At 66.8% G+C, this 54906-nt stretch carries 57 protein-coding genes and 1 tRNA gene (2 of these 58 only partly in view); 11 read left to right on the top strand and 47 right to left on the bottom strand.

Going from position 1 to position 54906, the window contains the following annotated elements; all coding sequences use genetic code 11:
* Positions 1 to 225, bottom strand: partial view of a sel1 repeat family protein gene (locus tag ACIQC9_RS04395; protein ID WP_400612805.1) — the 5' portion only. 72 nt of this gene lie to the left of the window's left edge; only the first 225 of its 297 coding nucleotides appear in the window; the start codon lies at positions 223 to 225; its stop codon lies off the left edge, out of view.
* A gap of 303 nt (positions 226 to 528) precedes the next feature.
* Here ACIQC9_RS04395 and ACIQC9_RS04390 point away from each other — a divergent pair, with 303 nt between their 5' ends.
* The 4 genes from ACIQC9_RS04390 (at position 529) to ACIQC9_RS04375 (ending at position 5705) form a co-directional block, all read left to right on the top strand.
* On the top strand, positions 529 to 1506 hold the full coding sequence (locus ACIQC9_RS04390) for an RcnB family protein (RefSeq protein WP_400612802.1): 978 nt from the start codon (positions 529 to 531) through the stop codon (positions 1504 to 1506).
* 106 nt (positions 1507 to 1612) lie between these two features.
* Complete coding sequence (locus ACIQC9_RS04385; protein ID WP_400612800.1) at positions 1613 to 3829, top strand: RNA degradosome polyphosphate kinase; 2217 nt, start codon at positions 1613 to 1615, stop codon at positions 3827 to 3829.
* Complete coding sequence (locus ACIQC9_RS04380; protein WP_400612798.1) at positions 3829 to 5343, top strand: Ppx/GppA family phosphatase; 1515 nt, start codon at positions 3829 to 3831, stop codon at positions 5341 to 5343. Before ACIQC9_RS04385 ends, ACIQC9_RS04380 begins: the two co-directional genes overlap by 1 nt.
* Positions 5343 to 5705: a VOC family protein gene (locus tag ACIQC9_RS04375; protein ID WP_400612796.1), complete on the top strand. Its 363-nt coding sequence runs from the start codon at positions 5343 to 5345 to the stop codon at positions 5703 to 5705. The genes ACIQC9_RS04380 and ACIQC9_RS04375 overlap by 1 nt, the downstream gene beginning before the upstream one ends.
* Here the strand turns inward: ACIQC9_RS04375 and ACIQC9_RS04370 are convergent.
* Positions 5702 to 6664: a M28 family peptidase gene (locus ACIQC9_RS04370; protein ID WP_400612794.1), complete on the bottom strand. Its 963-nt coding sequence runs from the start codon at positions 6662 to 6664 to the stop codon at positions 5702 to 5704. The genes ACIQC9_RS04375 and ACIQC9_RS04370 overlap by 4 nt on opposite strands.
* Positions 6665 to 6784: 120 nt before the next feature.
* On the opposite strand from ACIQC9_RS04370, the gene ligA reads away from it, so the two are divergent.
* On the top strand, positions 6785 to 9106 hold the full coding sequence (gene ligA, locus ACIQC9_RS04365; RefSeq protein WP_400612792.1) for an NAD-dependent DNA ligase LigA: 2322 nt from the start codon (positions 6785 to 6787) through the stop codon (positions 9104 to 9106).
* Between the two features lie 139 nt (positions 9107 to 9245).
* On the opposite strand, the gene lpxB is transcribed toward ligA, so the two are convergent.
* The 37 genes from lpxB to ACIQC9_RS04180 all read right to left on the bottom strand — a co-directional run bounded on the left by lpxB (position 9246) and on the right by ACIQC9_RS04180 (position 42432).
* Positions 9246 to 10412, bottom strand: a complete 1167-nt coding sequence (lpxB, locus tag ACIQC9_RS04360) for a lipid-A-disaccharide synthase (RefSeq protein WP_400612790.1) — start codon at positions 10410 to 10412, stop codon at positions 9246 to 9248.
* Entirely contained in the window at positions 10409 to 11242 is an 834-nt protein-coding gene (locus ACIQC9_RS04355; protein ID WP_400612788.1) for an LpxI family protein, read from the bottom strand. Before ACIQC9_RS04355 ends, lpxB begins: the two co-directional genes overlap by 4 nt.
* Positions 11239 to 12024 carry an acyl-ACP--UDP-N-acetylglucosamine O-acyltransferase gene (lpxA, locus tag ACIQC9_RS04350; protein WP_400612786.1) on the bottom strand — a complete coding sequence of 262 codons (786 nt, stop codon included), beginning with the start codon at positions 12022 to 12024 and terminating at the stop codon, positions 11239 to 11241. The genes ACIQC9_RS04355 and lpxA overlap by 4 nt, the downstream gene beginning before the upstream one ends.
* Positions 12024 to 12488, bottom strand: coding sequence for a 3-hydroxyacyl-ACP dehydratase FabZ (gene fabZ / locus ACIQC9_RS04345; protein ID WP_400612784.1), 465 nt, complete (start codon positions 12486 to 12488; stop codon positions 12024 to 12026). The genes lpxA and fabZ overlap by 1 nt, the downstream gene beginning before the upstream one ends.
* Positions 12485 to 13501 carry a UDP-3-O-(3-hydroxymyristoyl)glucosamine N-acyltransferase gene (gene lpxD, locus ACIQC9_RS04340; protein ID WP_400612783.1) on the bottom strand — a complete coding sequence of 339 codons (1017 nt, stop codon included), beginning with the start codon at positions 13499 to 13501 and terminating at the stop codon, positions 12485 to 12487. The genes fabZ and lpxD overlap by 4 nt, the downstream gene beginning before the upstream one ends.
* Before the next feature lie 7 nt (positions 13502 to 13508).
* Positions 13509 to 14105 carry an OmpH family outer membrane protein gene (locus ACIQC9_RS04335; RefSeq protein WP_400612781.1) on the bottom strand — a complete coding sequence of 199 codons (597 nt, stop codon included), beginning with the start codon at positions 14103 to 14105 and terminating at the stop codon, positions 13509 to 13511.
* Positions 14106 to 14141: 36 nt separating this feature from the next.
* On the bottom strand, positions 14142 to 16556 hold the full coding sequence (gene bamA / locus ACIQC9_RS04330; protein WP_400612779.1) for an outer membrane protein assembly factor BamA: 2415 nt from the start codon (positions 16554 to 16556) through the stop codon (positions 14142 to 14144).
* A 32-nt stretch (positions 16557 to 16588) separates the two neighbouring features.
* On the bottom strand, positions 16589 to 17803 hold the full coding sequence (locus tag ACIQC9_RS04325) for a M50 family metallopeptidase (protein WP_400612777.1): 1215 nt from the start codon (positions 17801 to 17803) through the stop codon (positions 16589 to 16591).
* Between the two features lie 25 nt (positions 17804 to 17828).
* A complete protein-coding gene (gene dxr / locus ACIQC9_RS04320) occupies positions 17829 to 19025 on the bottom strand; it encodes a 1-deoxy-D-xylulose-5-phosphate reductoisomerase (RefSeq protein ID WP_400612775.1) in 1197 nt (398 codons plus the stop codon).
* Positions 19022 to 19837 carry a phosphatidate cytidylyltransferase gene (locus ACIQC9_RS04315; RefSeq protein WP_400612773.1) on the bottom strand — a complete coding sequence of 272 codons (816 nt, stop codon included), beginning with the start codon at positions 19835 to 19837 and terminating at the stop codon, positions 19022 to 19024. Before ACIQC9_RS04315 ends, dxr begins: the two co-directional genes overlap by 4 nt.
* Positions 19838 to 20590, bottom strand: a complete 753-nt coding sequence (gene uppS / locus ACIQC9_RS04310; RefSeq protein WP_400612771.1) for a polyprenyl diphosphate synthase — start codon at positions 20588 to 20590, stop codon at positions 19838 to 19840.
* A 28-nt stretch (positions 20591 to 20618) separates the two neighbouring features.
* Entirely contained in the window at positions 20619 to 21176 is a 558-nt protein-coding gene (frr, locus tag ACIQC9_RS04305; RefSeq protein ID WP_400612768.1) for a ribosome recycling factor, read from the bottom strand.
* Between the two features lie 30 nt (positions 21177 to 21206).
* Entirely contained in the window at positions 21207 to 21950 is a 744-nt protein-coding gene (gene pyrH, locus ACIQC9_RS04300) for a UMP kinase (protein WP_400612766.1), read from the bottom strand.
* A 61-nt stretch (positions 21951 to 22011) separates the two neighbouring features.
* Complete coding sequence (locus ACIQC9_RS04295; protein ID WP_400612764.1) at positions 22012 to 22935, bottom strand: hypothetical protein; 924 nt, start codon at positions 22933 to 22935, stop codon at positions 22012 to 22014.
* Between the two features lie 10 nt (positions 22936 to 22945).
* Entirely contained in the window at positions 22946 to 24622 is a 1677-nt protein-coding gene (locus ACIQC9_RS04290) for a ribonuclease J (RefSeq protein ID WP_400612761.1), read from the bottom strand.
* Entirely contained in the window at positions 24619 to 25401 is a 783-nt protein-coding gene (locus ACIQC9_RS04285) for a type III pantothenate kinase (protein ID WP_400615375.1), read from the bottom strand. Before ACIQC9_RS04285 ends, ACIQC9_RS04290 begins: the two co-directional genes overlap by 4 nt.
* Positions 25398 to 26150 carry a biotin--[acetyl-CoA-carboxylase] ligase gene (locus ACIQC9_RS04280; protein WP_400612759.1) on the bottom strand — a complete coding sequence of 251 codons (753 nt, stop codon included), beginning with the start codon at positions 26148 to 26150 and terminating at the stop codon, positions 25398 to 25400. The genes ACIQC9_RS04285 and ACIQC9_RS04280 overlap by 4 nt, the downstream gene beginning before the upstream one ends.
* Positions 26151 to 27596: an NADH-quinone oxidoreductase subunit NuoN gene (nuoN, locus tag ACIQC9_RS04275; protein ID WP_400612757.1), complete on the bottom strand. Its 1446-nt coding sequence runs from the start codon at positions 27594 to 27596 to the stop codon at positions 26151 to 26153.
* Positions 27597 to 27603: 7 nt separating this feature from the next.
* Positions 27604 to 29085, bottom strand: a complete 1482-nt coding sequence (locus ACIQC9_RS04270; protein ID WP_400612754.1) for an NADH-quinone oxidoreductase subunit M — start codon at positions 29083 to 29085, stop codon at positions 27604 to 27606.
* A 1-nt stretch (position 29086) separates the two neighbouring features.
* On the bottom strand, positions 29087 to 31177 hold the full coding sequence (gene nuoL / locus ACIQC9_RS04265) for an NADH-quinone oxidoreductase subunit L (RefSeq protein WP_400615372.1): 2091 nt from the start codon (positions 31175 to 31177) through the stop codon (positions 29087 to 29089).
* Between the two features lie 8 nt (positions 31178 to 31185).
* Complete coding sequence (gene nuoK / locus ACIQC9_RS04260) at positions 31186 to 31494, bottom strand: NADH-quinone oxidoreductase subunit NuoK (RefSeq protein ID WP_400612751.1); 309 nt, start codon at positions 31492 to 31494, stop codon at positions 31186 to 31188.
* A complete protein-coding gene (locus ACIQC9_RS04255) occupies positions 31494 to 32120 on the bottom strand; it encodes an NADH-quinone oxidoreductase subunit J (protein WP_400612749.1) in 627 nt (208 codons plus the stop codon). Before ACIQC9_RS04255 ends, nuoK begins: the two co-directional genes overlap by 1 nt.
* A gap of 76 nt (positions 32121 to 32196) precedes the next feature.
* Positions 32197 to 32688, bottom strand: coding sequence for an NADH-quinone oxidoreductase subunit NuoI (gene nuoI, locus ACIQC9_RS04250; protein WP_400612747.1), 492 nt, complete (start codon positions 32686 to 32688; stop codon positions 32197 to 32199).
* Entirely contained in the window at positions 32685 to 32903 is a 219-nt protein-coding gene (locus ACIQC9_RS04245; RefSeq protein WP_400612745.1) for a hypothetical protein, read from the bottom strand. The genes nuoI and ACIQC9_RS04245 overlap by 4 nt, the downstream gene beginning before the upstream one ends.
* Positions 32900 to 33133: a hypothetical protein gene (locus tag ACIQC9_RS04240; RefSeq protein ID WP_400612743.1), complete on the bottom strand. Its 234-nt coding sequence runs from the start codon at positions 33131 to 33133 to the stop codon at positions 32900 to 32902. Before ACIQC9_RS04240 ends, ACIQC9_RS04245 begins: the two co-directional genes overlap by 4 nt.
* Positions 33130 to 34197, bottom strand: coding sequence for an NADH-quinone oxidoreductase subunit NuoH (nuoH, locus tag ACIQC9_RS04235; protein WP_400615371.1), 1068 nt, complete (start codon positions 34195 to 34197; stop codon positions 33130 to 33132). The genes ACIQC9_RS04240 and nuoH overlap by 4 nt, the downstream gene beginning before the upstream one ends.
* A gap of 5 nt (positions 34198 to 34202) precedes the next feature.
* Entirely contained in the window at positions 34203 to 34523 is a 321-nt protein-coding gene (locus ACIQC9_RS04230; protein WP_400612741.1) for a hypothetical protein, read from the bottom strand.
* Positions 34524 to 34526: 3 nt separating this feature from the next.
* The gene (gene nuoG, locus ACIQC9_RS04225; RefSeq protein WP_400612739.1) at positions 34527 to 36575 is read right to left on the bottom strand and encodes an NADH-quinone oxidoreductase subunit NuoG; all 2049 of its coding nucleotides are present in this window, start codon (positions 36573 to 36575) and stop codon (positions 34527 to 34529) included.
* Positions 36575 to 37072: a hypothetical protein gene (locus ACIQC9_RS04220; protein ID WP_400612737.1), complete on the bottom strand. Its 498-nt coding sequence runs from the start codon at positions 37070 to 37072 to the stop codon at positions 36575 to 36577. The genes nuoG and ACIQC9_RS04220 overlap by 1 nt, the downstream gene beginning before the upstream one ends.
* Positions 37073 to 37074: 2 nt before the next feature.
* A complete protein-coding gene (nuoF, locus tag ACIQC9_RS04215) occupies positions 37075 to 38388 on the bottom strand; it encodes an NADH-quinone oxidoreductase subunit NuoF (RefSeq protein WP_400612735.1) in 1314 nt (437 codons plus the stop codon).
* Positions 38389 to 38390: 2 nt separating this feature from the next.
* A complete protein-coding gene (locus tag ACIQC9_RS04210; protein ID WP_400612732.1) occupies positions 38391 to 38621 on the bottom strand; it encodes a hypothetical protein in 231 nt (76 codons plus the stop codon).
* A complete protein-coding gene (locus ACIQC9_RS04205; protein WP_400612729.1) occupies positions 38622 to 38891 on the bottom strand; it encodes a hypothetical protein in 270 nt (89 codons plus the stop codon).
* Positions 38888 to 39550, bottom strand: a complete 663-nt coding sequence (gene nuoE / locus ACIQC9_RS04200; RefSeq protein WP_400612728.1) for an NADH-quinone oxidoreductase subunit NuoE — start codon at positions 39548 to 39550, stop codon at positions 38888 to 38890. Before nuoE ends, ACIQC9_RS04205 begins: the two co-directional genes overlap by 4 nt.
* Positions 39547 to 40815: an NADH-quinone oxidoreductase subunit D gene (locus tag ACIQC9_RS04195; protein ID WP_400612725.1), complete on the bottom strand. Its 1269-nt coding sequence runs from the start codon at positions 40813 to 40815 to the stop codon at positions 39547 to 39549. The genes nuoE and ACIQC9_RS04195 overlap by 4 nt, the downstream gene beginning before the upstream one ends.
* On the bottom strand, positions 40815 to 41435 hold the full coding sequence (locus ACIQC9_RS04190) for an NADH-quinone oxidoreductase subunit C (protein ID WP_400612723.1): 621 nt from the start codon (positions 41433 to 41435) through the stop codon (positions 40815 to 40817). Before ACIQC9_RS04190 ends, ACIQC9_RS04195 begins: the two co-directional genes overlap by 1 nt.
* A complete protein-coding gene (locus ACIQC9_RS04185; protein WP_400612721.1) occupies positions 41432 to 42085 on the bottom strand; it encodes a NuoB/complex I 20 kDa subunit family protein in 654 nt (217 codons plus the stop codon). The genes ACIQC9_RS04190 and ACIQC9_RS04185 overlap by 4 nt, the downstream gene beginning before the upstream one ends.
* Positions 42055 to 42432, bottom strand: coding sequence for an NADH-quinone oxidoreductase subunit A (locus tag ACIQC9_RS04180; RefSeq protein ID WP_400612719.1), 378 nt, complete (start codon positions 42430 to 42432; stop codon positions 42055 to 42057). The genes ACIQC9_RS04185 and ACIQC9_RS04180 overlap by 31 nt, the downstream gene beginning before the upstream one ends.
* Before the next feature lie 209 nt (positions 42433 to 42641).
* Between ACIQC9_RS04180 and ACIQC9_RS04175 the strand changes: the two genes are divergently transcribed.
* The 3 genes from ACIQC9_RS04175 to ACIQC9_RS04165 all read left to right on the top strand — a co-directional run bounded on the left by ACIQC9_RS04175 (position 42642) and on the right by ACIQC9_RS04165 (position 45373).
* A complete protein-coding gene (locus ACIQC9_RS04175) occupies positions 42642 to 44270 on the top strand; it encodes an AbgT family transporter (protein ID WP_400612716.1) in 1629 nt (542 codons plus the stop codon).
* Between the two features lie 96 nt (positions 44271 to 44366).
* Positions 44367 to 44443, top strand: a tRNA-Asp gene (locus ACIQC9_RS04170).
* A gap of 174 nt (positions 44444 to 44617) precedes the next feature.
* Positions 44618 to 45373 (top strand): hypothetical protein, encoded by a 756-nt coding sequence (locus ACIQC9_RS04165; RefSeq protein ID WP_400612714.1) that lies wholly within the window; start codon positions 44618 to 44620, stop codon positions 45371 to 45373.
* Here the strand turns inward: ACIQC9_RS04165 and ACIQC9_RS04160 are convergent.
* Positions 45370 to 45729, bottom strand: coding sequence for a hypothetical protein (locus ACIQC9_RS04160; RefSeq protein ID WP_400612712.1), 360 nt, complete (start codon positions 45727 to 45729; stop codon positions 45370 to 45372). The two genes, ACIQC9_RS04165 and ACIQC9_RS04160, sit on opposite strands and share 4 nt — an antisense overlap.
* A 240-nt stretch (positions 45730 to 45969) precedes the next feature.
* Between ACIQC9_RS04160 and ACIQC9_RS04155 the strand changes: the two genes are divergently transcribed.
* The 3 genes from ACIQC9_RS04155 to ACIQC9_RS04145 all read left to right on the top strand — a co-directional run bounded on the left by ACIQC9_RS04155 (position 45970) and on the right by ACIQC9_RS04145 (position 49429).
* Entirely contained in the window at positions 45970 to 47487 is a 1518-nt protein-coding gene (locus tag ACIQC9_RS04155) for a DEAD/DEAH box helicase (RefSeq protein ID WP_400612709.1), read from the top strand.
* Positions 47488 to 47579: 92 nt separating this feature from the next.
* Positions 47580 to 48635 carry a diguanylate cyclase gene (locus tag ACIQC9_RS04150; protein WP_400612707.1) on the top strand — a complete coding sequence of 352 codons (1056 nt, stop codon included), beginning with the start codon at positions 47580 to 47582 and terminating at the stop codon, positions 48633 to 48635.
* A gap of 11 nt (positions 48636 to 48646) precedes the next feature.
* Positions 48647 to 49429 (top strand): lysophospholipid acyltransferase family protein, encoded by a 783-nt coding sequence (locus ACIQC9_RS04145; protein WP_400612706.1) that lies wholly within the window; start codon positions 48647 to 48649, stop codon positions 49427 to 49429.
* Here the strand turns inward: ACIQC9_RS04145 and ACIQC9_RS04140 are convergent, their stop codons facing one another.
* The 7 genes in view from ACIQC9_RS04140 to sufB are tightly spaced (at most 2 nt apart) and all read right to left on the bottom strand, a layout consistent with a single transcriptional unit that may run on beyond the window.
* Positions 49430 to 49816, bottom strand: coding sequence for a HesB/IscA family protein (locus ACIQC9_RS04140; RefSeq protein ID WP_400612704.1), 387 nt, complete (start codon positions 49814 to 49816; stop codon positions 49430 to 49432). It abuts the gene before it with no gap.
* 2 nt (positions 49817 to 49818) lie between these two features.
* Positions 49819 to 50211, bottom strand: coding sequence for an SUF system Fe-S cluster assembly protein (locus tag ACIQC9_RS04135; protein WP_400612702.1), 393 nt, complete (start codon positions 50209 to 50211; stop codon positions 49819 to 49821).
* Positions 50211 to 51449, bottom strand: coding sequence for an aminotransferase class V-fold PLP-dependent enzyme (locus ACIQC9_RS04130; RefSeq protein ID WP_400612700.1), 1239 nt, complete (start codon positions 51447 to 51449; stop codon positions 50211 to 50213). The genes ACIQC9_RS04135 and ACIQC9_RS04130 overlap by 1 nt, the downstream gene beginning before the upstream one ends.
* Positions 51428 to 52456 (bottom strand): Fe-S cluster assembly protein SufD, encoded by a 1029-nt coding sequence (gene sufD, locus ACIQC9_RS04125; RefSeq protein ID WP_400612699.1) that lies wholly within the window; start codon positions 52454 to 52456, stop codon positions 51428 to 51430. The genes ACIQC9_RS04130 and sufD overlap by 22 nt, the downstream gene beginning before the upstream one ends.
* On the bottom strand, positions 52453 to 53214 hold the full coding sequence (sufC, locus tag ACIQC9_RS04120; RefSeq protein ID WP_400612697.1) for a Fe-S cluster assembly ATPase SufC: 762 nt from the start codon (positions 53212 to 53214) through the stop codon (positions 52453 to 52455). Before sufC ends, sufD begins: the two co-directional genes overlap by 4 nt.
* Positions 53214 to 53540: a hypothetical protein gene (locus ACIQC9_RS04115; RefSeq protein ID WP_400612695.1), complete on the bottom strand. Its 327-nt coding sequence runs from the start codon at positions 53538 to 53540 to the stop codon at positions 53214 to 53216. The genes sufC and ACIQC9_RS04115 overlap by 1 nt, the downstream gene beginning before the upstream one ends.
* Positions 53537 to 54906, bottom strand: partial view of a Fe-S cluster assembly protein SufB gene (gene sufB / locus ACIQC9_RS04110; RefSeq protein ID WP_400612693.1) — the 3' portion only. The gene runs 97 nt beyond the window's last position; the window shows 1370 of its 1467 coding nt (coding positions 98–1467); its start codon lies off the right edge, out of view; its stop codon occupies positions 53537 to 53539. Before sufB ends, ACIQC9_RS04115 begins: the two co-directional genes overlap by 4 nt.

Below are 54906 nucleotides of genomic sequence, written 5' to 3'. Positions count from 1 at the left end.
GCGTTCCATTTCCTGGCTCATTTCGCGGCGATACTCACGCGCCTCGATCGAGCCTTTCATGGCCGCCAGATTGAAGATCATATGGGCCGACACGCGGTCCATCGGGCACCCGCCCTGGCCGCTCGAATACATCATGCCCAGTCTGAACAGATCGTCCCCGCCCATTTCGGCGGTCGGCAGGGGCAGGCCCTGCTCTTCGGTCTGCGCCAGTTCTTGCGCGGTCATAACCAAGTCTCCTGATCGGAGCCATTCTGGCCCCGCCCTCTGACCCGAATGAAATACCCGCGATTTGAAGTTAAAGTTAACAGCGGAGGGCCGAATCCGGCGTTTTCCGTAAAGGTTCAATGAAGAGAGAACCGGTCGTTCAGACCTCTGAAAACCTTCGTCAATCTCCGGGTCACAAACCCTTCCAAGGCGTGACTGAAACGCCCCTCGAAGCCTGACAACCACGTTCAGTCACGGTTCATCGCCAAGGCGCGAAGTTTGCTTCAAGCCGTCCAAAAGGGGCGTGCGGAGACAAGAACGAGAATGAAACGCTCATTGATGGCGGCCGCAGCCCTCGCGGCATTCGTCGTCCCGGCGCTGGCTCCACTGGCCGCCGTCGCACAGGAAGGTCCCTCCCGCGACCGAGCGGATATCCGCTCGGAGCGACGCGCCGCCCGCGAGGAACAGCGCGACACGCCCCCGCCTCCACCGCCGCCCGCCGCCTCGCGCCCGGAACGGCCCCGCGCCGAAACGCCGAGAGCAGAGCGGCCGCAGCGCCCTGACGCTTCGCGCGGCGAAGATCGCGGCGAACGCCCCAACCGGGCCGATCGTCCGGACCGGCCCTCGGGTCAGTCCCGGCCTGATCGTCCCAACCGGCCCGAAGGCGGCTGGAACCGGCCCGATCGTCCCGACGGTCAGGCCCGCCCGGATCGTCCCAACCGTCCCGACCGTCCGCAAAATCCGGATGCGCAAGCGCGCCCGGACAGGCCGAGCCGTCCCGAGGGCGGCTGGAACCGTCCCGATCGCCCCGGCCGCCCCGACCAACCGGGTCGCCCTGACCGTCCCGGTGAAGCCGGACGTCCGGATCGCCCGAACGGAGGCTGGAACCGCCCGGACCGTCCCAATGGCGGCTGGAACCGCGACCGGGATCGCGACAGGCGCGAGTTCCGCCAACGCTTCGACCGCGATCAGTGGCGTCGCGACTGGAACCGCCGGCACGATCGCGGCTGGTGGCGCAACGATCATCGCTGGCGGTCCTACACCGGCCTGCGCATCGGCTTCTATTTCGCGCCGGGCTACGGCTACTATTCCGTGCCGCGCAGCTACTACAACCGGCGCTGGTCGGAGGGCGAGTATCTGCCGTCGATCTTCTGGCGCTACCGGCTGGACGACTGGCGCACCTATGGCCTCGGCTATCCGCCGGAAGGCACGCGCTGGGTGCTGGTCGACAACCAGATCTATCTGATCGACGAGTACGACGGCTACATCATCGACGTGATCTACGACGCCTGGAGCTGGTAGCTCCGGCTGATGAGACTGGAGCGCCGACCGGTTTCGCGACCGGTCGGCGTTTCACTGTCATGTGGACAAGGTTGCAGCCGGGCTCGGGCCGCGTCAGAACCGGGTCATGAGCGACGCGGCGATCACCGACACCACCCGGGGCGAAGACGTCCCCTCCTCCCGCGCCCCCCAGTTGGAGTTGTCCGAGACGCTGATGGCGTCGCCGGACCGGTTCTTCAACCGCGAAATCAGCTGGCTGGCCTTCAACAGCCGGGTGCTGGAGGAAGCCGCCAACCCGAACCATCCGTTGCTGGAGCGGCTGCGCTTTCTCTCGATCTCGGCCAACAACCTCGACGAATTCTTCATGACCCGCGTCGCCGGCCTGAAGGGTCAGGTGCGCGAGCGGGTGCGGGTGGTCTCGCCGGACGGCCTGACGCCCTCCGAGGCGCTGGAGAAGATCAACGTTTCCGCCGGCGCCCTGATGGCCGAACAGCAGCGCCGCTGGCGCAAGCTGCGTCGCGAACTGACCACCGCGGGCATCGAGGTCATCGACGCCGACCGCATCACCAAGACCGAGCGCGACCGGCTGGAGCCGGAGTTCCTGAACCAGCTGTTCGCCGTGCTAACGCCGATGGCGATCGACCCTGCGCACCCCTTCCCCTTCCTGCCCAACCTCGGCTTCTCGCTTGCGCTGAAGCTGCGGCGGATCGCGGACAACCGCACCCTCTACGCACTGGTGCCGGTGCCGACGCAGGTGAAGCGCTTCTGGCCGCTGGCGGTCGACGGTCGTTCCACCCCGGGCCACAAGCGGTTTGTGACACTGGAGAGCTTGCTGGTGCTCTTCATCGACCACCTGTTCCCGGGCTGCGAGATTCTGGAGCGCGGCGTCTTCCGCCTGATCCGGGACTCGGACATCGAGATCGAGGAAGAAGCGGAAGACCTCGTGATGGAGTTCGAGGAAGCGCTGAAACAGCGCCGTCTGGGCTCCGTCGTGCGGATCAAGATCGAGGCGGGCATGCCCGACGATCTGCGCACCTTCATTACCGAGGAGCTTCACGCCGCTCCGCAGGATACGGTGCTGGTCGACGGCATGCTGGGTCTGGCCCAGCTGGCCGAGCTGATCCCCGGCGGCCATCCGGACCTGAAGTTCCCCGGCTACGAGCCCCGCTATCCCGAGCGGGTCCGTGACAACGGCGGCGACATCTTCGCGGCGGTTCGCGAAAAGGACATGCTGATCCACCACCCGTTCGAGAGCTTCGACGTGGTGGTGCAGTTCCTGCGTCAGGCCGCGCGCGATCCCAACGTCATCGCGATCAAGCAGACGCTGTACCGGACCTCAAAGGACAGCCCGATCGTCGCCGCCCTGATCGAGGCGGCCGAGAACGGCAAGAACGTCACCGCACTGGTCGAGATCAAGGCGCGCTTCGACGAGGAGGCGAACCTGAAGTGGGCCCGCGCCATGGAGCGCGCCGGGGTCCACGTCGTCTTCGGCTTCGTGGAGTACAAGACCCACGCCAAGGTCAGCGTCGTGGTCCGCCGCGAGGGCGAGGGGCTGAAGACCTACTGCCACTTCGGCACCGGCAACTATCACCCGGTCACGGCGCGCATCTACACCGACCTCAGCCTGTTCACCTGCGAGCCGTCGCTGGCCCGGGATGCGACGCGGATCTTCAACTACATCACCGGCTACGCTGAGCCCGATGAGCTGGAGGCGCTGGTCGTCTCGCCGCTGAACATGAAGTCCACCTTGATCGACCTTATCGGCAAGGAGATGGCCGCTGCGGCCAAGGGCAAGCCGGCCGCCATCTGGGCCAAGATGAATTCGTTGGTCGATCCGCAGGTGATCGACGCCCTGTACCGCGCCAGTCAGTGGGGCGTGCGGATCGAGCTCGTCGTGCGCGGCATCTGCTGCCTGCGTCCGGGCGTGCAGGGCCTGTCGGAGAACATCAGGGTCAAGTCGATCGTCGGCCGCTTCCTTGAGCACAGCCGCATCATCGCCTTCGCCAACGGCCGCGACCTGCCGCATGACAAGGCCCGGCTGTACATCTCGTCGGCCGACTGGATGGACCGCAACCTGAACCGCCGCGTCGAGCTGATGACCCCCGTGCTGAACGCCACGGTGCACGATCAGGTGCTGGACCAGATTATGGTGGCCAATCTGAAGGACGACATCCAGAGCTGGGTGCTGGAGCCCGACGGAGCGTATCGCCGCGTGACCCCGGCTGACCCCGAGCGCCCGTTCTCGGCCCACCGCTACTTCATGACCAACCCCAGCCTGTCCGGTCGCGGGCGCAAGGTGAAGACACTGCCGGCCCAGCTGAAGTTTGACCGCGGCCGTCGCTGATGCCCGAAGCCCTGCTTTCGGCGATTGCCTCGCCTCGCGAGGTCGCCGCCATCGACATCGGCTCGAACTCGGTTCGATTGGTGCTCTACCGGCTGGAAGGCCGCGCCATCTGGACGGTGTTCAACGAGAAGGTGCTGGCCGGTCTCGGGCGCGATCTCGGCGCGACCGCGCGTCTGTCCGAGGAAGGCGCTGCGCAGGCCCTGACGGCGCTGAAGCGGTTCGCCGCCGTCATCGACGGAGTGCAGCCCGCCCTGACCTTCGTCGCCGCCACGGCCGCCGTGCGCGAGGCCGAAGACGGTCAGGCCTTCTGCGAACGTGTGGCGGCCGAAACCGGGCTGCACATCCGCGTCCTGTCCGGCGAACAGGAAGCCCGCTATGCGGCCCTTGGCGTTCTCGCAGGTATTCCGGACGCCGACGGCGTCTCCGGCGACCTTGGCGGCGCCAGTCTGGAGCTGACCCGCATCCGCGATGGCGTGGTCGGCGACGGAATCACCCTGCCCCTCGGCCCCTTCGCCCTGTCAGATCCCAAGGGGTTCGACGCCGGGCGTCTGCGCGAGGTGATCGCAAAACGGCTGAAGTCCGTTGGCGACTACAAGGCTGACACCTTCTACGCGGTAGGCGGCGCGTGGCGGACGCTGGCGCAGGTCCACATGAACCATGTGCGCTATCCGCTGCACATCGTGCACCAGTATGTTCTGGACGCCGACGCGGCCCGCGACATCGCCCGTCTGGTCGCCCGGTCGTCGCGCGCGTCTCTCGAGGCGTGGCCGGGCGTCTCGAAAAAGCGCGCCGAGACCCTGCCTTATGCTGCGCTGGTGCTTGAGGGTCTGATCGAACGACTGGGCCTGAAGCGGATCGTGCTGTCGGCGTGGGGCGTGCGTGAGGGCCTGCTGTACGAGGCGCTGGACGCCGAAACCGTGACCACCGACCCTCTGTTGGCCGGCTGCACGGCCCTCGGCGCACGTCAGGGGATTTCCGCCACCCTGCCCGGGGCTCTGTTCGGATGGATACAACCGATCCTCGAGGCCCTGCCTGTCGCGTTCGATCGTGACCGGGACAGACGGCTGGCCGACGCCGCATGCAGGCTGGCCGATCTTGGCGCACGGCTGCACCCCGACCACCGGGTCGAACTCGCGTTCGATCAAGTTCTGCGCGCGCCCATCCCCGCCCAGACCCACGCGGAGCGCGCATGGCTGGCCTGCGCCGTCAACGCCCGTTACGGCGGCCCCGGCGCGACCCCCGAGCCCGGAACCATCACGCGTCTTCTGACCGAAGAGCAGCGCCAGTCGGCCCGGGCCTTGGGGCTGGCGATCCGCCTCGCGTGCGACATGTCCGGCCGCTCGCCGCAGCTTCTGGTCAACGCCCGCGCCCGCATCGCCGACGGCGCGCTCGTCTTGACCGCGGCCGAGGGCTATGCGCCCGTGCTGCTGGGCGAACAGACGCGGCGGCGCGGCAAGGCTCTTGCCGAGGCGCTCGGCCTTCGGCTGGATATCGCATCCGACGGAGAACGATGATGGCGGTGACCGGTATCGGCGGCTTCTTCTTCCGCGCAAACGACACCGAGGCCCTCGCGGCCTGGTATCTGGAGCATCTGGGCGTCGGCGCGCCTCCCGGCGTCTTCCTGTGGAATCAGGAGGCCGGGCCGACGGTCTTCGCGCCGTTCAAGGACGACACCGACTATTTCGACGCCGACAAGCGCTGGATGCTGAACCTGCGCGTCGACGACCTCGACAGCCTGCTGGCCTCGCTTCGCGCAGCCGGCGTCGAGATCATCACGAAGGCCGAATGGGACGCCTCGCCCGAAATGGGCCGCTTCGCCCGGATCCACGATCCGGAGGGCAACCCGATCGAGCTGTGGCAACCGCCGGCGACCTAGCGGTCCAGACCCTGATCCAGCGCGCGGAACCCGGCGATCGACAGCTGGGTCGCGCTGATGAAGACCGACGGCGTGATCTTGTCGAAGTCATCCGACGGCCGGTGATAGTCGGGATGGTAGTTCACGCCGAAATACAGGAACGGCACCTGCGCCCGATAGAAGGGCCCGTGATCCGAGGCCTCGACCCAGTTGTCCTCGCCCGTGTCCTGCGGCGTGTCCTTGCCGAAGGCCAGCGACACCGCGCCGTCGGCCGGAATGCCTTCCAGCAGCGGCCGGAAGGTGGGGTTCTGATAGGTGCCCGTGACCCACAGCTTGCCGTCGGTTTCGGCGCGCGCGGTCATATCGAAGTTCAGGTTCATCGCGATCGACGCCAGCGGCACCGGCGGGACCTCGACGAAATGCTTGGCGCCCAGCAGGCCATGCTCCTCGCCGTCGAAGGCGACGAAGATCACGCTGTGCTCCGGGGCCTGACGCCGCAGGTCGTCCGCCAGCGCCAGCATCGTCGACACGCCCGACGCATTGTCGTCCGCGCCGTTGAACACCAGACCGTCATGGACGCCGACGTGGTCGTAGTGGGCGCTGACGACGATGTAGCGGTCCGTCACCCGCGTGCCCGGAACGACGCCCAGAATGTTGATCCCGTTGAAGGTCTTCGGTCCCTGTCGCGTCCGCCCCGTAGCCTCCCACGGCTGCAGCCGGCCAACGCGCGGCGCCTCGACGCCCAGCGCCTCAAAGCGGCCGATGATGTAGTTGCGCGCCATCTCTCCGCCCGGCGAGCCTGTGTCACGGCCTTGCATGTCGTCGGCGGACAGGATGCGGATATCGTCCAGCCACTGCTGGGTGTTGGCGGCCACAACGACGGGCGCGATTGCGGGCGTCTCGGGCGCCGTGGTGGCGCAGGCGGCGGCCATCAGGCTGGCGGCGACGGTCGACAGGGCCAGGATGCGGATCGGACGCATGGAATCTCCTCGGGTCTGGGGACGTCGTAGCAGGCGGAAACGCCGGCGTCAGATTAAGGTGCTGTCACGTGGCCATACTGACTCCGCCACGGCCCGTCCGGGTGCTAGACCAGTCGCCGCATGACCCAGACGCCCGTAGCCGATCTCAGCCTCGCCGACGCCGAAGCCGAACTGGACCGGCTGACCGCCGAACTGGCCCGCCATGACGCCCTCTATCACGCCGAGGATGCACCCGAGATTTCGGACGCCGACTACGACGCCCTGAAGCGCCGGGCGCTGGAGATCGAGGGCCGCTTTCCCGAGCTGACGGGCGAGACCTCGCCATCGCAGGTCGTGGGCGCCGCCGCATCAAGCCAGTTCGCGGAGGTGCGGCACGGCGTGCCCATGCTGTCGCTCGACAACGCATTCTCCCCGGAAGAGGTCACCGACTTCGAGGCGCGCATCCGCCGCTTTCTCAAGCTGCCGGCGGAAGAGCACGTCGCCTTCGTCGCCGAGCCCAAGATCGACGGCCTCAGCGCCAGCCTGCGCTACGAGAAGGGCGTGCTGGTTCAGGGCGCCACGCGCGGCGACGGCAAGACCGGCGAGGACGTCACCGCCAACCTGCGCACGCTTGCTGACATCCCCCGGACGCTTTCGGGCTCCGGTTGGCCCGATGTGATCGAGGTGCGCGGAGAGGTCTACGCCCCCAACGCCGGGTTCGACGCCTTCAACGCCGCCGCCGAGGCGGAGGGCTCACGCACCTACGCCAACCCCCGCAACTTCGCCGCCGGTTCGCTGCGCCAGAAGGACCCGTCCATCACGGCGAAGCGCCCGTTGCGTTTCTTCGCCTACGCATGGGGCGAGACCTCCGCCCCCTTCGCCGACACCCAGGCCCAGGCCCTGAAGGCGCTGGAAAGCTGGGGCTTCACGGTCAACCCGCGCTCGGAAAGGGTCGAGGACGCCGGGGGTCTGATCGGGCTCTACGACGGCCTGCAGGCGGACCGGGCCGGGCTCGGCTATGACATCGACGGCGTCGTCTACAAGGTCGATCGGCTGGACTGGCAGCAACGCCTCGGCTTCGTCTCGCGCACACCGCGTTGGGCCATCGCCCATAAATTCCCGGCCCAGCAGGCCCAGACCGTGCTGGAAGGCATCGACATCCAGGTTGGCCGTACCGGCTCCCTGACCCCCGTCGCCCGCTTGCACCCCGTCACCGTCGGCGGCGTCGTCGTGCGCAACGCCACCCTGCATAACGAGGACGAGATCGCCCGCCGCGACGTCCGCATTGGCGACACCGTCGTCCTTCAGCGCGCCGGTGACGTGATCCCGCAGATCCTTGCCGTCGTGCCGGAGAAACGGCCCGTCAACGCCGTCCCCTACGTCTTCCCGACTCACTGCCCGGTCTGCGGCTCGGAAGCCGTACGGCCCGAGGGCGAGGTGCGTCGGCGTTGCACCGGCGGCCTGATCTGTGACGCTCAGCTAGTTGAGCGGCTGAAGCATTTCGTCGGTCGCCGCGCCTTCGACATCGAGGGGCTGGGCGAGAAGCAGCTGATCGCCTTCCACGAGCGCGGCTGGCTGAAGGAGCCGGCCGATATCTTCCGCCTCGCCCGCGACGAGGGGAAGCTGGCCCTCCTCCGGGCTGAAGACGGCTACGGCGAAACCAGCGTTCGCAATCTGGTCGCCGGCATCGACGCCCGGCGGGTCATCTCGCTGGACCGGCTGATCTTCGCCTTGGGCATCCGCGAGATCGGCGAACAGACCTCGCTGCTGCTGGCCCGTCACTTCGGTTCGTGGTCAGACTTCCACGCTGGTGCGCTGGAGGCCGCGGCCGGCATTCCGTCCACCGACTGGACCCGCCTGACCGAGGGCCATGGCGTCTCCGTTCGTACCCTTTCCGTCCTCGCCGCCGCCCAACCGCCCACTGCCGATCCGTGGCCCGAGGCGCCGATCGACCAGAAGCTGGCCCTCGCCTTCCCCGGTGTCGCGACGCCTGCCCGCCGCGCGCTGGCCGAACTGGCCTCCGACTGGCCCGGCGTCGTTCGTCTTTCGCAGATCGCCCGCTCGGAAGGCCCCTCGCCCCGCCTGTCCGAGATCGCGACCATCGCCGGCGTCGGTCCGGTCGCCGCCCGCGCCATCGCCGAGTTCTTCCATGAGCCGCATAATCGCGAGGTCGTCGACGCCCTCATCGCCGAACTCAGGACGGTCGAGGACGCCGAACGACCCCAGACCGACACCGAAGTCGCCGGCAAGACCGTCGTCTTCACCGGCGCGCTCGAACGCTTCACCCGCGACGAGGCCAAGGCGCGCGCGGAATCGCTGGGCGCCAAGGTGTCGGGCTCGGTGTCGAAGAAGACCGACTATCTGGTCGCCGGCCCCGGCGCCGGCTCAAAGCTGGCCGAGGCGCAGAAGCACGGCGTGAAGGTGCTGACCGAGGACGAGTGGCTGGCCCTGATCGGGGGGTGATCCCACCCTGCCCACACGCCGTCATCCTCGGGCTTGACCCGAGGATCTGACCATCCGCTTGCTCAATGTCGGCGACCCTAGCAGTCGGTTGACCGCCGCCTCTGATCCTCGGGTCAAGCCCGAGGATGACGGCAGAAACTCAGCCGGCCTTGCTGACGATCGTCCGCAGCACCGCGTCCGCAGCCAGTTCAGACGGGTCCGGCCCGCCGCGGCCCATCAGATCCAACGCCTCCGTCTGACGCCGCGCCTGATCGGCCCGGGCTTCGGAATCGTCCAGCAGCCGCCCGACCTCCGCCGCGACCTTGTCCGGCGTCGCATCCGTCTGGATCAGCTCGCGCGCGATCTCCGCGTCGGCGGCGTGGTTGAACAGGGTCGCGTATTTGCCCGTGAAGAACGGCTTCATGATCGCATAGCTGAGCGGCGGAAAGCGGTAGCTGATCACCATCGGCGCGCACGCGAGCGCCAGCTCGGTCGAGACTGTCCCGCTGGTCGCCAGAGCGACGGTGGCGGCCTTCATCGCCGCATACTTGTCGTCCTCGCGCACCACGTGAGCGCGGAACGGCCATGCCGCGACCCGCCCAATCACGTCGTCGGCGACCGTCGCCGCCGCCACCACGGCGATCTCCAGCTCCGGCCGCGCAGCCTTCAGCCGCGCTACGGCAGCCTCATAGACCGGGGTCATCAGCCGGATCTCCGATGGCCGGCTGCCCGGCAGGACCAGCAGCAACGGCGCGTCCGGCGCAATGCCGCGCGCCCGGCGGAAGACGGCGGGATCGGCCCCGGCCATGTTCACATGCAGCGCCTGCGAGCCCACGACGGTTGTCGAAAGGCCCTCGCGCTCGAACCACGGCGCATCGAAAGCATATAGCGCCAGCAAATGGTCCACCGCCCCGGCGAGCGTCTTCGCTCGCCCGGGTCGCGACGCCCACACCTGCGGCCCGACGTACTTGATCAATGGTACGCCCGGCAGTTCCTCGCGCAACGCCTTGGCCACCCGGATCGTGAAGCCCCAGCTGTCGATCAGCACCACGGCGTCCGGCTGCTCCCGCTTCGCCAGCTCCACCGTGTCGGCCACCCGCCGTTTCACCAGCCCGTAGGCCTTCAGCCCCTCGAGCCAGCCGAGGATCGACAGTTCGGCGATGTCGAACGGGCTCTCGACGCCCTCGGCGGCCATGCCGGCGCCGCCCACGCCGACGAATGTGACATCCGCGCCCAGTCGCGCCTTGAGCGCCCGCGCCAACCCCGCGCCCAGCGCATCGCCTGACGCCTCGGCGGCCACAAGCATGATCTCCAGCGGGCGCTTCACCGCGTTTCGCCCCAGACGAACAGGCCCAGCCGGTCCGCCGCCTCGATCAGCGCGGAGCGGTCGATGACGATCAGCTTGCCCGCCATGCCGCCGACGCCCGCCAGACCGGCGGCGGCGGCCATTTCGATGGTGCGCGCGCCCATGACGGGCATGTCCACCCGCAGGTCCTGGATCGGCTTGGGCGCCTTGCCCAGCGCACCCTTGCGTGCGGTTGCGGAGCCGCGCAGATCGCCCGGCAGGCCGGCGACGCGCATCAGCATGGCGTCGGTGCCCTCCTGCGCCTCGACCGCCAGCACCAGACCATCGCAGACGACGGCCCCCTGCCCGATGTCCAGTTCGCCTGACTTTTCGGCGACATGGAGCGCCTTCCTCAGATCGACAAGTTGCTCCTCGGTCGGCCGAATCCGTCCCAGCGGCCCGGCCGGCAGGGTCTCGCCGCCCAGAATGTCATCCGCCCCCTCGACCGCGAACCCCTCGGCCTCGAACAGCGACAGGATTTTGCGCAACAGGGCGTCGTCCCCCTGCGTCGCCGCCTTGATCAAGCCCGGCAGCACCGTCGCGCCCTTGAAGTCGGGCTTGAGCGTCTTGAAGTCAGGCCGGCTGACGGTTCCTGCCAGACAGACTGCCTGACAGCCCGCCTTCTTCATCGCCGACAGTATCTTGCCGATCTCGGCCATGCCGGCGTCGAGGCCCGGGTAGTGAGCCAGATGGGGATCGGCGAAACCGGCCAGCCGGATCACGAACACCGGCCGGCCCTCGGCCTCGCACCGCGCGGCCACTGACAGCGGCAGGGCCCCGCCACCCGCGATCAGGCCCAGCTTGCCGCTCATTGCTCGGGCAAGGCGACCGGGCGCCGGGTGTCCTCGCGGATAAAAGCGATGATCTCCTGAATCTCAGGCAGGTCGGCGTAGGTCTCGGCCGCGCGGTCCAGCCGCTCGGAGAACAGGCCCTCGGCCTCGAACATGTCGCGATAGGCAGCCAGCAGGCGACGCACCGCGTCCTTGCCGTAGCCCTTTCGCTTTAGCCCGATCAGGTTCAGCCCGTGCAGACGCACATGATTGCCCCAGGCCGAGCCGTAGGGGATGACATCCCGCGTCACGGCCGACAGACCGCCCACAATGGCTCCCTGCCCCACCCGTCCGAACTGGTGCACCGCCGCCAGACCGCCGAGGAAGACCCGGTCGCCGACGCGGGCGTGTCCGCCCAGCGTGGCGTTGTTGGCGAAAGTGACGTTGCTGCCGACGACGCAGTCATGGCCAACGTGGGCCCCCGTCATGAACAGGCAGTTCGAGCCGATGGTCGTCAGCTTGCGATCACCCGGCGTGCCCCGATTGAAGGTCGAGTGCTCGCGGATGACGTTGTTCTCGCCGATCTCCAGCGCCACTGACTCGCCCTTGTAGCCGCCATGCTGCGGATCGCCGCCCATGACGCAGAAGGGGTGAATGGTGCTGCCGGCGCCGACCATCGTGTCCTGCTGGATCACCACATGGCTGGCGACGCGAACGCCGTCCGAAAGGGTTACGTTCGGCCCGATGATCGACCACGCGCCGACCTCGACGCCGCCCGCCAGCGTGGCTGAAGGATCGACCTGCGCTGTCGGATGGATGGCCATCAGGTCGCCGGCTGGTCCACGGTCACGACCATGGCCATGAACTCGGCCTCGGCCGCCAGCTTGCCGTCGATGAAGGTCTCGCCGCGGAACTTGTAAGCGTCGCCGCGTGCGCGGGTCACCTTGACCTCCATACGCAGCTGGTCGCCCGGCCGGGCCGGCTTGCGGAAGCGCACGCCGTCGATCGACATGAACATGATGACCTTGTCCGCCACCGCCACATCCATGGTCTTGGACATCAGCAGGGCCCCCGTCTGGGCCATGGCCTCGACGATCAGCACGCCCGGCATGACAGGATCGATCGGGAAGTGGCCGGGGAAGAAGGGCTCGTTGTGGGTGACGTTCTTGATGCCGGTGATCGAGGTGGCGGGCACGAAGTCCTCGGCCTTGTCGATCAGCAGGAAGGGGTACCGGTGGGGCAGCCGCCGCATCACCTCGGCGTAGTCGATCGTCGTGTCGTCAGTCATTCGTCCGTCTTCCCGCTCACCTTCCCCGACGCCTGTTTGGCGAGCCAGATCGCTTCGCGCAAGGACTGTCGGAGGGGTTTCGCGGGATAGCCGGACCAGGTCTCGCCAGGCGGAATGTCCTTCAGCACCCCGGCGCCGCCCGCCACGCGGGCCCCGGCGCCGATGGTGATGTGGTCGCCGACCCCGGCCTGACCGCCGAACATCACGTTGTCGCCGGTCGTCACCGTGCCCGACAGGCCGGTGTGTGCGGCCATCAGATTATTGCGGCCGATAATGCAGTTGTGGCCGATCATGACGAGATTATCGATCTTGGAATTCTCGCCGATGATCGTGTCGTCATAGGCCCCGCGGTCGATGCAGCTGTTGGCGCCGACGGTCACGCCGTCCTGGATTATCACCCGGCCCAGCTGGGGAATGTCGACAGGCCCGGTCTTCGAGCCCGCCGCGCCGAAGCCGGCCTCGCCGATCCGCGCGCCGGAATAGATTTTCACCCGGTCGCCGAGCAGGGCGAAGCCGATGCTGGCGTTCGCGCCGATCTCGCAGTCGCGTCCGATCTGCACGCCGGGCCCGATCACCGTATTGGCGCCGATCCGCGAGCCTCGCCCGATCCGGACGCCCTGCCCCAGCACGACCCCCGGGGCGACAAAGACGCTGTCGTCCTCCGCCGCCTCGGACCGGTCGATCGCAATGTCCAGAGCATGGGCCCGGTGGAAAAGGGCCGAGGCCCGCGCCCACGCCGCCTGCGACTCGCCCGAGGTGATGACAGCAGCCCCTTCCGGAGCGGCCTCGACCGCCGAAGCGGGCACGATCACGCAGCCGGCGTGAGTCGCGGCCAGGGCGGCAGCGAACTTTCGGTCACCCAGAAACGCGACACCGCCGGCGTCGGCGGACGCCAGCGGTGCGACGGCGGAGACCTTGCGGTCCCCGCCCCTTGCGACTTCGCCCCCGATCCGCTCGGCCAGCTCCGCCACCGTCAGCGGCGACAGGCTTTCGAAGAAGCGCGGATCGGGCATGGCGGCCTTACTGCTGTTGTTGCTGGACCGGCACCGGCATGCGGTTGAACGACAGCGTCGGCAGGGCCGCGTTCAGGCGCTGGATGACGGTGTCCGAGATGTCCATCTGCGGGTTGGCGATCAGGACAGCACTGCGCTCCAGCAGGGCGCTGCAACCGCGCTCCTGATAGACGGCGATGATGATCGGCTGGGCGGCCTGACCGATGGTCTGGGTCTGCATCGCTTCGGTGTAGCGCAGCTCGTTCTCGCGGGTCTGCTCGAGCTGCTGGGCTTCCTGAACGCGCGTCTGGAAGGCCTGACGACGGGCGTCGTCGATCGGCTGGCCAGCGGCCTGCGCCTGTTGCAGGGCGGTGGCTTCCGTCTGGATGGTCGTGGCGTACGGGGTCAGTTCGCCGCGCACTTCCTCGCCGAGGCGCTGCATGCCCGAGACTAGGGCCTGACCGGCGGTCGACTGACCCAGCACGCGCTGGGCGTTGTAGATGCAGACGCCGGCCAGCGGCGCGCCGTGGGTGATCTGCTGCTGGGCGGCGGCGGCCGGGGTTTGGGCGGCGGCGGCGCTGGCGAGGGTCGAAAGCGCGAAAGCGCCGAGAGCGATGAGTTTCATGACTTTAGGCCTTTGATCGGGCGGAGCGCCCGTCGTTTAGAACTGGGTGGAGGTCGAGAAGCGGAAGGTTTCTGTCTTGTCGTAGTCTTCGCGGCCGAGAATCTTGCTGAGGTCGAACCGGATCGGCCCCATCGGCGACCGCCAGTGAATGCTCAGACCGGCCGAGGCGCGCAGCTTCAGCTCGTCGACGATGGTCGGGTCCGGGTTGCCGTTGGAATCGACGGTGTAGCGCTCATCCAGCATGCCCAGCGTGCCCACGTCGGTGAACAGCGAGGTGCGGATGCCGTACTCTTCCGGCAGACCGTTCGGGACGGTCAGCTCAAGCGTGCCGATGACATAGAAGTTGCCGCCGAGGGCGTCGGTCGTCTGGGTGTCGCGCGGGCCGATACCAGCGGTTTCGAAGCCGCGGAAGCTGTTGCCGCCCTTGAAGAAGCGGTCGTTGATCCGGATCGGATCGCCGCCCCAGCCCGAGATATAGCCGGTCGAAGCCGAAGCCGTGACGACCCACGCCGGCGTGATGCCGTAGTACCCGGTCACGTCCGCCTCGGACTTCACATAGTTCACGTCGCCGCCGATGCCGGCGAAGTCCTGACGCAGCGAGCCGGTCCAGCCGCGCGTCGGGCGCACCGGATCGTTGGCGCGGTTGACATACAGGGTGTAGCCGGCCGACGAGTTGAGGAACGAACCCACCTGATCGCACAGCGCCGTCGAGCCCTGACCTGCGCCGGCGCAATAGTTCGTCGGGACGATGATCTCGTCCGACTTCAGGAAGTAGCGGGCGCTGAACGAGGTGTAGCCGTTCAGCGGATAGGACAGACGCAGACCGCCGCCGGTCGAGCGGTAGTCGTAGGACGAATATTCGCTGAGATCGTAACGCGAGTGGAACGCGTCGAAGCCGGCGCGCAGGTCACGACCGAGGAACCGCGGCTCGGTGAAGCGGAAGTCGATCTGCTGACGCAGCGAACCCCATTCCATACGGGCGACCACGTTCTGGCCCCGACCGCGGAAGTTCCGCTCGGTGATGCCCAGGTTGACCACGAAGGAGTCGACCGAGCTGAAGCCCGCGCCGACCGAAAGCTCGCCGGTAGGCTGCTCCTCGACGGTGACGTTGACCTCTGAACGGTCGGGAGCCGAGCCGCGGGCTTCCTCGACGGTGACGTCCTTGAAGAAGCCGAGGCCGCGCAGGTTGTTGCGCGAGCGCTCCAGCAGGGTGCGGTTGAAGGCGTCGCCCTCGCTCAACATCATTTCGCGGCGGATGACGTTGTCCAGCGTGCGCGTGTTGCCGATGACGTTGATCCGGTCGACGTAGACCCGCTGGCCTTCCTTCACATTGAAGGTGACGTCGACGGTGTCCGTCTCGGGATTGGCGCGATAGGTCGGCTCGATCTCGACGAACGCATAGCCGGCCGAACCGGCCGCGAAGGTCAGGGCGTCGACCGCGCTCTCGATCTTGTCGCTCTCGTACAGGTCGCCCGAGCGAATCGGCAGCAGCAGCTTGAGGAAGTTGGCGTTCAGACGGTCGTTCTCGGTGACGACGTCGACCGTGCCGAAGTTGTAGCGATCGCCCTCGTCCACCGTCATCGTCACGCCGAAGGCGCTGTCGTCCGGCGCCAGCTCGGCGATCGCCGACAGGATGCGGAAGTCGTAGTAGCCGCGGTTCGTATAGAATTTGCGCAGCTGCTCGCGGTCGTAGTCGAGGCGGTTGGGGTCGTAGTTGTCGTTCGATCCGAAGATGCGCCACCACTCGGTCACCTTGGTGACCATGACCTCGCGCAGTTCGCTGTCCGAAAACGCCGAATTGCCCAGGAAGGTGATGGCCTGGATGCCGGTCTCGGGGCCTTCGTTGATCTCGAAGATCACATCGACGCGGTTCTGCTCCAGCTGGACCAGCTTGGGCGTGACGGTCGCGGAAATGCGGCCGGACAGACGGTACAGCTCGACGATCTTGCCGACATCTTCCTGCACGCGGGCGCGGGTGTAGATGCCGCGCGGCTTCAGGGTCACTTCCTCGGTCAGCTTCTTTTCGCTTAGCGCGCCGTTACCCTCGAACACCACCTGGTTGATGATGGGGTTTTCGACGATCTCGACGATCAGGTCGCCGTTCGGCTGGATGCCCAGCTGGACGTCCGCGAACAGCTGGGTCCGCGTGAGGGTGTTCACCGCGACGTTCAGCACCGCCGGATCGACCGTGTCGCCCGGCTGGATCGGCAAATAGGACAGCACCGTCGTCTGGTCGATGCGCTGGTTGCCGCGCACCAGAATGCGGTTGACCAGCACGCGCTCGTCCTGCCGGGCGGGCGCGGTCTGCTGGGGCGCATCGATTGGCGCGCCGGGCTGGATCGCCGGGGCGGTCTGCGCAAAAGCGGGCGCAGCAAGGCCGGCGGCGAACGTCAGCGCGATCAGGCTGGCGCCGCGAGCGAGGTTCAGGAAGGACGCATCGTTTCGGATCATACGGGAAACCATCGGGGGCTGGCGTCGGCTCGTCACGCGAGCCCGCCGAGGAATTTGAACAAACTCAGCTTCTGGAGGTCGTTCCAGGTGGCGAACAACATCAATCCCGCGAGCAAAGCAAGACCGACCCTGTAGCCGACCTCCTGAACACGGGCGGGGACTGGCCTGCGCGCCACAGCCTCATAGCCGTAGAACACGAGATGGCCCCCATCCAGAACGGGAATCGGCAGCAGGTTTACAACGCCCATTCCGATCGAAACTAAGGCGGCGAACTGGACAAGCGTCAGGGCGAGGTAAAATGCGACAACCTGGGGGGCCGCCTCGACCGCGGTCGCCTGCTTGGTGACCCCGCCAGCCGCCTTGGCGATTCCCAGCGGACCGTTCAGCAGATCGCCCGATTCCTTGCCGACGAAGATGCGGCCGATATAGCGGAAGGTGCTGGAGACCGTGTCGCCGATCACGGTCACGCCCTTGCCTGCGGCCTCGATCGGATTCAGGCGGCGGAAGCTGAAATCCTGCCGCAGTGGAGCCAGCACAAGGCCGATCCGCGCCACGCGCACCGTTCCGGCGATCTCGTTGGTTTCGACCTGGCGCTGCGGGGTGGCGGTCAGTTGAACCGTCTGCTCGCCGCGTTGCACCGTAAATCGCAGCGGATCGCCCGCGCTGAGGATGACGATTCCCGTAACTTCAGAGGCTTCGCGTACCGGTCGGCCGTTGACCGCGGTGATCAGATCCTGCGGCTTGAAGCCTGCCGAGGCTGCGGGCGAGCCGGCTGTCACGGCCCCAACCCGCGGCGCGACCACCTGTTCGCCGATCACGCTGAACAGCACTGTGAACAGGGCCGCGGCCAGCAGGAAGTTGGCGGCCGGACCGGCGAAGACGATCAGCGCCCGCTGCCAGACCGGCTTGAAATGGAAGAAGTCGCGCTCTGCACCCGGGCCGTGTTCCGCGATCACGCGCGACTTCAGCTCGGCCAGACCCTTCTGGTCAGGCACGCTGGACGGATCGAGGTCGCCGGAAAACTTGACGTAGCCGCCAAGCGGGATCCAGCCCAGCCGCCACTCGACGCCGCGCTTGTCCGTCCGGCTGAGCAAAGCCTTGCCGAAGCCGATCGAGAAGCGGTCGATCTTTACCCCGAACGCCCGCGCCACCAGAAAGTGGCCGAGTTCGTGGATGGTGACGATGAACGTCAGCACAAACAGGAACGGCACGACGTAGATCAACGCCTGGCCCAGAAAGCCCGTCATTGGCTGGTATGTCCTTCCCCGACAGTCACGCGGCCGCGGCCAGGCCCCGGACGATGTCTTCCGCTGTCCGCCGCGCCTCGGCGTCCACGGCCAGAGCCGCGTCGCAGGCGCTGCGGGATGTGGAATCCACCCCCGAAGCCGTCACGCGCGACAAGGTGTCGGCGACGACTGAGGCAATATTGAGAAAGGCCAGTTTGCGGTCAAGAAACGCCAGCGCCGCGACCTCATTGGCCGCATTGAAGACGATCGGCGCCGAGCCGCCCGCGGCCAGCGCCTCTCGGGCCAGCCGGAGCGCCGGAAAGCGCGCCTCGTCGGGCGCCTCAAACGTCAACCGCCCGAGACTGGCCAGATCCAGTTTCGGCGCAGGCCATGCCATCCGGTCCGGCCACGCCAGCGCGCAGGCGATCGGCGTCTTCATGTCCGGCGGACCCATCTGCGCCAGCGTCGAGCCATCGACGTACTCGACCATGCTGTGGATGATCGATTCGGGGTGCACCACGACGTCGATCCGGTCCTCCGGCATGTCGAACAGATAGGCCGCCTCGATCATCTCGAGGCCCTTGTTGGCCATGGTCGCGCTGTCGACCGAGATCTTGGCCCCCATGCTCCAGTTTGGATGCGCCACCGCCTGTTCGGGGGTTGCCCGGGCCAGAACCTCGCGCGGTGCTTTGCGGAATGGGCCGCCAGACGCCGTCAGGGTCAGCTTCGACACCCTCTCCGGCGCGCCGTGGGGAAAGACCTGAAAGATCGCCGAGTGTTCGGAATCGACCGGGATCACCTGACCGCCTGCCTTGCGAACCCGCTCGATCAGCGTGGGGCCGCAACAGACCAGACTTTCCTTGTTGGCCAGCGCCAGCGTCGCACCGGTATCCGCCGCCGCCCATGCGGACTTCAGCCCCGCAGCCCCGACGATCGACGCCATCACCCAGTCCACTGACCGCGACGCCGCCTCGACGATCGCGTCCCCGCCAGCCGCCGCTTCAACGCCGGTCCCGGCGAGTGCGTCGCGCAGTTCGCCCAGCCGCGAGGGATCCGCCGTCACCGCCAGCTTCGGCGTCCAGCGCCGCGCCTGTTCGGCCAGCCGGGCGATGTTGGCGCCGCCTGTCAGCACCTCGACCTCGAACGCGCCCGTCCCGGCAGTCTCGGCCTGATCCATCAGATCGAGCGTCGAGGTCCCAACCGAACCGGTAGAGCCCAGCACGCTCACGCGCCTGCGGATCACGATGCGCGCTCCGCCAGAATGGCGATCAGTCGCCCGCACGCGACCACCACGGCGCCGAACATCAGGCCGTCGACCCGATCAAGCAGTCCGCCATGGCCCGGGATCAGGTTCCCGGCGTCTTTGACGCCATAGCGCCGCTTCAACGCCGACTCCCACAGGTCGCCAGCCATGGTGGCAAGCGAGGCCGCCAGCCCCAGCAGCGCGCCCCAGCCGACGCCGATGCCCATGTCGAACGACACCGCCATCAACCCCCCGGCGACCGTGCCGGCCGCCAGACCGCCGATGAACCCGGACCATGTTTTCTTGGGCGAGAACCGCGGCCACAGCTTGGGCCCGCCCACGGCGCTGCCGACCAGATAGGCCATGATGTCCGACGCCCAGGCGATGACGAAGGCGAAGACCGTCCAGACCAGACCGATGTCCGATGTCCCGTCCCGCAGCCAGATCAGCAGCACCGCCGGCCAGCCGAGGTAGAGCACCCCATAGGCGGCATCGACCGCTTCCTGCCCCCGACTGCGCGCGAACACGCCCGCGGCGGCGGCACAGAAGACCAGCATGACCAGAGCCAGCGACAGCTGCTGCAGGTGGGCCGAAATCACCGCCGCGAACAGGCCGAAGCCGACCGCCCCGGCCATCAGTCGCCACGCCCTCGGCGCGCTCATCATCGCCCACTCGATCGACAGCAGGACGCTGGCCGCCAGCATGATGGCGAGGAACCACGGTCCGCCGGCCCAGATGGCCAGCACCGCCGCCGGCGCCAGCACCAGCGCCGAGGCCGCCCTTATGCCGATGTCACGGATCCGCAGCGCCATTCAGCCCGCCACGCGCGCGAGATCGGCAGGCCTGCCGCCGAAGCGACGGTCCCGTTCCCGGAACTGCGCCACCGCATCGGCCAGCCCATCTGGCCCGTAGTCCGGCCACAGGATGTCCTGATAGATCATCTCGGCGTAGGCGGCCTCCCACAGCAGGAAGTTCGACAGCCGCTGCTCGCCCGAAGTGCGTACGATCATGTCCACGGGCGGGCCGCCCGCCGTCGACAGGCCGGCGCCCAGGGCGTCCTCGTCCAGCGGCCCGACGGCCTCGCCCGCCTGCAAGCGCGCCACATAGGCCCGCGCGGCGTCGACGATGTCTGCCCGGCCGCCGTAGTTGAACGCCACCTGCAGCAGGAATTTCGAGTTGTGGCCGGTCTGATCCTCGGCCCGGTCCGCGATATCCGCGATGTCCTTCGGCAGGCCTTCGCGGCGGCCCAGCACCCGCAGCCGCACCCCGGCCTTTTCCAGCCGCTTCAGGTCGCTGGCCACATAGCTGCGCACCAGCCCCATCAGGTCCGACACCTCATCGGTTGAACGGCTCCAGTTCTCCGTCGAGAAGCCGAACACGGTCAGACAGCCCACGCCCAGCTTCGGCGCCGCCTCGATGGTGCGTTTCAGCGCCTGCACGCCCTCGCGATGCCCGGCGGCGCGAGGCAACCCCCTCGCCTTCGCCCAGCGCCCGTTGCCGTCCATGATGATGGCGACGTGCAGGGGGCCGTCGGGCGGCGATACGTGTTCAGACGCGGCGGTCATGCGGTTCTATCCTAACGGCAAATCGCCGTCAGACCTGCATGATTTCCACTTCCTTGGCCTTCAGCGTCTCGTCGATGCGCTTGATGGCGGCGTCCGTGTCCTTCTGGACTTCGGTTTCCATCTTCTTCTGTTCGTCCTGGCTGATATCCGAGGCCTTTTCGGCCTTCTTCAGATCGTCGTTGGCGTCGCGGCGGACGTTGCGGACGGCGATCTTCTGCTGCTCGGCGTACTTGCCGGCCAGCTTGACGTACTCCTTGCGGCGCTCCTCGGTCAGCGGCGGGATCGGAATGCGCAGCATCTGGCCGTCCACGATCGGGTTCAGCCCCAGACCGGCGGCGCGGATGGCCTTCTCGACCGCGACCACCATGCTCTTGTCCCAGACGCTGACGGACAGCATCCGCGGCTCCGGCACGCTGATCGCCGCCACGGCGTTCAGCGGCGACGTCGAGCCGTAGGCTTCCACCTGCACCGGATCCAGCAGGCCGGCGTTCGCCCGGCCGGTCCGCAGTCCGGAAAACTCTTCCTTCAGCGCGGTGACCGCCTTGTCCATGCGATCGCGGTAGGTCTTGAGATCAGGCTTTGCCATGGTCGTTTCTCTCGTCTTCCTATGGTGTTGTCAGGCCGGCTTGCCGTCGGCGCTTATAACCGTAAAGGCGCCCTCGCCGCGCAGGGTGCGGCGGAACGAGCCTTCCTCGCGGATCGAAAAGACCACGATCGGAATGCCCGAGTCCCGCATCAGCGCGACCGCCGAGGCGTCCATGACCTTCAGGTCCTTGGCCAGTACGTCGTGATAGCTCAGACTGTCGTAGCGGGTGGCCGTCTTGTCCTTCTTGGGGTCGGCCGTATAGACGCCGTCCACGCTGGTGCCCTTCAGCAGGGCGTCGCAGCCCATCTCGGCAGCCCGCAGTGCGGCGCCCGAGTCGGTCGTGAAGAAGGGCGCGCCCACGCCGGCGGCGAAGATCACCACCCTGCCCTTCTCGAGGTGACGCAGCGCCCGACGGCGCACATAAGGTTCGGCCACGGCGTTCATCGTTAGGGCGCTCTGCACCCGCGTCTGCACGCCGATCTTCTCCAGCGCCGCCTGCATGGCCAGCGCATTCATCACCGTCGCCAGCATGCCCATGTAGTCGGCCGAGGCGCGGTCCATGTCGCCCGCCGCCTTGCTCAGCCCGCGGAAGATGTTCCCGCCGCCGATGACCAGACAGATCTCCACGCCCTCGCGGGCGACGTCGGCCACAGCCTTGGCGACCTCGGCCACGGTCTTCATGTCGATGCCGTAGCCCTGATCGCCCATCAGCACCTCGCCCGAAACCTTGAGCAGGACGCGTTTGTAGCGGAACTCGGACGGGGCGTCGGTCATGCGGGAACCTTGGGGGACTGGAATCGGACCCTTATAGGCAGGCGACCGCCCGGTTCAAACCCTACCAGCAGTTCGCACCGATGCCAGGCGCCCGGATGGCGAGCAGTATCCGGCGTCTCTGCTCCCGACTGATTGCGCCCGAGGCCTCGAGAAGACACCCGACCACCGTGTTGGAGTTCGGCGCCAGAAGCCCGTAGCGCAGCCCGCTGGCGTCCAGATCGGCTCTCGCCTCTGCCAACGTCGCCGGAGCGGCGGCCACGCGATCCGGATCGTCCGTGATCAGCGTCAGTTCGTGGAGCGCCTGACCCGAACCCGGAAAGTCATAGGCCAGCGGATCATAGGTCGCGATCCGCGCGCCCAGCCGGTCTCCGGCGGGAAGGTCTGGATCGAATTTGGCGTTCTGGCTGGCCGAGAACACGATGGCCGGCCCGCTCTCCGGCACGACCAGAATATAGGCGTGCCGCGGGAACATCAGATAATGCGCCGGCCATTTGGTCACCGCGACCAATGGCGGCCCATCCGGGCCCAGCGCATGCGCGCCGACATAGACTCCGGCCGGCAGCGTCCGTCCATCGACCCGGCCGAACGATCGGACGATGTAGTCCGCCATCACGTGGTCCAGCAGGAAAACTCCCCGCGCCGCCTCGGCTTCGAAATGCGCCCGGATATCAGCCGCGGCCGGCGAGGCTCCGAGATCTTCACCATGGACGATGTCGAACGCCTCAGACGAAACCGGCTCGCCCTCGGCCGCGCTGAACCACAGGCCCCGAACCTCATCGACCATTCGATCGACGGGATCGTCGCCCCGGAAAGCCGTGAGACTGAGGGTCAGGTTCACGGCGGCGAACAGCACCACCAGACCGGCGACGGCCTGAAAGCTGATCAGCAACCACTTCTTCCAGCCCCGCAGCGGATGGCGGGCATGGCGGACGTGCTCAAGCGCGTCACGACCTTTCGCCCTCAACCTGTCCGCGCGGCGCCCCATCCCGGCCCCGTCAGAGCCTGAGGATGACGGTCTCGACGATCGGGCGGCGGTCCCAGATCTGCTGGCTGGCCTTCTTCAGCGCCCGCGAGACGGCCTGTTCGATGACCAGTTCGTCCTGAAGCGCGTCGCCCTTCAGCTTCATCACGGCCTGTTCGGCGCGCTCGGCCAGATCGTCCAGCGCGTCGCCCAGCGGCCGCTCGTCATCGCCCGGCAGGCCGATGGCGCGCACGTCGATGTCAGAGACGATCTTGCCGCGGCGATCCATGGCGAAGCTGACCATCAGCACGCCGTTCGTCGAGGCGTGGCGGCGCTCGTGCAGCGCCTCGCCCTGCTCCGTCACCAGTCGACCGCCATCGACGTACAGCCGGCCGCTCGGCACCTCGTCGATGATCGCGGCGGGTCCGGGAGCCAGCCGCACCATGTCGCCGTTGCGCGGCGTGACCTGTTCGGCGACGCCGAGATCCTTCGCCATGTTGGCGTGCTCCGCCAGATGGCGGCGCATACCGTGGGTCGGCACCGCGATCTTCGGGCGCGCCCAGGCGTACATCTGCTTCATCTCGTCACGGCAGGGGTGGCCCGAGACGTGGACGTGAGGATGGTCCTTCTCGGTGTAAAGCCGCACCCCGCGATCCGCGAGACGGTCCTGCAGACCGGCGATGGCCAACTCGTTGCCCGGAATGACCCGCGACGAGAAGATGCAGTGGTCGCCCAGACCCAGCTTGATCACCGGGTGGGTGCCGTGCGAGGCGCGCGACAGGGCCGCACGATCCTCGCCTTGGCTGCCGGTGCAGAGATACAGAATTTCGTCCGCCGGCCATACGCGGGCTTCTTCCTCGGACAGGATGCGCTGGGTCTCGTCGAACAGGCCGACGTGCTTCGCCGCCGCTGTGATCCGGTGCATCGACCGGCCCGCCAGCGCCACGCGCCGCCCGGCCGCATGCGCGGCCTTCATCACGCTGACCATCCGCGCGACATTCGAGGCGAAGCAGCCGACCGCGATCCGGCCGGTCTTCAGGCTGCCGATCAGGTCGATCAGCCCCGCCTGCGCGTCCAGTTCCGACCCCGCCTGTCCCTCGACGAAGACGTTGGTCGAGTCGCAGACCATGGCCAGCAGGCCTTCGTCGCCCAGCTTTGTGATGGCGGCGATATCGGTCGGCTTGCCGATCACTGGCGTAGGATCCAGCTTCCAGTCGCCCGTGTGGAACACGGTACCTAGGGGCGTCTTGATCGCCAGCGCATTTGGCTCGGCGATCGAGTGGGTCATGGTGATCATCGTCACCTGGAACGGACCCAGATCGATCGTCCCGCCCAGCGGCACCTCATGGATCTTCACCTGATCCAGAATGCCCGCCTCGCGCAGCTTCTCGCGGATCAGGAAGGCGGTGAACGGCGTCGCATAGATCGGCGCCTTGATGCGCGTCCACAGCCAGCCCAGCGCGCCGATATGGTCCTCGTGCGCGTGTGTCAGCACGATGCCGCGGATGTTTTCGCCGTCCAGAAACTCGGGATCAGGCACGATCACGTCCACGCCGGGCGTCGACAGGTCGCCGAAGGTCACGCCGACGTCGACGATCAGATACTCGCGGTTCGCCTCGGGCCCGTAGCCGTAGACGTTCAGATTCATTCCGATCTCGCCCGACCCGCCGAGCGGGACGAAGACGAGTTCGTCGTTGGGATTGTTTTTCATATGTCCTTGATGTGGGTGTTCCGCCGCCAGATTTCGAGCAGGCCGCGGATAGTCAGGTCCGGATCAAACCGGTCGATTGATGTTGTGGCGCCCTCGAACAGGCTGGCGACGCCGCCGGTGCCGATGACGGTCATGGGCTTTCCCCACTCCGCCTTGATGCGCGCGACCAGCCCCTCGATCAGGGCGATGTAGCCCCAGAAGACGCCGGACTGCATGTTGGACACCGTGTCCTTGCCGATCACCTTGTCCGGCTTCTGTATCGCGATGCGGGGCAACATTGCGGCGGCCTCGTGCAGGGCCTGCAGCGACAGGTTGACGCCGGGCGCGATGACGCCGCCCTCAAACGCCCCGTCCGCCGCCACGATGTCGAAGGTCGTGGCCGTGCCGCTGTCGATGACGATCAGGTCGCCGGGATAGACCAGATGCGCGCCGATGGCGTTCACCAGCCGGTCGGCGCCCGCCTCGCTCGGCTTGAGTATCCGCACCGGAATGCCCAGCTCGACATTGTCGCCGATGACCAGCGGCTCGACCGAAAGATAGCGACGCGACAGGTTTCGCAGGTTGAAGATCGACTGCGGCACCACGCTGGAGATGATGCAGCCGTCCAGCTGGCTGATCGACAGACCCCGCATGGCCAGCAGCTGCGTCAGCCACACCGCATATTCGTCCGCCGTCCGGCTGGCCTCGGTCGAGGTCCGCCACTGGGCGATCCAGTCCGCGCCGTCGTGGACCGCGAACAGCGTGTTGGTGTTGCCCTGCTCGATCGCCAGCAGCATCAGGACGTCTCCCCGAAGAACACATCTCCCGCCGAGATCAGCCGCAGCGAGCCATCCGCCAGCCGCAGCTTCAGCGCCCCGTCCGCCGCCACGCCTTCGGCGCGGCCCTCGACGGTCTCGAGCCCCAGACGGGCCACAGCCGGACCGTCCAGCCCGTGGGCGCGGGCGATCCAGGCGTCGAGAACCGGCTGGAACCCCAAGGTCTCCCAACGTTCCATCCAGACAGCGAAGGCCCGGGCCAGCACGGCCGCGGCCGCGTCGACCTTCGGCGGCGCACTGATGTCGCCGCGGAGGTGCTGCGCCAGAGCCGTCGCCGGCCGCTCGGTACCGACCGGCGCATGGGCCAGATTGACGCCGATCCCGACCGCCAGCCACAGGCCGCCCGACGGATGCTGACCGCTCTCGACCAGCACGCCTGAGGCCTTCTGGCCCGCCAGCATCACGTCATTGGGCCATTTGATCGTCACAATCGACGGCGGCGCGTAAGTATCCAGCAGGTCGGCCACCGCCAGCGCGGCGACGAAGGTCACCTGCGCCGCCTCGGCCGGTTCCTTGCGGGTCACATGCAGCAGGGTGGCGAACAGGTTGCCGTCGTCGCTTTCCCAGTTGCGACCGCGTCGCCCGCGTCCCGCGGTCTGCGCCCGCGCCACGATCCACAGCGGGCCGGTCTCGCCGGCCGCCGCCCGTCGCCGGGCCTCCGCGTTCGTGGAATCGGTCTGGTCGAGCAGCAGGACGGGCGCGGCCGAGGCCACCTACCCCGCCCCGTATCCAACCGCCGCCGCCTTCGCGAACGGCTCCAGCCAGACCAGAGCGACCATCACCAGCGGGAAGGCGAACAGGGCCGAAGCGATCGCGATGGTCTTGGCCTCGACCGGCGACGGATCGGTGGCCTCGGTCCCTTCGGGCGCCGGGTCGAACCACATGACCTTGATGATGCGCAGATAGTAGAAGCCCGCCACGACCGAGGCGACCAGACCGGCGGCGCCGACCATCCAGTAGCCGGCGTCAGCAGCGGCGCCGAACACAGCCCACTTGCCCCAGAAGCCCGACAGCGGCGGCATCCCCAGCACCGACAGCGACAGCACGGTCAGCGCCAGCGCCATCACCGGCCGGTCCTTACGCAGGCCCGCCAGATCGGCGATCTTGCGGATCGGACGACCCTTGCGGCTGAGCGACAGCAGAATGGCGAAGAAGCCGAACTGGTCGACGACGTACAGGGTCATGAACAGCAGCATCGACTGCACGCCCAGCGCCGTCCCGGCCGCGATGCCCAGCAGGGCGTAGCCGATGTTGGCGATCGACGAATAGGCCAGCAGGCGCTGGATGTCTTTCTGGGCCAGCCCCCCGAACGCGCCGACCGCGAAGCTGATCAGCGAGATCAGGACCAGCACCTGCGCCCACTGGTCGTGCGAGCCGATGAAGGCCCCATCCAGCACGCGGGCGATCAGCACCATGGCCGCCACCTTGGGCGCCGTGGCGAACAGCGACACGACCGGCGTCGGCGCGCCTTCGTAGACGTCGGGCGTCCACATGTGGAACGGCGCGGCCGAGACCTTGAACGCCAGTCCGCAGATCAGGAACACCAGACCGAAGATCAGACCCGGCGACGGGTTGGCGGTCGCATAGGCTGCGATCTCGTCAAAGCGCATCGAGCCGGCGAAGCCGTAGATCAGGCTGGCGCCGTACAGCAGCAGGCCGGACGACAGCGCGCCCAGCACGAAATACTTCAGGCCCGCTTCCGACGCCTTCAGGTCGTCGCGATGGAAGGCCGCCAGCACATACAGGGCCAGCGAATGCAGCTCGATACCGACGTACAGGCTGATCAGATCGCCCGAGGACGCCATCATGCCCATGCCGGCCGAGGCCAGCACGATCAGGATCGGGAACTCGAAGCGCGCGATCCTGGTCCGGCCCATCCAGCCGTTGCCCAGCACGATGGCCACGGCGCTGGACAGGAAGATCACGGCCTTGCCGTACACCGCCAGCGGATCGGCCACATAGGCGCCGTTGAACGCCCGCCCCAGCGGACCGGTCACGGCCAGCGCCGTCGCGCCGATCAGCAGGGCGATCGACAGCCACGACACGACGTTCGCGCTCTTCTCGCCCGAGAAGGCGCCGACCATCAGCAGAACCAGACCGCCGACCGCGAGAGCGATCTCCGGAGCGGAGAGTTGGAGGGCGGAAATCAGATCAGGCATCATGGTCTCAGCCACCGATCGCGAGTTGATAGGCGGACGTCAGGGCGTGAACGGAGGCGTTCGTGTAGTCCAGCACCAGACCGGGCTGAACGCCCAGCAGCAGGGTGCCGATGATCAGCGGCGTGAAGATCAGCAGCTCGCGCCTGTCGACGTCCGTGATCGTCTTCAGCGCCGGATTGGTGATCTCGCCGAACATGACGTTGCGGTACAGCGTCAGCGCGTAGACCGCCGAGAAGATCACGCCCGAAGCGGCGAAGAAGGCCGTCCAGGTCGACACCTGATAGATGCCGGTCATGGTCAGGATCTCGCCGATGAAGCCAGACGTTCCCGGCAGACCGACGTTGGCCATGGTGAACATCAGGAAGATGGCCGCGAACCACGGCATCCGGCTGGTCAGTCCGCCGTAGAAGGCGATCTCGCGGGTGTGCATCCGGTCGTAGACCACGCCGACGCAGAGGAAGAGCGCGCCCGAGATCAGGCCGTGGCTCAGCATCTGGAAGACCGCGCCCTGCACGCCCTGATCATTGCCGGCGAAGATGCCCATGGTCACGAAGCCCATGTGGGCGACCGACGAATAGGCGATCAGCTTCTTGATGTCGGTCTGACGGAAGGCGACCAGCGAGGTGTAGACGATCGCGATGGCCGAGAGCGTGAACACCAGCGGCGCGAACTGCTGCGAGGCCAGCGGGAACATGGGCAGGTTGAACAGCAGGAAGCCGTAGCCGCCCAGCTTCAGCAGGATGCCCGCCAGAATGACCGAGCCCGCCGTCGGCGCCTGCACGTGGGCGTCCGGCAACCAGGTGTGCACCGGCCACATAGGCATCTTCACCGCGAACGAGGCGAAGAAGGCCAGCCAGAGCAGAGGCTGGGCGTAGGCGGGGAAGTCGAACTCCTTCAGCGCCGGAATGCTGGTCGTGCCGGCCGCATGCCACATCCACAGCATGGCCAGCAGCATCAGCACCGATCCCAGCAGGGTGTAGAGGAAGAACTTGTACGCCGCGTAGATCCGGTTCGCCCCGCCCCACACGCCGATGATGATGAACATCGGCACCAGGGTGCCTTCGAAGAAGATGTAGAACAGGAACAGGTCCAGCGCGGTGAACACGCCGATGACCAGCGTCTCCAGCACCAGGAAGGCGATCATGTAGTCGACGACGCGCTCGTTGATCGTCTTCCAGCTGGCCACGATGCAGATCGGCAGCAGGAAGGCGGTCAGCAGCACGAACAGGATCGAGATCCCGTCCACGCCCAGATGGTACTGGGCGCCCGCGAACCAGTTGAACCGCTCGACGAACTGATAGCCCGGGTTCGAGGCATCGAAGCCCGCGACCAGCACGACCGAGATCGCGAGGGTCGCAAGGGTGGTGCCCAGCGCGATCCAGCGCGCAGCGTTGTCGGCGCCGGCCTTGTTGGCGAAACGCGCGATCAGGATCAGGGCCGCCCCGACGAGGGGCAGGAAGGTGACGACGCTCAGGATCATGGGGATCATCTCAGGCTCCCCAGGCCGAGAGCGCGAAGGCGAGGAAGCCAGCAAGGCCGAGCAGCATCACGAACGCATAGAAGTAGACATAGCCGGATTGGAACCACGACAGGCCCCCGGCGAACTTGCGCGACAACCAGGCCATGCCGTTCGGCCCGCCGCCGTCGATGATCTTCACGTCGCCGACCTTCCAGAACAGGTCGCCCAGTCCCTTGGCTCCGCGGACGAAGACGAACTGGTACAGCTCGTCGAAGTACCACTTGTTGTACAGGAAGGCGTGCACCAGCCCGCCGCGCTCGGCCATCCGGCGCGCCATGCCTTCCTTCACGACATAGAGCCAGAAGGCGACGAAGGTCCCGATCAGCGTCAGGATCAGCGGCGACCACTTCACCCAGGTCGGAACGCCATGCGCTTCGTGCAGGACGTGGTTGTGCTCTCCGGTGAAGATCGCCCCGCGCCAGAACTCGTGCTCGTGGTGACCGGTGAAGAACGGCTCGAACACAAAGCCCGCCGCGATCGCGCCGACCGACAGCGCCAGCAGCGGCACGAGCATGACCCACGGGCTCTCGTGCGGCTTCAGCGGGCCGTGGTGATGATGATCGTCGTGGGCGTGGCCGTCGTCGGCATGGTTGTCAGCGACCGGCTCGGAGTGCGTTTCCAGCTGGGCGTGCGAGGCATGGTCGTCATGCGCGTGATCGTCGTGATGCTCGTCCTTCCACACCGGCTTGTTGTGGAAGGTCATGAACACCAGCCGCCACGAATAGTAGGCGGTCAGGCCGGCGGCGAAGATGCCGACGAAGAAGGCGAAGAGACCGGCCGGCGAGTGGTTCGAAGCTGCGGCCGCGAAGGCGCTCTCGATCACGATGTCCTTGGAATAGAAGCCCGCCAGACCGCCGATGCCGGGGATGCCCAGACCGGTGATCGCGATCGTGCCGATGGTCATGACGGCATAGGTGATCGGCAGCAGCTTCCACAGCCCGCCCATCTTCCGCATGTCCTGCTCGTGATGCATCCCGTGGATCACCGAGCCGGCGCCGAGGAACAGCAGGGCCTTGAAGAAGGCGTGCGTGAACAGGTGGAACATGGCAGCCTGATAGGCGCCGACGCCCGCCGCGAAGAACATGTAGCCCAGCTGCGAACAGGTCGAATAGGCGATCACCCGCTTGATGTCATTCTGCGCCAGACCCACGGTCGCGGCGAACAGGGCCGTCACCGCGCCGATGATGGCGACGATCATCGAGGCGACTGGCGCATACTCGAAGATCGGGCTCAGCAGGCAGACCATGTAGACGCCGGCGGTGACCATGGTCGCCGCGTGGATCAGGGCCGACACCGGCGTCGGGCCTTCCATCGCGTCCGGAAGCCAGGTGTGCAGGAAGAACTGGGCCGACTTGCCCATGGCGCCGATGAACAACAGGAAGGCCGCCAGATCGAGCGCCGACCAGGTGTGCCCCAGGAACTCCCAGCCGCGACCTTCCCAGGTCGAGATCATCGGGAACAGCTCGGCGAACTGGATCGTGCCGAACATCCAGAAGACGGTGAAGATGCCCAGCGCGAAGCCGAAGTCGCCGACCCGGTTGACCACGAAGGCCTTGATGGCGGCGGCGCTGGCCGTGGGCTTCTTGTACCAGAAACCGATCAGCAGATAGGACGCCAGCCCCACTCCTTCCCAGCCGAAGAACAGCTGCATGAAGTCGGCGGCGGTCACCAGCGCCAGCATGGCGAAGGTGAAGAGCGAGAGGTAGGCGAAGAACCGGGGCTTGTCCGGATCCTCGGCCATGTACCCCCACGAATAGAGGTGCACGAGCGACGAGACGCTGGTCACGACCACCAGCATGGTCGCCGACAGGGCGTCGATGCGGATCGACCAGTTGGAGACGAAGTCGCCGACGTGGATGAACGGCGCCAGCGTCAGGGTGAAGGCCTCCATATGCCCCCAGGTCCACTGGCTGAACACGATCCAGGCGATGACGCACGAGAAGAACAGCAGACCGGTCGTGATGGCCTGCGAGACGACGTTGCCAAGCCGCCGGCCCGACAGGCCGACGATGGTTGCGCCCAGCAGCGGGGCGAAGACGCCGAGAGTGACGAGAAGCTGGATATCCACGGTCAGCCCTTCATCACCGAGGCGTCGTCGACCGCGATATCGCCGCGGTTACGGAAGAAGGTCACCAGAATGGCCAGACCGACGGCGGCCTCGGCTGCGGCGACCGTCAGCACGAACATCGCCATCACCTGCCCCGACACATCGTTCAGGTAGCTGGAGAAGGCGACGAAGTTGATGTTCACGGCCAGCAGGATCAGCTCGACCGACATCAGGATGATGATGACGTTCTTGCGGTTCACGAAGATGCCGAAGACGCCGATCGTGAACAGGATGGCGGCGACCGCCAGATAGTGCTGCAGGGTGACGACCATCAGACCAGATCCTCCGGGGTGACGCCGGCGCCGGTCGTGACCGACTTTACTTCCATCGCCGTCTTCGCGTCGCGACCGACCTGATCGGCGACGTTCTGACGCTTGATGTTGGGCTTGTGGCGCAGGGTCAGGACGATGGCGCCGATCATCGCAATCAGCAGCACGATCCCCGCCGCCTGGAAGATGTAGACGTAGTCCGTGTAGAGCACCCGGCCGATCGTCTCGACGTTAGAGGCGTCCGCGGTGGCGACCATCGGCCCCGTCGTATCCGAGGCAGCGCCGCCCGAAGCGACGGTCAGCGAAATGATGATCATCTCGGCCAGCAACACGCCCGCCACGATCATCGCCAGCGGCAGGTAGCGGGCGTAGCCCTCGCGCAGCTTCACGAAGTCGACGTCGAGCATCATGACGACGAAGAGGAACAGCACCGCGACGGCGCCGACGTAGACGACGACCAGCAGCATCGCCAGGAACTCCGCGCCCAGCAGGACGAACAGCCCCGCCGACGAGAAGAAGGCCAGGATCAGCCAGAGCACGCTGTGCACCGGGTTTTTCGCGGTCACGACCAGCAGGGCCGCGAGAACCGCGACCGTCGCCAGCACATAGAAGGCAATGCCTTGCAACATCGGAGGCCAGAGCCCCTTTCGGTTTTATGGGCGACGACCCCTCCCGGAATCGCCCTCCCCGTTTCGCGTCTGCGCCTTAACGGTAAGGCGCGTCGAGTTCCAGATTCTTGGCGATCAGCCGTTCCCAGCGGTCGCCGTTCGCCAGCAGACGATCCTTGTCGTAGAGCAGTTCCTCGCGGGTCTCCGTGGTGAACTCCGAGTTGGGGCCCTCCACGATGGCGTCCACCGGGCAGGCCTCCTGGCACAGGCCGCAGTAGATGCATTTGACCATATCGATGTCGTAGCGGGTCGTGCGGCGGCTGCCGTCGGCGCGGGGTTCCGCTTCGATGGTGATGGCCTGCGCCGGGCAGATGGCCTCGCACAGCTTGCAGGCGATGCAACGTTCCTCGCCGTTCGGATAGCGGCGCAGCGCATGCTCGCCACGGAAGCGCGGCGACTGCGGGTTCCGCTCGAACGGATAGTTCACCGTCATCTTCGGACGGGCCATGTATTTGAACGACAGGCCGATCGCGCCGATCGCATCGATCAGCAGCGCGCCCTTCGCGGCCTGGACAAGACGGTTGATCATTGGGTCGCGCCTCCGGGACGCTGGCACTCACGAGCGTAGCGCTCGCTTTCCTTGTTCATCGCGTTGCAGCGGTTGAGACGCTCGGTCTCCTCGCGCTGGATCCGCTCCTGCCGCCGCTCCCACTGAACGGGCGAGGTCGGCAGGGATTCGTAGGGCTGGGGCGCGCAAGCCGCAGCGGTCGCGCACGTCAGGGCGACGGCGACGAAACGGATCATCGGCCCCTCCTGACGACGATCTTGCAGCCTTCGGGCTGGTCATCGCGCTCGCTGCGCTGGTCCCGGCAGGCGGGGTGGTTGCGATCCTCGCGCGTCCGCGACGCCTCGGCCCGGTCGAACTCGCCCATAGGCGAGCGCACCTCCGGCTCGATCGGCCGGAAGATCATGGTGCAGCCGCCGGCGCCGAGGGCCGCGAGCATCAGACCGGAAAGGGCGAGCGTGCGGATCATGCACCCACCGCGAACACGCGCCAGGCGGCGACGAAGACCACGCAGACCAGGGAGGTCGGCAGGAAGATCTTCCAGCCCAGACGCATCAGCTGGTCGTACCGATAGCGGGGCACGAAGGCCTTCACGAGCGCGATCATGAAGAAGGCCACGACGATCTTGGCGCAGAAAACCAGCAGCAGCAGGAAATTGACCCAGAACTCAGGCCAGCTGGCGGTGAAGTCGATCGGGAAGCCCGGGTTCCAGCCGCCGAAGAACAGCAGGCTGATCATGGCGCACATGAAGACGATGTTGGCGTACTCGCCGATCATGAACAGCAGATACGGGGTCGAGCTGTACTCGACCTGATAGCCGGCCACGAGCTCCGACTCCGCCTCAGGCAGGTCGAAAGGCGGGCGGTTGGTCTCGGCCAGCGCAGAGACGAAGAAGATCACGGCCATCGGGATCATCACGATGATCGTCGGCCAGGTCCCTGCCCCGCCGCCAAAGGCGAACCAGTTCCAGAACCAGCCCTGCTGCTGCTCGACGATCGATGTCAGGTTCATCGTCCCGGCCAGCAGGATCACGTTGATGATCACCAGACCGATGGAGACCTCATAGGACACCATCTGCGCCGCCGACCGCAGCGAACCGAGGAACGGATACTTCGAGTTCGAAGCCCAGCCGCCCATGATGATGCCGTAAACGCCGAGGCTCGAGATGGCGAAGATGTACAGGATGCCGACGTTCAGGTCGGAAATGACCCAGCCCGGCGCGAATGGAATGGCCGCCCAGGCGATGAAGGCGAGGATGAAGGTCAGCAGCGGCGCCAGCAGGAAGACGACCTTGTCGGCGCCCGCCGGCACGACGATCTCCTTCAGCACGAACTTGAAGAAGTCCGCGAACGACTGAAGCAGGCCGAACGGCCCGACGACGTTCGGGCCTTTGCGCATCTGCACGCCGGCCCAGATCTTCCGGTCCGCCAGCAGCAGGAAGGCGAGCGAGATCAGGATCCCGACGGTGACGAGCAGGATCCCGCCGATGGTGACGAGCGTCCAGCCAAGAGGAGTGGTCCAGAAGGATGGCATTTCAGTCATTGTCCAGCGCTCATGAACCACGCGGTCACGGCCAGCATGAACGCCACGACGAAGGCGCACTGAACCAGAACCAACATCCAGTATCCCACCATCAGACGCGTCACTTCAGGATCTCGCATCTTGAGGAAACCGCCGTAGAAGAAAGCAAACTTCTCGGCGAGGTTGGGTCCCCATCCGAAAACCTTGAACGGCGCCGAAACTCCGGCCGCTCTCAGTCCGTCGAGACGACGACCTATAAGCACACGCACGGCGATAAGCATGGCGCCGCTGACGGCCCAGCCCCCTATTGATACCCAGAATAATTCCGAGATCGTCATCGGTTATTCCGCCGCCATCGCGACCGGGGCGATCCGCTGGGCGGACAGCTCGGCCATCGTCGCGCTGGCGCGCGTGATCGGGTTGTTGAGATACGGGTCGCGGACGGGCGAACTGAATGCGGTGTCGCCCACGTCGCCCTTCCGGCCCAACGCGGCCACGTCGAACGCCGCCGGCGTCGGCACATAGTCGATGCGGCCGAAGGTCGGGTGATCCGCCATCAGCTTCGCCCGCAGTTGCGACAGCGAGTCATACGGCAGCGTCTGACCGACCTTGGCCGACAGCGCCCGCAGGATGGCCCAGTCTTCCTTGGCCTGACCCTTGGGGAACACGACCCGTTCGGCCATCTGCACCCGGCCCTCGGTGTTGACGTACAGGCCATCCTTCTCGGTATAGGCCGCGCCCGGCAGGATCACATCCGCGCCGTGCGCGCCGCGATCGCCGTGGCTGCCCAGATAGACCTTGAAGGCCTTGGTCGCCGAGGCGTCGATCTCGTCGGCGCCCAGCAGGAACAGCACGTCCAGCGCGCCCTTCTTGACCATGTCGACAGCGCTCAGACCGCCTTCGCCGGGGACGAAGCCCATGTCGAGACCACCGACCCGCGACGCGGCGCTGTGCAGCACGTTGAAGCCGTTCCAGCCCTCGGTCACGACGCCGACCTTCTTCGCCAGCGCGCCCAGCGCGTTCAGCACCGCCGGTCCGTTGGCGCCCGAGACAGCGCCAGCGCCGACGATGATCGCCGGCCGCTCGGCCCTGGTCAGGAAGTCCATCGCCTCCTTTGGCAGCTTGCCGACCGTCTGTGAGCCCGCGCCCAGATACGCATAGTCGAACGTCAGGGCCGCCTGCTCGCCGATCAGGCCGATCTCGGCCTTGCCCGACAGCCAGATCTTGCGCAGGCGCGCGTTCAGAAGCGGCGCCTCGACGCGCGGATTGGCGCCGACGATCAGCACCGCATCCGCGTTCTCGATCCCGGCCAGACCGCTGTTGAACAGCCAGCCTTCGCGCGGACCGTAGCCCAGCGTCGAGCCGTCCTGACGGCAATCCGTGTTGGCCGAGCCCAGCGCGCGGAACAGGTCCAACGCCGCCTTCATCGACTCTGCGTCCTGCAGGTCACCGGCGACCACGCCGATCTTCTCGGGCTTCGCGGCGGTCAGCTTCGCGGCCACGGCGCCCAGCGCCTCATCCCACGACGCGACATGCAGCTTGCCATCCTCGCCACGCACATAGGGGCGATCAAGCCGGCGCGCCTGCAGACCGTCGACCGCATAGCGGCTGACGTCGGACAGCCATTCCTCGTTGATGCCCTCGTGGACCCGCGGCAGCACGCGCATCACCTCGGCGCCCTTGGCGTCGGCGCGGATGTTGGAGCCCAGCGCGTCCATGACGTCGATGGTCTCTGTCTTCTTCAGCTCCCACGGGCGGTAGTGATACTGCCACGGGCGGTGGGTCAGCGCGCCCACCGGGCACAGATCGTTCACGTTGCCCGACAGCTCGCTGTCGATGTTCTTCTCGAGATAGGTGGTGATCTCGGCGTCCTCGCCGCGCGAGATCATGCCGATGTCGGGCACGCCCGCCACCTCGGTGATGAAGCGGACACAACGGGTGCACTGAATGCACCGCGTCATGAAGGTCTTCACCGTCGGACCCATGTTCTTTTCTTCGACCGCCCGCTTGTTCTCGGCGTAGCGCGAGCCGTCGCGGCCATAGCCCATGGCCTGGTCCTGCAGGTCGCATTCGCCGCCCTGGTCACAGATCGGGCAGTCGAGCGGGTGGTTGATGAGCAGGAACTCCATCACCCCTTCGCGCGCCTTCTTGACCATCGGCGTGTCGGTGAAGATCTCCTGGCCCTCGGCGGCCGGCAGGGCGCAGCTGGCCTGCGGCTTGGGCGGTCCGGGCTTCACCTCGACCAGGCACATGCGGCAGTTGCCGGCGATCGACAGCCGCTCGTGATAGCAGAAACGCGGAATCTCATGGCCGGCCTGTTCGGCGACCTGCAGCACGGTCATGCCCGGCTGGAACTCGGTTTCTACGCCGTTGACCTTGGCGACGGGCATCAGCGGGCCTCTTGCTCAGCGGCCACGGCGTACTCTTCCGTGGCGGTCGTCCCATCCGGGAGCGTCGTGGTGATGGTGACCTGATCGCCGTCGAGAGCGAAGCGGGTCACGGGATCGGCGGCGGTGTTCATCCACCGGTCCTCTTCGGGATTTTTGGCGTCCGAGGGCTTCCAGGTCACGACCTCGCCTTCGACGCGGCATTGGGCCCGGCGCCGTCCGCCGTCGACCGGCGCGGGCCAGGAGGCGTTGACGACCTGACCTTCCAGACCGTCGATCTGCATCGCCGACAGCGCCTGTCCGTGAATGTTGGCCAGGCCCGCGCGGCATATCTGCCGCAGCTGCCCGGCCGTCAGCGCGATCGGCGCCTGGGCCTGTGCATCCGACTTCACCGGGGCGGCCGAGACCTTCTCCGCCGGGGTCGGCGCAGCCGTGTCCGCCCGCTCGCCGCAGGCGGCGAGGGTCAGGGAGGCCAGCGTCAGGACGGCGATACGGCTCATCGTCACTCCGCCGCGATCGCGTGGCCGGCGAAGTTCGCGCGGCGGCTGCGGTATTGCGAGATGCGGTCCTCGATCTCGTGACGGAAGTGCCGGATCAGGCCCTGCACCGGCCACGCCGCGGCGTCGCCCAGCGCGCAGATGGTGTGGCCCTCGATCTGGGTCGAGACCTCCAGCAGCATGTCGATCTCGGACGGGTCGGCCTCGCCGATCGCCATCCGCTCCAGCACGCGCCACATCCAGCCGGTGCCCTCGCGGCACGGCGTGCACTGGCCGCAGCTCTCGTGCTTGTAGAAATAGCTGATGCGGGCGATCGCCTTCACCAGATCGGTCGACTGGTCCATCACGATCACCGCCGCCGTGCCCAGACCCGAGCGCATGTCGCGCAGGGAGTCGAAATCCATCAGCGCCGTCTCGGACATCTCGCGCGTGATCAGGGGCACGGACGATCCGCCCGGGATCACCGCCTTCAGATTGTCCCAGCCGCCGCGCACGCCGCCGCAGTGCTCTTCCAGCAGCTGCTTCAGCGGGATCGACATCGCCTCTTCGACATTGCACGGCCGGTTCACGTGGCCGCTGATGGTCATCAGCTTGGTGCCCGTGTTGTTCGGCCGGCCGAAGCCCGCGAACCACTCGGCCCCGCGACGCAGGATGGTGCCGACGACCGCGATCGACTCGACGTTGTTCACCGTGGTCGGGCAGCCGTACAGGCCCGCGCCGGCCGGGAACGGCGGCTTCAGACGGGGCTGGCCCTTCTTGCCTTCCAGCGACTCCAGCAGGGCCGTCTCTTCACCACAGATGTAGGCGCCGGCGCCGTGGTGGATGTAGACGTCGAAGTCCCAGCCGTGGACGTTGTTCTTGCCGATCAGCTTGGCTTCGTAAGCCTGCTTGACCGCCGCCTCCATGCGCTCGCGCTCGAGCACATATTCACCGCGCAGATAGATGTAACAGGCGTGCGCCTGCATCGCGAAGCTGGCGATCAGACAGCCTTCGATCAGCAACTGCGGATCGTGGCGCATGATCTCCCGGTCCTTGGCGGTCCCGGGCTCGGATTCGTCGGCGTTGACCACCAGGTAGTGAGGACGATCCTTCACTTCCTTTGGCATAAAGGACCACTTCAGACCCGTCGAGAAGCCCGCGCCGCCGCGTCCGCGCAGGCCCGAGTTCTTGACGTTGTTGATGATCCAGTCCCGACCGAGGTCGAGCATGTCCTTGGTGGCGTTCCACGCCCCACGGCTCTTCGCCCCCTCCAGCGTCCAGTCCTGGAGGCCGTAGAGGTTGAGGAAGATCCGGTCCTTGTCTTCGAGGATGCCGACCATGGTCAGTTCAGATCTCCGCGCAGGTTCTCTTCCTGCCTCAGTTTTCGACGCCCGAGAACGAACAGTACGGCCCCCGCCAGCACCATCACGCCGCCGAGAATCGTCACGACCTCGAGCCCCTCGCCCAGCACTCCGGCAAGCCCGAGCACGAGCAGAACCGCTCCGATGACGGCGTCGAAGACGCCCATCTGAACGAACAGGCGGCCGACGGACGGCGCTTTCTTCTCCGCCATCTACAGCCCCTCCCGCAGACGGCGTTTGTGGTGCTGCGTGCGGATATAGATCGCGGCAAGAACCATCGCCCAGCCCAGAGCCAGCGAGCCGTAGGCGAACGGCAGCGCCTCGTTGCTCAGGCCCCACGTCCCGTAGCGCGAGCCCAGCGCCAGCCCGGCGCCCAGCGTGATGAACGCCAGCCCGCCCCAGCGGATCGGCCAGCCGACGCGGCGCAGTTCCTTGCGGTAGGCCGCGCGGCCCTCTTCGGTTTCGAGATCCGGCGCGCTCATGCGGGCACCGGCTTCGAGTTCGGCAGCGACTTGATCTTCTTCGCCGCCGAGCCGTCGTACAGCTTCGGATCGGTCAGGGTCAGCGCACCGCCTTCCGGAGCTGAGCTGACGCGATCGACGCGGGTTCCCGGCCTGGGCGTCTTGCCCGCCGCGAAGTCGTCGATGATCTGGTTCAGCGTGTCGGCCGTCAGGTCCTCGAAGTAGTAGTCGTTGATGGCGGCCATAGGCGCGTTGGCGCAGGCGCCCATGCACTCGACCTCTTCCCAGCTGAAGCGACCGTCGGCGCTGACCGTATGCTTGTGGCCGATCCGCGACTTGCAGACAGCCATCAGGTCATTGGACCCGCGCAGCATGCAGGGCGTCGTTCCGCAGACCTGAAAATGCGCCACGGTTCCAACGGGTTCGAGCTGGAACATCGTGTAGAAGGTCGCGACTTCCAGCACCCGGATGTAGGGCATGCCCAGCAGCTCGGCGATCGCGCGGATCGCCGGTTCGGACACCCAGCCTTCCTGCTTCTGAACCAGCCACAGGATCGGGATCACGGCCGACTGGCTGCGGTTGTCCGGATATTTGGCGATCCACCAGTCGGCCTTTGTCTTCGTCGCCTTCGAGAAGGCGAACGAGGCCGGCTGTTCCTTGGCGAGACGACGAACGCTCATCGGTCCACTTCTCCGAAAACGATGTCGAGCGAGCCGAGGATGGCGCTCACGTCGGCCAGCATGTGGCCGCGGTTCATCCAGTCCATCGCCTGCAGCGAGCGGAAGCCCGGCGCCGAGATCTTCACGCGGTACGGTTTGTTGGTGCCGTCCGACACCAGATAGATTCCGAACTCGCCCTTGGGCGCCTCGACCGAGGCGTAGACCTCGCCCTCAGGCGTCTTGAAGCCCTCGGTGTACAGTTTGAAGTGGTGAATCAGCGCTTCCATCGACCGCTTCATCTCACCGCGCTTGGGGGGGACGATCTTGTTGTCCTCGACCATCACCGGCTCGCCGGGGCAGTTGCGCAGCTTGTGGATGCACTGCTCCATGATCCGCACTGATTGCTTCATCTCCTCGATGCGGCACAGGTAGCGGTCCCAGCAGTCGCCGTTCTTGCCGACAGCGATGTCGAACTCCAGCTCGGCGTAGCATTCGTACGGCTGCGACTTGCGCAGGTCCCACGGGATGTCCGAGCCGCGGATCATCACGCCGGTGAAGCCCCAGTCCAGCGCCTCCTGCTTGGACACCACGCCGATGTCGACGTTGCGCTGCTTGAAGATGCGGTTCTCGGTGACGAGGCTTTCGATGTCCTTCAGCGCCGCGGGGAAGGTCTGGCACCAGCGGCCGATGTCGTCGATCAGATCATTCGGCAGGTCCAGATGGACGCCGCCCGGACGGAAGTAGTTGGCGTGGAGGCGAGCGCCGCAGGCGCGCTCATAGAACACCATCAGCTTCTCGCGCTCCTCGAAGCCCCAGAGCGGCGGCGTCAGGGCGCCCACGTCCATGGCCTGGGTCGTCACGTTCAGCAGGTGGCTCAGGATCCGGCCGATTTCCGAGTACAGGACGCGGATCAGCTGGGCGCGGTACGGAACCTCGATCCCCAGCAGCTTCTCGATCGCCAGACAGAAGGCGTGCTCCTGGTTCATCGGCGCGACGTAGTCTAGTCGATCCAGATACGGCACGTTCTGCAGATACGTCCGCGCCTCCATCAGCTTCTCGGTGCCGCGATGCAGCAGGCCGATGTGCGGATCAACGCGGGTGACCAGCTCGCCGTCCAGCTCCAGCACCAGACGCAGCACGCCGTGCGCGGCCGGGTGTTGCGGGCCGAAGTTGATCGTGAACTTGCGGTCGTCCAGCGCGCGGGCGTGCTCGGTCCGGCCGTCGTGCGGCTCGTCGAAGATGTCGGTGGCGCCGACGACGACCGGGATTTTCGTTCCGTCCGCCATCACTTCACCTTCTCGTCGCCCGGCAGCACCGGGGCCGGATACTCCGCGCCTTCCCACGGCGACAGGAAGTCGAAGTTGCGGAACTCCTGCGTCAGCTTGACGGGTTCATAGACCACCCGCTTCTGCTCCTCGTCGTACCGGACCTCGACATAGCCGGTCATCGGGAAGTCCTTGCGCAGCGGATGTCCCTGAAAACCGTAGTCGGTCAGCAGACGGCGCAGATCGGGATGTCCCTCGAACAGCATGCCGTACATGTCGAACGCCTCGCGCTCGAACCAGTCGGCGCACGGGAAGACCGAAACCACGCTCGGCACCGGCTGGACCTCGTCGGTCGTCACCTTCACCCGGATGCGCGCGTTCCGCGTCAGGCTGAGCAGGTGATAGACCACCTCGAACCGCTCCTCGCGATCCGGGAAGTCCACGCCGCACAGGTCCAGCAACTGCTGGAACCCGAAGCGATCCTTCAACACCGTCAGTACGTTCACGATCTTGCCGCGCTCGGCGATAAGCGTCAGCTCGCCGAACGCCACCTGCGCCTGCACGCCCAGCGCGCCGACCATCTCGGCGCCCAGCGGCGTCAGGGCTGTCTCGAGCTCCTGCTGCTTTACCAGAGAGGTCATCGGTCGATGGTCCCCGTCCGGCGGATCTTCTTCTGCAGCTGCAGCAGCCCGTACAGCAGCGCCTCCGCCGTCGGCGGGCACCCGGGCACATAGGCGTCCACCGGCACGACCCGGTCGCAACCGCGAACGACGCTGTAACTGTAGTGGTAGTACCCGCCGCCGTTGGCGCAGCTGCCCATCGACAGGACGTAGCGCGGGTCCGGCATCTGGTCGTAGACCTTGCGCAGGGCCGGAGCCATCTTGTTGGTCAGGGTGCCGGCCACGATCATCAGGTCCGACTGACGCGGGCTGGCGCGCGGAGCCATGCCGAAGCGCTCCATGTCGAAGCGCGGCATCGAGGCCTGCATCATCTCCACGGCGCAACAGGCCAGACCGAACGTCATCCACATCAGCGAGCCGGTGCGCGCCCAGTTGATCACGTCGTCCAGCGAGGTGGTGATGAAGCCACGCTCGCCCAGCTCGGCGTTCACGGCCTCGAAGAACTTGTCGTGGATCGCCGGGTCGTAACCCTCGACGGTCGAGCGGGCGCCCATGCCAAACGAGACAGGCGACGACGCGCCCGGCCCCACCGGCGATGCGCCGGAGTTGCCCATGCCGATCAGCGGCACATTGTTGGTCGTCACTCCCATTCGAGCGCGCCCTTCTTCCATTCGTAGATGAAGCCGACGGTCAGCACGCCGAGGAACACCATCATCGACCAGAAGGCGAAGACCATGCCCGCCTGCGGCAGGTCGAACATCGACACCGCCCACGGGAACAGGAACGCGACTTCAAGGTCGAAGATGATGAAGAGGATCGACACCAGATAGAACCGCACGTCGAACTTCATCCGCGCATCGTCGAAGGCGTTGAAGCCGCACTCATAGGCCGACAGCTTTTCCGAGTCGGGGTTCTTCGGCGCCAGCACCCAGGCCGCCAGCATGAAGCCGAGGCCGAGCACCGCCGCGATCCCGAGAAAGACCACGATCGGCAGATATTCAAGCAGGAATGCATTCATCCGGAAGGGACCCTGTCCGCCGGGTGGGAGGGGCGGATTCGGCGCTTTCTAGACCCGGATCGTTCGACGTTCAAACCCAAGCCGCAAAAGGATTTTGTTGCGAATGGTTCGCAGCACTCCGGACAGTCTGTCGCACTCTCCTCGCCTTGCGCCTGGACCGCTGCTCAAGCCCTATGGCCGGCTTCGAGTGAGACGTCCGGGAGGGGCGAATGGCCATTGGAACAAAGGTCCTGAACGGGATCGAACGCATCGGCAATCGCCTGCCGGATCCCGTCTTCCTGTTCCTGTGGCTGATCGGCGCCCTGATCGTTCTCAGCCTCGTGGGCGCCGGTCTGGGCTGGTCGGCGGTGAACCCGGTCACCGGCGATACGCTGGCGGCCAAAAGCCTGCTGTCGCCCGAGAATCTGGAACAGCTCTTCATCGGGATGCCGTCGACCCTGACCGACTTCCCGCCGCTGGGGATCGTGGTCACCATCATCTACGGCGCCTCGGTGGCCGAGCGGGCCGGCCTGTTTACCGCCGCCATCCGCGGCCTGCTGCTGAATGCGCCCCGGGTGATCCTGACGCCGGTCATCGTCATCGCCGGCATGGTCTCCCACCACGCCTCTGACGCCGCCTATGTCGTGGTCATCCCGCTCGCCGCCGTCATGTTCGCCGCCGCCGGACGCCACCCCCTCGCCGGTCTCGCCGCAGGGTTCGCGGCCGTCTCCGGAGGCTATGCCGGCAACCTGTTTCCGGGCGCGCAGGACGCGCTGCTGCTGGGCATCACAGAGCCGGCCGCCCACCTGATCGATCCGTCCTATTCGGTGAACATCGCGGGCAACTGGTTCTTCATTGTCGGCGTCGTCATCGTCTTCACTCCGATCGTCTGGTTCATCACCGACCGGATCATCGAGCCCCGCCTCGGCGCATGGAAGCCAACAGACGCCACCGCACCCACGACGGATGAGAAGACACCTCTCAGCGCAGGCGAAAAGCGCGGGCTGATGTACTCGGGCCTGACGGTGCTCGGCATGATCGCCCTCTGGGCCCTGATCACCGCCCTTCCCGGCTCGCCCTTCGTCGATCCGGACGCAGACCCGCAGCAGCGCTTCAACCCCCTCTACAAGTCGCTGGCCGCCTTCTTCGCCCTGACCTTCTTCGTCTCCGGCGCGGCCTTTGGTGTCGGCTCCGGCAGCGTCGCCAGCCATCGCGATCTGGTCCGCATGATGCGCGAAGGCATCGTCCAGCTTGCGCCCTACCTCGTCCTCGTCTTCTTCGCCGCCCACTTCGTGGCCATGTTCAACTGGTCGGGGCTGGGTCCGATCCTCGCCATCAACGCCGCCGAGCAACTGCGCCAGATCGCCCTGCCCGCTCCGCTGCTGCTGATCAGCGTGGTGCTGGTTTCCTGCTTCTTCGATCTGTTCGTCGGTTCCGCCTCCGCCAAGTGGTCGGCCTTGGCGCCGATCGTCGTGCCCATGTTCATGCTGCTGGGCATCAGCCCCGAGATGACCACCGCGGGCTACCGGATGGGCGATTCGGTCACCAACATCGCCACCCCCCTGATGAGCTATTTCCCGCTGATCCTGACCTTCGCCCAGCGCTGGGATCCGAGGTTCGGCCTCGGCTCCCTGATGTCCACCATGCTGCCGTACGCCGGCGCCTTCCTGGTTGCGGGCCTGACCATGGTGGCCATGTGGGTGGCGCTGGACCTGCCGCTTGGACCGGGCGTGGGCGTGCATTACGAACCGCCGCCGCCCGCGACCGCCGCCCAGCCCCCGATCGACGGAGGCGTCTCCGGCCCCGTCGCCCCGCCCGAAGCGGCCGCGGTGGCCGGTCCGGGGGTCGCGACGAAATGATCCTCGATTTCGTACGGGACCGCGCTTGACAGCGGAAGGCGGCCCCGCCTAAACGACGCCCCTCGCCGCGGCGCACCAGCGCTTCGGCCGGGAAACGCGGGTGTAGCTCAGTTGGTTAGAGTGCCGGCCTGTCACGCCGGAGGTCGCGGGTTCGAGCCCCGTCACTCGCGCCACTTCCCTTGAAGTGGCGCACCGCCTTTCCCCAATCCTGATCGCCGGTTTTACGTCCGCCTTGCGCTCACGCGCGGGCGCCACTCGGCGAACGCGACTCCCTTAACCATCTCGTTAGTGATTTACTGCTGCCGTCGGGACAACAGCGGCGGCCTCGCCGCGTCAGGAGTTCGATCATGTCGCTTCCCCGCGCTTCGCTCGCTACCGCACTCGCCGGCATCCTCGCCCTTTCGTCGGCCTGCCCCACAGCAGCCCAGACCCCGGGCCGGCTGTCAGACCTCGTCGGCGCCCGCGCTGGACAGGCCGAGGGGGAACTCGGGCGGCGAGGCTACGAAGCGACCAACCGCAGTGAAGTCGTCGGCGACGGGCGCATGACGTACTGGCGGCGGGGCGACGAATGCGTGTCGATCATGACGCGTGACGGCCGCTACGCCTCGATCAATCAGGCAGGTCGCAGCGAATGCGGCGGATCGGGAGGCGGCAACAATAACGCCGGGGCCGTCGTTGCGGGCGTGGCCCTCGTTGGTCTGGTTGCGGCCCTTGCCGCCCACAACCGCCGCCACGATGACGCCGATCGCAATCACGACAGCGAGTACGAGCGGGGTTATCAGGCCGCCCTCTACGGCGCCGACTATGACGATCGCCATGAGACCGAGGGCTATCACGAGGGCTTTCTCGCCGGGGAAGCGGAAGCCACCAACCGCCGCAACTCGAACACCCGCTGGGTCCGTCAGGCGCCGCGCGACGCCCAGGACGCCTGCTCACGCCGCGCTGACGAGTTCCAGAACCGACCTTATGGCTCCAGCGTCCCCGTCGGCGTTCGCGATCTGGGACGGGGGGAGTTCGAACTGACCATGGCGACCGGCAGCTATCGCTCGATCTGCCGGGTGACGGCGTCCGGGAATGTTCTCTCGATCGACCCGCCCAGCTAGGGCCGGCCGGCCATCAGTACGTTCTGCACGCGACGCCCCAGCGGATCCCGTGACGCCCAGCTGTCGCCCACGCTGGCCTCGATCATGGGCGTGCAAAAGCGGGGGATAAGCATGTTGGGCCGGATATGGGTCAGGCAGACCCGCTCGCCCTCCTGACGCCATCGCGCGGTCAGCCGACGGCCATCCGAGAAATGCGCGGCGTAGGTGCCGTCAGGATTGAACCAGTGCTTGACCCAGCCTCCGTCCGGATAGCGGGACAGGATCGTATTGCCGAAGGCGGACGTAATATCCGCATGCGCCGGCGCGCTTGCGAAGCAAGCGACGGCCGAAAGCGCCAATACCAGCTTACGCGGCATGGAACCCCTCCTTGAAACCCTTCCCGGGGCGGACATTAACGCTCTGTAATCCGTTGCCAAGCCTTCAGGTTCCAAGGTTCGCCAGAAGGCGAAAAGTTGACTCCCGCGTGTGGATATCCATATACGGCGCTCATTCGGGACAGGAAGGCGAATCCGCGCCGCCCGCTCGCCCACGTACGGGCGGTTCCGAGACGTCAGGCGCCGATGCGCGACGCCTTCACTCTTCCAGTCCAAGGACCCATGACCGAATTCTCCCAGCTGGGCCTCTCGCCCACGACCCTGCAGGCGGTCGCCGATACCGGCTACACCACCGCCACCCCTATTCAGGCCCAGGCCATTCCCGTCGCCCTCGCCGGCCGTGACGTATTGGGCATCGCCCAGACCGGCACCGGAAAGACTGCGGCATTCACCCTGCCGATGGTCGACCGCCTCGGCACCGGCCGCGCCCGGGCCCGCATGCCACGCGCCCTCGTGCTGGCCCCCACCCGCGAACTGGCCGATCAGGTCGCCGAAAGCTTCGCCAAATACGCCAAAGGCACCAAGCTGACGTGGGCGCTGCTGATCGGCGGCGTCTCGATGGGCGATCAGGTCGCCATCCTGAACAAGGGCGTCGACGTTCTGATCGCCACCCCCGGTCGCCTGCTGGACCTGTTCGAACGCGGCAAGATGCTGCTGACCGGCGTCGAGATCATGGTCATCGATGAAGCCGATCGCATGCTCGACATGGGCTTCATTCCGGACATCGAACGCATCTTCAAACTGACGCCGCCCAAGCGCCAGACGCTGTTCTTCTCGGCCACCATGCCGCCCGAGATCACGCGCCTGACCACGCAGTTCCTCAAGGATCCCACCCGGATCGAGGCCTCGCGTCCGGCCATGACGGCCGACACCATCACCCAGTACATCGTGCGCATCCCGACCTCGGACCCCAAGGCCAAGCGCACCGCCCTGCGCGCGCTGGTCGGTCGCGAGGACGTTCGCAACGGCATCGTCTTCTGTAATCGCAAGTCCGAAGTCGACATCGTCGCCAAGTCGCTGAAACAGCATGGCTTCGACGCCGCGCCGATTCACGGCGATCTGGACCAGTCGCTACGAATGAAGACGCTGGCGGACTTCCGCTCAGGCGCCCTGAAGATTCTCGTGGCCTCCGACGTGGCCGCGCGCGGTCTGGACATCCCGGACGTCAGCCACGTCTTCAACTACGACGTCTCACACCACGCCGACGACTACGTGCACCGCATCGGCCGCACCGGCCGTGCCGGCAAACTCGGGCAGGCGTTCATGATCGTCACTCCGTCGGACGACAAGTCGCTCGACAAGGTGTTGAAGCTCATCAAGAAAGACCCTGTCGAACTGTCGCTGGACGGCATCGACTTCGGCGCCATCAAGGACCAGCCCCGCCGCGAAAGCGGCCGCGACGGCGCTCGCCGCGGTCGTGGCCGCGAAGACCGCGCCGAACGTCCCCGCAAGGACGCCGCGCCTGTTGACGCCGCTGACATCGATGTTTCCGTCGCCGAAACGGCCCCCGCTCCCGCGCCCGCCGCGTCTTCGGAAGCAGCCTCTGCGGAACCGGTCCGCCGCTCGCGCAGCCGCCGCTCGGCGAAGACCACGGAATCGAAGGCGGACGCTCCCGCCCCGACCGCGGTCGCCAGCACGCCGACGCCGAAGTCCGCGCCAGCGGCCACGCCTGCGCCTTCGACGACCCCAAAGGGCCGCCCCTTCGGCGACGCCGACATCCCCGCCTTCCTGCGTCGCTGACGCCGCAAGCGTGACGGTTTAACTGTCCTTTACCGAACGCGCGGTAGCCTTCGCGCGAGATCGCGATTCGTCGGTCGGTCGGGGAAGATTTGATGTCGGCTGCGGTCGAAACCGCCCTTCGGGGCCCTGAGGCCTATGCGTTCTCCCGCCGGGCGCTCGAAGAGATGGAGTCCGCCAAGGTCTGGCCGACGCCACTGAACTATGAACTCTGGCTTCACTTCCTGAGCGATCCCGAGAGCGCCCTGGGCCGTGAGATGCGCCGAATCCTCGATTCGGCCGAGCCCTTCACCGACGCCACTGCCGACATGCTGGCCGCCGAATACCTGCCTCGTGGCAAACTGACCGAAGAAATCCGCGACGCCGGCCGGGTGCTGGACCGCGAGCTGGCCAGCGTTTCATCCGCCATCGCCCGCGCCCATCGATCGCACGTCGTCTATGGCGAGACCTTGGACAAGGCTGCCGCCAGCATCGAGGCTGTCGAGAGCGCGGCCGAGCTTCAGGCCGTTGTCGGCGGTCTGACCACGGCTACTCGCCGGGTCCAGCGTGAGAACGAGACTCTGGAGAAGAAGCTCGACGCCTCGACCCGCGAGGTCGCCCGTCTGCGCGAGCATCTGGAGCAGGTCCGTCGCGACGCGATGACCGACGCCCTTACGAACCTCGCCAACCGCAAGGCCTTCGACGAACATCTGACCAGCGCCTGCGCACAGGCCGAGGCGACTGGCCATACCCTGACACTGGCGGTGCTCGATATCGACCACTTCAAGCGCTTCAACGACACTTGGGGCCACCAGACCGGCGATCAGGTCCTGCGCTATGTCGCCAGCGTCATGGGGCGCACCGCCCGGCCGCCGCGCATCGCCGCCCGCTACGGGGGCGAGGAGTTCGCGATGGTCTTCCCGCGCGAGAGCCGGCACGAGGTCGAAACCGCGCTGGAGGAAATCCGCCGCGAAATCTCGTCGCGCTCGCTGCGCCGCCGGTCGACCAACGATGACCTCGGCGCCGTCACCCTGTCCGTCGGCTTCGCCAGCCGCCTGCCGGGCGAGGACGCCGTCGCCCTGCTTGGTCGCGCCGACGCCGCCCTCTATGCTTCCAAGCGCGGCGGGCGCAATCAGGTGACCTCGGCCGATCGGCTGGAAAAGGCCGCCTGAGTTCAAACTCCATGCGCAGTTTCGCCTTCGCGGTCGCCTACTGGACGCTGTCGATCGCCTACACCCTGATGGCTGTGATCGCGGCCCTGCTGCCCGGGCGCGACGCCACGGGCTGGATCATCCGCCGATACGTCCGCCGCATGGTGCAGGCGATGCGCGTGCTGGCGGGCATCCGCGTCGAGTATCGCGGCGAGGACCGCCTGCCCGCCGGCGCCTTCATCCTCGCCGCCAAGCACCAGAGCTGGGGCGACGGCTTCTCGGTCTATGACCGGTTCGAGGATCTCGCCTTCGTCACCGGCGACCATCTGGAGAAGTTCCCTCTGATGGCGACGGTGCTGCGCAAGCTGGGCGCCATCGTCGTCAACAACTGCGGCGGCCGCGAAGCGCGCGACTCACTGAAGCAGCGCGGCGCGGACGCCCATCGCGAGGGCAGGCGCATCCTGATCTATCCCGAGGGCAATCTGGCGAAGGTCGGCGAGAAGTTCCGCTACCGCTCCGGCGTCTGGCACATGTACCGCGACTTCGACATGCCGGTCGTCCCGGTCGCCACAAACCTCGGCCTGTTCTGGCCGCAGGAGGAGTTCCGCAAGAACCCCGGCACGGCCACGCTGGAGTTCCTCAACGCTATCCCGACCGGTCTGCCGAAGGACGAGTTCCTCGCCCGGCTCGAAGCCGCCGTCGAAGGCCGCACCGCCGAATTGGTCGCCGAGGCCACAGGCCAGCAGGTGACGCCGGCCATTCAGGTGCCGACGCCGGATGAGCTCAAAAAGGCGAAGGCCGCCGCTGCGGCCTGATCAGTCGGCCGACGCCGCCGGCACGATCGTTACGCTCTCGCCGCAGCCGCAGGCGTCGGTCTGGTTCGGATTCCGAAACACGAACTTCGACGCCAGCTTGGTGACCTCGTAGTCGATCTCGGTCCCGATCAGGAACAGGATCGCCTTGGGCTCGATCACCACCGTCGCGCCCTTGTCGGTCACTGCCTCGTCCAGCGGCCCGATCTCGTCGGCGAAGGCGAAGGTGTACTCCTGCCCCGCGCAGCCCGCGTTTTTGAGCCCGACGCGCAAGGCCTTGTGCCCGCCCGCCTCGGTCAGATCGCGGACGCGCTCGGCCGCCGCGTCGGTCAGGGTGACGACGGCGGGGCGCGGGCGGCGGGGACGGGTCGTGGTGGTCAACTCGCTCATGGTCAGAACATGTTCAGGGCCAGCTTGGCCTCGTCGCTCATCTTGGAGGAGTCCCAGGGCGGATCGAAGACCAGTTCGGCCTTCGCTGATCGCACGCCGTCGACCTTGCGCACCGCATCCTCGACCCAGCCCGGCATCTCGCCGGCCACCGGACATCCGGGCGCGGTCAGCGTCATCTCGATCGCCACATCGCGATCGTCGGACAGGTCGACCTTGTAGATCAGGCCCAGCTCATAGATGTCGACCGGGATTTCGGGGTCATAGACGGACTTCAGCGCCTCGATGATGTCGTCCGTCATCCGGTCGATCTCACCCTGTTCAAGGGCGGACTTCTGCGGCTCGTCCCAGGCTTCGACGAAGTCGGGGCTGTCTGACTTGATGGATTGATCCGTCATCACTCGAAGAACTTCCGCGCGCGATCCAGCGCCTCCACGAAGGCGTCTGCATCCTCCATCGTATTATATAGGGCGAAGCTGGCCCGCGCGCTCGACGTCAGACCAAATCGTTTCGCCAGCGGCTCGGCGCAGTGCAGGCCGGCCCGCACGGCCACGCCATACCGGTCCATGATCTGCGCCACGTCATGAGCATGCGCACCCTCGACGGTGAAGGTCAGGATCGAGCCCTTGTCCTTTGCCTCGCCGATGATCTGCAGGCCGTTGACGCCGCGCAGTCCCTCGACCGCGCGCCGATAGACCGCCAACTCGTGGGCCCGCACCGCGTTCGCATCGAACTGGCTCAGCCACGTGATCGCCGCGCCCAGACCTATGGCCTCGAGGATCGGCGGCGTCCCGGCCTCGAACCGGTGCGGCGGCTTCGCGTAGGTGATCCGGTCCATCTCGACCGTCTCGATCATCTCGCCCCCGCCCTGGTATGGCGGCAGGGCCTCCAGCGCGTCGGTTCGGCCGTACAGCGCGCCAATCCCCGTCGGCCCGTACAGCTTGTGTCCGGTAAAGGCGTAGAAGTCGCAGCCGATGGCCTGCACGTCCGGTCCGCAATGCACCGCGCCCTGACAGCCGTCGATCAGCACCTTCGCCCCGACCGCATGGGCCATACGCGTGATCTCGGCCACCGGGTTGATGGTCCCCAGCACGTTCGACATGTGGGTGACCGCGACGACCTTCGTCTTCGGGCCCAGCAAGTCGCCGTAGGCCGCCATGTCCAGCGATCCGTCGTCCAGCACCGGAATCCACTTCAGCACCGCCCCGCGCCGTTCGCGCAGGAGGTGCCAGGGCACGATGTTGGAGTGATGCTCCATCTGACTGACGACGATCTCATCGCCCGGCTGGATCGACTGACCGATGCCCGCAGCCACCAGATTGATCGCCTCGGTCCCGCCCTTGGTCCAGACGATGTTGTCGGGCGTCTCCGCATTCAGGAACCGCGCCACGCCCTCGCGCGCCGCCTCGAACGCCTCCGTCGTTTCATTCGCGAGCGTATGCAGCCCGCGATGGACGTTGGCGTAGCTGCCCTCCATCGCCGCCGTCATGGCGTCGATCACCGCCCGCGGCTTCTGCGCCGAGGCGGCCGAGTCCAGGTAGACCAGCGGCTTGCCGTTCACCGTCCGCGACAGGATCGGGAACTGCGCCCGCGCGGCCCAGGCGTCGAAGGTGGTCACAGTCGAGCCGTCAGCCATTCCCGCACCACCTCTCTCGCGCCCTCATGCTCGATGCGGTCAACCACTTCGATCAGGAAGGCCTGCGTCAGCAACGCACGCGCCTCATCAGCCGGGATGCCGCGCTGCTGCATGTAGAACAGGGCGCTCTCATCCAGATTGCCCACCGTATTGCCGTGCGCGCACTGCACGTCGTCGGCGTAGATGATCAGCTCCGGCTTGGCGTCCACCTCGCCCCGCTCGCCGAGGATCAGGGCCTGATGCTGCATGCGCGCATCGGTGCCGTCGGCCCCGCGCTCGACGATGATCTTGCCCTGAAACACGCCGCGTGCGGTGTCGCGTACGACGCCCTTGGTCAGTTGGCTGGTCAGACCGTTGGCGGCCACGTGATCCACCACCGACGTCAGATCGCTCTGCCGCGCGCCCGACAGCGCATACACCCCGTCCAGCCGCACGTCCGCGCCCTGCGCCAAATGGAGCACCTGCGTCTCCAGCCGCTGCAGCTTCGCTCCGGTCGCCACGATCGTCTGGCGATAGGTTCCGCCCGCCTCGACCCGCACATGCGCCTGGGTAATCGAAATCGCGTCCTCAGGCTCGTCGACCAGCACGATCCGTGTCACCTCGGCTCCGCGCGCGACGTCGAGCTCCAGCCGGTTCTGGGCGACATAGCCGGAACCCTGCCCCTCATGCGTCTCCAGCAGCAGCAGCTTCGCGCCGGCCCGCGCCGAAATCCGCGCCGAGGACGCATGGCCCGTGTTGTTGGCCTTGTGGATGAAGCGCAGGCGAACGGTCTGCTGACCTGAAGCCACGAAGGCGTCCACGCTCACGGCGCGGCCGTTCACGAACACCATGGCCTCGCCGCGCAGGGTCTCGAACGGTCCGCCTCCGACGACCGGCACGGCCGCCGACGGCGACGGCTCAGGCGCCTCGCGCAGGACCTTGCGCAGGTCCGAGTATTTCCACGTCTCAACCCGCCGCGACGGGAAGCTGGACGCGTCCTTCAGATCGATGGCCGGCAGCGCGTTCACGCCGCCCCCACCAACTCTGGCGCCACATACTTGTCGTAGCCCTCGGCCTCGAGCTCCAGCGCAAGCTCCGGCCCGCCCAACGCCACGATCCGGCCGGCCGCCAGCACATGCACCCGGTCGGGTTTGATGTAGTCCAGCAGCCGCTGATAGTGGGTGATCACCAGCATCGACCGCTCCGGCGACCGCAGGGCGTTCACCCCGTCAGCCACGATGCGCAGCGCGTCGATGTCTAGACCGGAGTCGGTCTCGTCGAGGATCAGCAGCGACGGCTCCAGCAGAGCCATCTGCAGGATCTCCATCCGTTTCTTCTCGCCGCCCGAGAAGCCGACGTTCAGCGGCCGCTTCAGCATGTCGAAGTTCATCTTCAGCTTCGTCGAGGCCGCCTTGACCAGCTTCAGGAAGTCGGGCGCCGACACCTCGGCCTCGCCCCGCGCCCGCTTCTGGGCATTCAGCGCCGTGCGGATGAAGGTCATGGCCGGAACGCCGGGGATCTCCAGCGGATACTGGAACGACAGGAACAAGCCTTTGGCGGCCCGCTCGGCCGGATCGAGCGCCAGCAGGTCGTCGCCGTTCCACTCGACTGAGCCCTCGCTCGCTTCATAGCCCGGCCGTCCGGTCAGGGCGTAACCCAGCGTCGACTTGCCCGCCCCGTTCGGCCCCATGACCGCATGCACCTCGCCCGCCGGCACGGCGAGCGTCAGCCCGTTGAGGATCGGCTTGTCGCCGATGGAGACGTGGAGGTTGGAGATAGAAAGCATCAATCTTCTTCTTCGTTGAGGCGCTCGGCCTCATCTTCAATTTCGCGGATCTGGGCTGGTGAAAAACCTGCCGCCTTGGCGGCCGTAGAAAAACGGCGCTGAACTACCGCTCCGGCCCAGCCCATCAGAGCAGCGCCAGCGACCAAAATGAGCAGAGCCAGACGCCAGTCGGGCCGCGACGCTCCGGAGAAGCCTGGCACGCTGGCGAGGAGCAGAACCAGCCCGGCAACTGCCAAGAGAAGACCGGCGACCGAAGCCACACCAAAGACGTCGCGGGGCACCGACCGAGCCTCCCGGACAAGCTGATCGCGCGTGACGTCGCTCACCCCACGCTCCCCTCGAGGCTGATCGCCACCAGCTTCTGCGCTTCCACCGCGAACTCCATTGGGAGCTTCTGCATCACGTCGCGCACGAAGCCGTTGACGAGCAGGGCCACCGCCTCCTCCTGCGAGAGCCCGCGCTGCTGGGCGTAGAACAACTGGTCCTCGCTCAGGCGCGTCGTGGTCGCCTCGTGCTCCAGCTGGGCCGAGCCGTTGCGGGCCTCGATGTAGGGGATGGTGTGCGAGCCGCAGTCCTTGCCGATCAGCAGGCTGTCGCACTGGGTGAAGTTGCGCACGCCCGATGCCTTGGGGTGCACCGACACCAGCCCGCGATAGGTCGAATCGGATTTCCCCGCCGACACCGCCTTGGCGATGATCCGGCTCTTAGAGTTCTTGCCTAGATGGATCATCTTGGTGCCGGTGTCGGCCTGCTGATGTCCGTTGGTGATGGCGATCGAGTAGAACTCGCCCGAGCTCTCCTCGCCCTTCAGGATGCAGGACGGGTACTTCCACGTCACCGCAGAGCCGGTCTCCACCTGCGTCCACGACACCTTCGACCGGTCGCCGCGGCAGTCAGCGCGCTTGGTGACGAAGTTGTAGATGCCGCCCTTGCCCCCGGCGTCGCCGGGGTACCAGTTCTGGACCGTCGAATACTTCACCTCGGCGTCGTCCAGCGCCACGATCTCGACGACGGCCGCGTGCAGCTGGTTCTCGTCGCGCATCGGGGCGGTGCAGCCCTCGAGATAAGAGACGTAGCTGCCTTTGTCGGCGATGATCAGGGTCCGTTCGAACTGGCCCGTCTGGCTGGCGTTGATGCGGAAATAGGTGGACAGCTCCATCGGACAGCGCACGCCCGGCGGGATGTAGACGAACGATCCGTCGGAAAAGACCGCGCTGTTCAGCGCCGCGAAATAGTTGTCCGAGACGGGCACGACCGAACCCAGATACTGCCGCACCAGTTCCGGATGCTCCCTCAGGGCCTCCGAGATGGGCATGAAGATCACGCCGGCCTTGGCCAGCTCGGCCTTGAAGGTCGTGACCACGCTGACGCTGTCGAACACGGCGTCCACCGCCACCCTGGGCGCACCCTGCACGCCCGCCAGCACTTCCTGCTCCTTCAGCGGGATGCCCAGCTTGCGATAGACCTCGAGCAGTTCGGGATCGACCTCGTCGAGGCTCTTCGGCCCCTCCTTCTGCCTGGGCGCGGCGTAGTAGAACAGGGACTGGTAGTCGACCGGCTCATATTTCACCGAGGCCCAGGTCGGTTCCTCCATCGCCAGCCAGCGCTCATAGGCGGCCAGACGCCATTCCAGCATCCACTCCGGTTCGCCCTTCTTCTCGGAAATGAAGCGCACGATGTCGGCGTTCAGGC

It is taken from the genome of Brevundimonas sp. NPDC092305, from assembly GCF_044755415.1.
GTDB lineage: Bacteria > Pseudomonadota > Alphaproteobacteria > Caulobacterales > Caulobacteraceae > Brevundimonas.
This window is presented reverse-complemented; position numbering and strand designations above follow the sequence as displayed.

What these genes read in the sequence shown, in the direction of transcription:
- ACIQC9_RS04390 (WP_400612802.1), top strand. Translation starts at nt 529, where the DNA reads ATGAAACGCTCATTGATGGCGGCCGCAGCCCTCGCGGCATTCGTCGTC.
- ACIQC9_RS04385 (WP_400612800.1), top strand. Translation starts at nt 1,613, where the DNA reads ATGAGCGACGCGGCGATCACCGACACCACCCGGGGCGAAGACGTCCCC.
- ACIQC9_RS04380 (WP_400612798.1), top strand. Translation starts at nt 3,829, where the DNA reads ATGCCCGAAGCCCTGCTTTCGGCGATTGCCTCGCCTCGCGAGGTCGCC.
- ACIQC9_RS04375 (WP_400612796.1), top strand. Translation starts at nt 5,343, where the DNA reads ATGGCGGTGACCGGTATCGGCGGCTTCTTCTTCCGCGCAAACGACACC.
- ACIQC9_RS04370 (WP_400612794.1), bottom strand. Translation starts at nt 6,664, where the DNA reads ATGCGTCCGATCCGCATCCTGGCCCTGTCGACCGTCGCCGCCAGCCTG.
- ligA (WP_400612792.1), top strand. Translation starts at nt 6,785, where the DNA reads ATGACCCAGACGCCCGTAGCCGATCTCAGCCTCGCCGACGCCGAAGCC.
- ACIQC9_RS04355 (WP_400612788.1), bottom strand. Translation starts at nt 11,242, where the DNA reads ATGAGCGGCAAGCTGGGCCTGATCGCGGGTGGCGGGGCCCTGCCGCTG.
- lpxA (WP_400612786.1), bottom strand. Translation starts at nt 12,024, where the DNA reads ATGGCCATCCATCCGACAGCGCAGGTCGATCCTTCAGCCACGCTGGCG.
- fabZ (WP_400612784.1), bottom strand. Translation starts at nt 12,488, where the DNA reads ATGACTGACGACACGACGATCGACTACGCCGAGGTGATGCGGCGGCTG.
- lpxD (WP_400612783.1), bottom strand. Translation starts at nt 13,501, where the DNA reads ATGCCCGATCCGCGCTTCTTCGAAAGCCTGTCGCCGCTGACGGTGGCG.
- ACIQC9_RS04335 (WP_400612781.1), bottom strand. Translation starts at nt 14,105, where the DNA reads ATGAAACTCATCGCTCTCGGCGCTTTCGCGCTTTCGACCCTCGCCAGC.
- bamA (WP_400612779.1), bottom strand. Translation starts at nt 16,556, where the DNA reads ATGATCCGAAACGATGCGTCCTTCCTGAACCTCGCTCGCGGCGCCAGC.
- ACIQC9_RS04325 (WP_400612777.1), bottom strand. Translation starts at nt 17,803, where the DNA reads ATGACGGGCTTTCTGGGCCAGGCGTTGATCTACGTCGTGCCGTTCCTG.
- ACIQC9_RS04315 (WP_400612773.1), bottom strand. Translation starts at nt 19,837, where the DNA reads ATGGCGCTGCGGATCCGTGACATCGGCATAAGGGCGGCCTCGGCGCTG.
- uppS (WP_400612771.1), bottom strand. Translation starts at nt 20,590, where the DNA reads ATGACCGCCGCGTCTGAACACGTATCGCCGCCCGACGGCCCCCTGCAC.
- frr (WP_400612768.1), bottom strand. Translation starts at nt 21,176, where the DNA reads ATGGCAAAGCCTGATCTCAAGACCTACCGCGATCGCATGGACAAGGCG.
- pyrH (WP_400612766.1), bottom strand. Translation starts at nt 21,950, where the DNA reads ATGACCGACGCCCCGTCCGAGTTCCGCTACAAACGCGTCCTGCTCAAG.
- ACIQC9_RS04295 (WP_400612764.1), bottom strand. Translation starts at nt 22,935, where the DNA reads ATGGGGCGCCGCGCGGACAGGTTGAGGGCGAAAGGTCGTGACGCGCTT.
- ACIQC9_RS04290 (WP_400612761.1), bottom strand. Translation starts at nt 24,622, where the DNA reads ATGAAAAACAATCCCAACGACGAACTCGTCTTCGTCCCGCTCGGCGGG.
- nuoN (WP_400612757.1), bottom strand. Translation starts at nt 27,596, where the DNA reads ATGCCTGATCTGATTTCCGCCCTCCAACTCTCCGCTCCGGAGATCGCT.
- ACIQC9_RS04270 (WP_400612754.1), bottom strand. Translation starts at nt 29,085, where the DNA reads ATGATCCCCATGATCCTGAGCGTCGTCACCTTCCTGCCCCTCGTCGGG.
- nuoK (WP_400612751.1), bottom strand. Translation starts at nt 31,494, where the DNA reads ATGGTCGTCACCCTGCAGCACTATCTGGCGGTCGCCGCCATCCTGTTC.
- ACIQC9_RS04255 (WP_400612749.1), bottom strand. Translation starts at nt 32,120, where the DNA reads ATGTTGCAAGGCATTGCCTTCTATGTGCTGGCGACGGTCGCGGTTCTC.
- nuoI (WP_400612747.1), bottom strand. Translation starts at nt 32,688, where the DNA reads ATGATCAACCGTCTTGTCCAGGCCGCGAAGGGCGCGCTGCTGATCGAT.
- ACIQC9_RS04245 (WP_400612745.1), bottom strand. Translation starts at nt 32,903, where the DNA reads ATGATCCGTTTCGTCGCCGTCGCCCTGACGTGCGCGACCGCTGCGGCT.
- ACIQC9_RS04240 (WP_400612743.1), bottom strand. Translation starts at nt 33,133, where the DNA reads ATGATCCGCACGCTCGCCCTTTCCGGTCTGATGCTCGCGGCCCTCGGC.
- nuoH (WP_400615371.1), bottom strand. Translation starts at nt 34,197, where the DNA reads ATGCCATCCTTCTGGACCACTCCTCTTGGCTGGACGCTCGTCACCATC.
- ACIQC9_RS04230 (WP_400612741.1), bottom strand. Translation starts at nt 34,523, where the DNA reads ATGACGATCTCGGAATTATTCTGGGTATCAATAGGGGGCTGGGCCGTC.
- nuoG (WP_400612739.1), bottom strand. Translation starts at nt 36,575, where the DNA reads ATGCCCGTCGCCAAGGTCAACGGCGTAGAAACCGAGTTCCAGCCGGGC.
- ACIQC9_RS04220 (WP_400612737.1), bottom strand. Translation starts at nt 37,072, where the DNA reads ATGAGCCGTATCGCCGTCCTGACGCTGGCCTCCCTGACCCTCGCCGCC.
- nuoF (WP_400612735.1), bottom strand. Translation starts at nt 38,388, where the DNA reads ATGGTCGGCATCCTCGAAGACAAGGACCGGATCTTCCTCAACCTCTAC.
- ACIQC9_RS04210 (WP_400612732.1), bottom strand. Translation starts at nt 38,621, where the DNA reads ATGGCGGAGAAGAAAGCGCCGTCCGTCGGCCGCCTGTTCGTTCAGATG.
- ACIQC9_RS04205 (WP_400612729.1), bottom strand. Translation starts at nt 38,891, where the DNA reads ATGAGCGCGCCGGATCTCGAAACCGAAGAGGGCCGCGCGGCCTACCGC.
- nuoE (WP_400612728.1), bottom strand. Translation starts at nt 39,550, where the DNA reads ATGAGCGTTCGTCGTCTCGCCAAGGAACAGCCGGCCTCGTTCGCCTTC.
- ACIQC9_RS04195 (WP_400612725.1), bottom strand. Translation starts at nt 40,815, where the DNA reads ATGGCGGACGGAACGAAAATCCCGGTCGTCGTCGGCGCCACCGACATC.
- ACIQC9_RS04190 (WP_400612723.1), bottom strand. Translation starts at nt 41,435, where the DNA reads ATGACCTCTCTGGTAAAGCAGCAGGAGCTCGAGACAGCCCTGACGCCG.
- ACIQC9_RS04185 (WP_400612721.1), bottom strand. Translation starts at nt 42,085, where the DNA reads ATGGAAGAAGGGCGCGCTCGAATGGGAGTGACGACCAACAATGTGCCG.
- ACIQC9_RS04180 (WP_400612719.1), bottom strand. Translation starts at nt 42,432, where the DNA reads ATGAATGCATTCCTGCTTGAATATCTGCCGATCGTGGTCTTTCTCGGG.
- ACIQC9_RS04175 (WP_400612716.1), top strand. Translation starts at nt 42,642, where the DNA reads ATGGCCATTGGAACAAAGGTCCTGAACGGGATCGAACGCATCGGCAAT.
- ACIQC9_RS04165 (WP_400612714.1), top strand. Translation starts at nt 44,618, where the DNA reads ATGTCGCTTCCCCGCGCTTCGCTCGCTACCGCACTCGCCGGCATCCTC.
- ACIQC9_RS04160 (WP_400612712.1), bottom strand. Translation starts at nt 45,729, where the DNA reads ATGCCGCGTAAGCTGGTATTGGCGCTTTCGGCCGTCGCTTGCTTCGCA.
- ACIQC9_RS04155 (WP_400612709.1), top strand. Translation starts at nt 45,970, where the DNA reads ATGACCGAATTCTCCCAGCTGGGCCTCTCGCCCACGACCCTGCAGGCG.
- ACIQC9_RS04150 (WP_400612707.1), top strand. Translation starts at nt 47,580, where the DNA reads ATGTCGGCTGCGGTCGAAACCGCCCTTCGGGGCCCTGAGGCCTATGCG.
- ACIQC9_RS04145 (WP_400612706.1), top strand. Translation starts at nt 48,647, where the DNA reads ATGCGCAGTTTCGCCTTCGCGGTCGCCTACTGGACGCTGTCGATCGCC.
- ACIQC9_RS04140 (WP_400612704.1), bottom strand. Translation starts at nt 49,816, where the DNA reads ATGAGCGAGTTGACCACCACGACCCGTCCCCGCCGCCCGCGCCCCGCC.
- ACIQC9_RS04135 (WP_400612702.1), bottom strand. Translation starts at nt 50,211, where the DNA reads ATGACGGATCAATCCATCAAGTCAGACAGCCCCGACTTCGTCGAAGCC.
- ACIQC9_RS04130 (WP_400612700.1), bottom strand. Translation starts at nt 51,449, where the DNA reads ATGGCTGACGGCTCGACTGTGACCACCTTCGACGCCTGGGCCGCGCGG.
- sufC (WP_400612697.1), bottom strand. Translation starts at nt 53,214, where the DNA reads ATGCTTTCTATCTCCAACCTCCACGTCTCCATCGGCGACAAGCCGATC.